Origin of the sequence: Streptomyces sp. NBC_01012 (genome assembly GCF_045162755.1) — a bacterium.
GTDB lineage: Bacteria > Actinomycetota > Actinomycetes > Streptomycetales > Streptomycetaceae > Streptomyces.
Window position 1 is genome coordinate 2,234,762 of sequence record NZ_CP108688.1, and the last position, 57,265, is coordinate 2,292,026.

The following is a 57,265-nucleotide window of genomic DNA, read 5'->3' on the forward strand; positions in this document are numbered from 1 at the left end:
CCCGCGTGACCTCCCCTCCCGCCACCACTCCCCCTCCCTTCCAGCCTTTCTAGGAGGCAGTCTCCGTGACCGCCCGCAAGCCGTCCCGCAAGCCGTCCGATCCCATCGAGGTCCCGTCCACGGCCAAGCCGGTGACCACCGAGGTCACCACCGCCGCCGCGGCGCCCGTCCCCGCCGAAACGCCCTCGGAGGCGCCCGCCGACACGCCCCCGGCGCCGGCCAAGCGCGCCCGGGCCAGGAAGACGGCCGCCGCTGCCCCGGCCTCCGGGACCCCGCCCCGCCCCAGGCGCGGCGGAGGCAGCAAGAACGTCCTGCCCGCCACCGTCCTGGACGACGCGGACCGGGGCCGGCTGCTGGCCGGTGAGCACCACGACCCGCACGGCGTCCTGGGCGCGCACCCGGCGGCGGGCGGCGTCCTCTTCCGGACCCTGCGCCCCTTCGCGCGCTCGGTGACCGTGGTGCCGGACGGGGGCGAGCGGGCCGAGTTGCAGAGCGACGGCGACGGTTTCTTCTCCGGGGTCCTGGCACTGCCCGCCGTGCCGGCCGCGTACCGCCTCCAGGTCACCTACGACGACGCCACGATCGAGGTGGAGGACCCGTACCGCTTCCTGCCCGCCACCGGCGAACTCGATCTGCATCTGATCGGCGAGGGACGGCACGAGGAGCTCTGGAAGGCACTCGGCGCGCAGCCGATGGAGCACCAGGGGGTGCCGGGCACCCGCTTCACCGTCTGGGCGCCGAACGCGCGCGGTGTCCGTGTCATGGGCGACTTCAACTACTGGGACGGCACGGCCTCCCCCATGCGCTCGCTCGGATCCACCGGCGTGTGGGAGGTCTTCCTCCCCGGCGTCGGCGAGGGTGCCGTCTACAAGTACGACATCTGCCGGCCCGACGGGTCGCACACCCAGCGGGCCGACCCGATGGCCCGGCGCACCGAGGTGCCACCGGCCACCGCCTCGGTGGTCACGGCCTCGCACCATGTGTGGCAGGACGCGGACTGGATGGCCCACCGCGGTGACCGCCCGGTCCACGAGTCCCCGTTCTCCGTCTACGAGATCCACCTCGCCTCCTGGCGCCCCGGCCTCGGCTACCGCCAGCTCGCGGCCCAACTCCCCGCGTACGTCAAGGAGCTCGGCTTCACCCACGTCGAGCTGATGCCGGTGTCCGAGCATCCCTTCGGCGGCTCCTGGGGCTACCAGGTCACCGGCTTCTACGCGCCGACGTCCCGCATGGGCACCCCGGACGACTTCCGTTTCCTGGTCGACGCGCTGCACGCGGCCGGCATCGGCGTCCTGATGGACTGGGTGCCCGCGCACTTCCCGCGCGACGACTGGGCACTCGCCGAGTTCGACGGCCGCCCGCTGTACGAGCACTCCGACCCGAACCGGGCCGCCCACCCGGACTGGGGCACCCTGGAGTTCGACTACGGCCGCAAGGAGGTCCGTAACTTCCTTGTCTCCAACGCCACTTACTGGTGCGAGGAGTTCCACATCGACGGGCTGCGCGTCGACGCGGTCGCCTCCATGCTCTACCTCGACTACTCCCGCGAGGACGGCCAGTGGTCGCCGAACGAGTTCGGGGGCCGGGAGAACCTGGACGCGGTCAGCTTCCTCCAGGAGATGAACGCGACGGTCTACCGCCGTAACCCCGGTGTCGTCACGATGGCCGAGGAGTCCACCGCCTGGGACGGCGTCACCCGCGCCACGGACCACGGCGGCCTGGGCTTCGGCCTGAAGTGGAACATGGGCTGGATGCACGACTCGCTGGTGTACGTCTCCAAGGAGCCGATCCACCGCAGGTACCACCACAACGAGATGACCTTCTCGATGGTGTACGCGTACAGCGAGAACTACGTGCTGCCCATCTCGCACGACGAGGTGGTGCACGGCAAGCAGGCACTGGTCAGCAAGATGCCCGGCGACTGGTGGCAGCGGCGCGCGAACCACCGTGCCTACCTGGGCTGGATGTGGGCCCACCCGGGCAAACAACTCCTGTTCATGGGCCAGGAGTTCGCTCAGGGCGCGGAGTGGTCGGAGGGACACGGCCCGGACTGGTGGCTGCTGGACGAGACGTACGAGGCCTCCGGCGACCACCGCGGCGTACGCAACCTGGTCACGGACCTCAACGCCGTGTACAACGCGCTGCCCGCGCTCTGGCAGCGGGACACCGACCCGGGCGGCTTCTCCTGGATCGACGGCGGGGCGGCCGAGGACAACGCGTTCTCGTTCGTGCGCTACGACGCGGACGGCTCACCGCTGATCGCGGTCTCGCACTTCTCCCCGGTGGTCCGCCAGGACTACCGCATCGGCGTGCCGGAAGGACCCGAGGCCTGGGTCGAGGTCCTCAACACGGACGCGGCGCGCTACGGCGGCAGCGACGTACGCAACGAGGAACCGCTGAAGCCGGAGTCGGTCGCGGCGCACGGCCGCGACACCAGCATCACCCTGACGCTCCCACCCCTGGCGACGGTGTGGCTGCGCCCGGCCTGACCGCACAGCGGCTGCGCCGGGGCCCGCACCACGAACCCGTGGCGCGGGCCCCGGGGCGCCGGGAGGCCCGGTCGAAGGGAGGTTACGGACACGTGCACCTCCCGCGACCTCGGCTTTCGGGGCGGTGCACGGTCCGTAACCTCACTCCGAGCCCCGCCTCGCAGCCGATCCGCGGCGCCACAGACCGGTCTCACCGTCGACGATGATCGAACATCACCCCCCATGTGTACGCGGTGCGGGCCCCGGCGGATCAGCCGCCGCAGGTCGTGAACTCCGGCCCGGTCTTCGCCAGGTAGACGCTGGCGTGACCCTGGTCGTCGCTGGTCAGTGGCACGGTGACGGTGTCGTGCGCCTGCCACGGGTAGCCGTTCGCGTCGAAGGTCCAGTCACCGGTCACCTTCGTCGCCAGCTCCGAGAGCGCCACCCAACCGTAGTGGCCGGACGGCACGGCGATCTCCAGGCTGTTGCCGAGGGTCTCGCTGAGGCTGTAGGTGACCTTGCCCGTGGTGGTGAGAGCGATCTTCGTCTGAACGGGGCTCGGATCGCCCACGGTGAGGCTCGACTCGAAGGAGACGCTGATCTCGCTGGACCAGCCGTGCTCGGTGGACAGTGAGAACGTCCACGGCACCGAGGCCGCGGTGCCGTTGTACCAGACGGGCGAGACGCACTGCACGGGCAGCGGCTCTGCCGGGGCCTGGGTGCCCTTCGTCCAGGAGCAGGTCGCCTCGTCCTTCTGGCAGCGCTTGGAGGCGTAGTCCACGGCGGCGTCGAACGCGTCCGCGGTGGCCGAGGCGGGGATGCTCCACTGCTGGGCCTTGCTGCCGTTGCAGTCGTAGGTCTGGGTCCACGCGTCGTCGTTCTGGGCCGCGAGGACGACGTCGACGCACTTGTTGTCACCGGCGTTGCGGATCATGAAGGTGTTCTCGGCACCGGCGACGGGCTGGAAGTACCAGCGCTGAGCTGCCGTTCCGGCGCAGGCCCGCTGCGCGAGCGGAAGGCCCGTGGCCAGACACTTGCCGGTGTCGTCGTTGACGAGCCGGAACGCACCGTCGGCCTGGACGTCGGCCGTCCACTGCTGGTGGTAGCCCGGCGCCGCGTTGGTGACGACGAAGACCCCGTCGCCCGTGTTGCCGTTCTGCACGTCGAGGTTGCGGCCGCTGTTGACCGAGGTGAACGTCAGGCCGGTCAGTCCTGACGCCGACACCCCGCCGGCCGGGGCCGCGCCCGCCTGCGCGGTCAGCCCGAGTATGACGGCCAGTGCGGCCACGAGGACGCCGAGCGCCCTGGGTAAGGCTCTGCCTGCACGCGATTCCATGATGTGTCCCCCTGCGATCGGTGTGCCGCTGATGAAGCGATGGCGGGCCTCACGCTAGTGAAGCCCGCCATCCGTCGCGGGGGACTGCGGTGCCTTTGACCGACTTACGACGGTGTCTGGCCGACGACGGCCCGGCCGTTGCCCTGCCGGCCGTCAGTACACCGTGTCCTGTTGGTCCGGTACGACGCTGCCGTCGCGGCGCAGTACGGGGCCGAAGCCGCCTTCGGGTTCGTTGTACCCCGTCGCAGCCCTCGTTGCGGGTCATGATGCGGCCCTCGCGGTCGAGCACGGAGCGGATGGCGACGGTGTGCGCGCGGTCGATGCCGATGCCACGCGACCAGACCTCGGTGACCGGCTCCGAGCCCGCCGAGACGATCCAGACGTCGAAGCCGGCCTTCCGGAGCGTACCGACGAGGTCGCGCTGCTGCTCGTAGTAACGGACGTAGGCCGGAAGCACGTGGGTGCCGACGGTGCGGGTCGCACCGACAGGCGCGGCGAGTGCCTCCTCACGGGCGGCCTCCGTGTACGCGCGCAGCTCGGGGACGGTGTGCCCTGCCCGATCCCGGGGTCGCACAACGGAACGGGAATGCTCCGCAGAACGCGGCATGACGACGCCGCGGCCGACCAAGTACGTTAAGGGCTGCGGACACGTCCGATGCCCGCAGCACGGCGACGGCAGACCCGGGGGGCCGAACTTCACATGGCAACGGAAACGATGACGGTCGACGAGCTGACCAGCCTCCGTCTCGGCACGCTCGGCACAGCCGTGTCGGAGTGGGAAACGATGCAGGGGCGTCTGAACACCCTTGCTACCGGCGGCAACGGCTCAGTCAGCGCGAGCACCCTGGAACAGCAGGCGAACGCGGCGGACTGGAAGGGCGAAAACGCCACCATCACCCGAGAGTTCGTGACGAAGACGGCGAAACAGTTCAGCGATGCCGCCGAAGAGGCGAAGAGTGTCCTGGGAATCCTGCGGGACGCGCACACCGACTTCACGAAGCATAAACAAGACCTGCGCACGGCCATCGACAGCCTCGCGAAGAGCAACATCGGCGTGAACGGCAACGGCACGGTCAGGGCGTCCGTGCCCTCCGGTGCGGCGGCGGGCGACGGCGACATCCACACCCCGACCGAGGACGAACTCGGTGTTGCTCAGCGCCGGATCACCCGCATCCTGTGGGAGGCGACGGAGACCGACCGGATCGCCGCGCGCGCCCTGCGCAAACTCGCGAAGGACGCTCACGACTTCACCGAGAAGGGCCCCGACAGCCTCAAGCAGGCCGACGCTCAGCAGGGCAAGGCGGACGCCGAGTACTGGCGCAAGGAGATCGCCAAGGGGCACGTCGAGGACTGGGACGACGACAAGCTCCGCAGGTTCGACGAGATGCTCAAGAACCAGCGCGACAACCCCGGCTTCACCGAGACCTTCGCCACCGGCCTGCGCGCCGACGGCACCCTCCAGCTCTGGCGCGACCTCGCCGACCCCGGCCATGGCGACGTGCCCGACGGCGAGCGGGCCAAGCTCCTGGGCGATGTGCAGCAGAACCTCAGCATGTCCCTGGCCAACGCGACGCACAGCCACACCCCCGAGATGGAGGCGTGGAAGAAGGACATGATCGCGGCGGGCAGCAAGCAGTACGGCCACGAGGGCCTCATGGTCAAGCCGTACGGCTTCCAGATCATGAGCAATCTGATGGTCAAGGGGTCCTTCGACAAGGGCTTCCTCAACGACTACGGCAACGCACTGCGCTCCTTCGAGAAGGAGAAGGAACCCTTCGACCCGAAGGACTACTGGGGCAACCCCGGCGTCGCCGCACAGCTCGACTACACCAGCAAGGGAGCGGACGGCGACTTCGGCGAACCGGGCAGCGACCCGATGTCCGGCTTCCTCACGGCCACGTCCCACAACCCTGAATTCGCCACGGAACTCTTCAACAACGATGACATGGCGGACTACCTCCTGAAGGACCGCGCCTTCTACGACGAGGACGACCCCTTCGGCAAGGGCGACGGGACGGTGCAGTCACGGGACGCGCTGGGCAAGGCCCTCCTGGCGGCGGGCACCGGCCTGAACCCGGACCAGCCGAACGTCGTCACCTCGTACGAGCACACCGACGCCCAACACGAGGTTCTGGAAGGCGCGTTGAGTCGACTCTCCGGCAAGGGAGACGATTTCCCGCCGGAGCTCCGCGACGACATGGCCGCCCTCCTGGGGAACTACGGCGACGAAGTGCACCAGACGGCGAGCTCGCTGAACAAGCACGGCACCCCGCTGGACTACGAGCAGCTGCTCGAAGTATCGACACAGGTCTCCCGCGACCAGGACGCCTACGGCATGTTGACGGAGGGCCTGAACCAGGCGATCATCGCCGACTTCCACGCCGAGCACCAAGGCGACCCCGAGGAGGAACTGCAGAGAGCGGGACAGTCCGTCGGCTTCATGGAATCGGCTCGCTATCACGCGATCGTGACCGACAAGGACGACCCGTCCTGGCCTGCCAAGTGGGGCTATCACGCAGTGGGCGGAGTCGCGAACTTCATCCCTGTCGTGGGCGACGCCGTCCAGCGCGGGGTGGACTCGGCAGCGTACGCGTGGCAGCTCGAGGAGCAGAACCGAATCGACGACGAGGCGAAAATCGACGTCAGTGAGACCTTCGACTCCAGGCAGACCTATCTGGCGGCCTTGGGAGAAGAGTGGTCGTCGGTCAATCCCGACCACAAGCTGTCCCAGGAAGGAAATGAGTACATGCGCGAGGGCGTCAGCGGGAATTCGGCGTTCAACGGAAACAGCACCGCCAACCGCATAGCGGGTGACCCGGAGTGATCACCGCACCTCGGCACGCCACACGCCGTGCCTCAACCGGTCTCGTCGTCGTAGCGGCCCTCCTGACGGGTTTCACAGGGCTCACGGCATGCACGGACTCCACCGGCTCCGCGACCCCCGAAGCCCTGTGCGACCGCACCGTCGACCCCGACCTGCTGAAGCCGCTGCTGCCGAGCGGGGAGAAGGTCAAGGCCGAGCAGGAGTCGGTCGGGGATCCGAAGAAGTCGAACTGTGTCGTATCCGTGGACGGATCCAGAGCCCTGACCATGGTGGAGTACAGGGACCAGAATTACTTCGATGTACTGAAGGATCTGGAGAAGAACTCCACCGACCGCGATCCGCAACCGTCCGGGACGGGGAACGCGGCAATAACCGACGATGCGTACGTTTCGCTGAGTCCGTGTCCCAAACGTGGCAGCAAGAGCAACTACATCCTCAGGGTCACTCTGTCCATTCCTCTCGACCAGGCCCGCAAGAAGCGCTCCCAGTTGGAGAAGTTCGCCACCGCCTACGAACCGGAAGGGCTACGCGCCATGGGGTGCACCAAGTAGGCACGCCGGGTCTCGGGATGATTCCCGGGACCCGGCCGGTGGAGCCGGTCAGTACACCGTGTCCTGTTGGTCCGGTACGACGCTGCCGTCGCGGCGCAGTACGGGGCCGAAGCCGCCTTCGGGTTCGTTGTAGGCGGCCGTCGCGCAGGGGTAGGGGGTGTCCTTGCGGGGCAGCGGCTCGATGAACATGGGGTTCACGACCCAGCGGCCGTCGGCGTTGTCGTAGGCGCGGCACATCACCTCGTTCTTGTTGCGGTTGAGCACGAGGTGCGCGCCGGTGGCGTCGCCGACGAACGTCACGTCGGTGTCGGCGTCACCGCCGCCGAGCGCGATCCGCCGGTGCGGGGCCTGCTTGCTCCAGGCGGCCGGGCCATGGATCCCGAAGATCTCCTGGTTGATCCAGCACCGCTTGCCGTCGATGTACGGGATGGCCTCGCCCTGGGTGACGCCCACCCCGCCGCAGCCCTCGTTGCGGGTCGTGATGCGGCCCTTGCGGTCGAGCACGGAGCGGATGGCGACGGTGTGCGCGCGGTCGATGCCGATGCCACGCGACCAGACCTCGGTGACCGGCTCGGAGCCCGCCGAGACGATCCAGACGTCGAAGCCGGCCTTCCGGAGCGTACCGACGAGGTCGCGCTGCTGCTCGTAGTAACGGACGTAGGCGGGGAGCACGTGGGTGCCGACGGTGCGGGTCGCACCGACAGGCGCGGCGAGTGCCTCCTTACGGGCGGCGGCCGTGTACGCGCGCAGCTCGGGGACAGTGTGCCCGGCGAACAGCTGGGGCACCCACGCGTACTGCGGGACGGTGCGCCGGTGGTTCCACTCCCCCGCGAAGGCGGCCTCACCGCTCATCGTGGTGCCGTCCTCCCGGATCTGGAGGATCTCGTCGGCGCAGCGGTCGTTGGTCGAGGTGGGCAGGGGCGCCCCCACCTCGCCGTCGGTACCGCAGGCCTTGGTCAGGGCCTTCTCACCGGTGTCGGTCAGCCACTTGCTGGTGTCCTTCCAGCGCGCGGGCCGCAGGATCTTGTCGTGCCGCAGGGACCAGCTGATGGTGGCGTCGGTGACGTCGTTCTTGGTGATGGTGTTGTCCCAGTCGAACGCCGCGACCGGGCGCGGTCCGCCCTTGCCGTGGCAGGTGCCGCGCTCGTCGATCACGCGCTGCAACCGGGCGCGGTTGTCGCCGTACCAGGTGAGTTCGTCGGAGAGTTGAGGACAGTGGGCCTTCGGCGTCACGGACTCCGGGGCGGCCGGGGCGGCGGCGGCCACGGGGCCGGCAGCGGCCGCGACCGCGAACGCCGCGGTCACGGCTGAGGTCCACGCGAGTACAGGTCGGGTTCGCATGCGAGTGGACCGTACATCAGTGTTTCCGCGATGTTGAGGAGGCACACAGCACTTCGTGGACACGGGCCGCGTGTGCTCCTCCGCCGCTCGCGCGTCGGCGTCAGGAACGCAGGGTGCGCAGGCCTGTGCGGATTTCGCCGACCAGGATCCCGGGCTGTTCCAAGGCCGCGAAGTGCCCGCCCTTGTCGGCCTCGCCGTAGTGGATCAGATTGCTGTAGGTGTCCTCGATCCAGCTGCGTGGCAGGCGCGGGATGTCCTTCGGGAAGACGGTCACCGCGACCGGAAGCGTCAGCTTCGGGCCTGCGAGGGTGCCCGATCTGTTCTCCCAGTAGATGCGGCCGGACGACGCCGCGCTGTTGGTGAACCAGTGGAGGGATATCGCGTCGAGCATGTCGTCCATGCTGAGGACGTCCTCGGCGAGCCCGTGGTTGTCGGTCTTGGACTGGAACTTCTCGTAGATCCAGGCCGCCTGGCCGGCGGGAGAGTCCGCCAGGGCGAAACCGACCGTCTCCGGCTTCGTGCGCTGAAGGTGGTTCGACCCACCGAGATCACCGTCGTAGAGGGCCAGGGTCTCCACGGCGTAGCGCTGTTCGGGCGACAGGGTGTCGGGTATCCGCGCGGGAAAGGCGTACTGGGTGTTCAGATGAATTCCGAGCAGCCCCTCAGGTTTCATGGCCCCGAGTGCGGTGGTGACGACGGCGCCCCAGTCGCCGCCTTGCGCGGCCCATCTCGTGTAGCCGAGACGCTTCATCAGCTCCGCCCACGCGCTTGCGATGCGCGATACGGTCCACCCGGTCTCCGTGGGCTTCTGGGAGAACCCGAACCCCGGGAGCGACGGGACGACGACGTCGAACGAATCGGCGGCGTCCCCTCCGAAGGAGACCGGATCGGTCAGCGGGCCGATCAGCTTCAGGAACTCAACGATCGAGCCCGGCCATCCATGCGTGAGTATCAGCGGCATCGCGTCGGGGTTCTTGGACCTGACATGGATGAAATGGATGTCAAGACCATCGATCTCGGTCAGGAACTGAGGGAAGCGATTGAGTTCGGACTCGAACCGCCGCCACTCGTAGCCGCGCTCCCAGTGGTCGACCAGCGACCTGGCGTTCTCCACGCGAACCCCTTGCGACCAGTCGCCCACCGTTTCCGGGTCCGGCCACCGGGTCCTGGCCAGTCGCTGCTTCAGGTCGTCGATCTCCGAATCCGGGATCGAGACGGTGAACGGGCGGACATGGGTCGAGGCCGGCGGCGTCGGTGCGGTCATCGCCATCTTCTCCTGGTCTTCGAAGCACAGCACAACTCTCCGTTGCGCAACTCCCCGTTGCACATGGGTGTGCAATCTACTTCACTGCACAGGGGTGTGCAACAATGGTGTCGTGCCCACCGAGTCCCCCCGCACGCGCTCGATGAACGAGACGCGCAATCGCATCCTCGACGTCGCCCTCGATGTGCTGGGGGAGAACCCCGACGCCGGGATGGGCGACATCGCCTCCACCGCCGGCGTCGTCCGCCGCACCGTCTACGGCCATTTCCCCTCGCGCCTCGACCTGGTTCGCACGCTCACGGAACGAGCGGTTACCGAGATGACGGCCGTGCTCACGGAAGTCAACGCCTCCGGTGCCGAAGCGGACGCGACGTGGGCCGAATTCATCACCCGCCTCTGGCCGGTGACGCACCGTTACCGAGTGCTGCTGGCGCTGCGCCGGGGCGAGTACGGCGAGGCGATCCACAGCCTGCTCGGCCCACTCGACGAGCTCCTCGGCGACCTGGTGAAACGCGGCCAGGACAGCGCCGTTTTCGCACAACACCTGCCGGCAGCCGCCCTGAGCCAGATCGCCTACGGCGTCGTGTTCGCCATCGCCGACAGCGACCTGTCGGACGGGCCGCCCCTTGGTGCCCGAGCGGCGACGATCTCCAGCCTGCTGATGCTGGGCGTCCCCGAGACGCGTGCGATCGCCCTCGTGGGCGACCAGCCCTGACGGCGTGACACTTCCGCGAACACCGCCCCCCGGACCGCCCGGACACGTTCTGAGGGCTATCTCTTGAGCGGATCAGGGAGTTGACTCACCGCATGAGTGACACCAAGGGAATGCTGGCCGGCAAGAGCGTCATGATCACGGGTGCGTCGAGCGGTATCGGGGAGGCGGCAGCCCGGCTCTTCGCCGCCGAGGGTGCGGCCGTCCTTCTGATGGCGCGCCGCGAGGACGTGCTGAAGCAACTGGCCGAGGAGATCAACGATTCGGGTGGCCGGGCGGCGATCAGCACGGGCGATGTATCGGTCGCCCAGGACGTACAGCACGCCGTGGACGCGGCCGTGGAGCACTTCGGGGCACTGGACGCGGCCTTCAACAACGCCGGGTTCTCCGGCGCGGATCTGTCTCCCCTGCATGAGCTCGACCAGGCGATCTTCGACCGCTCGATGGCCGTCAACGTCAACGGCACCTGGAACTGCCTTCGTTCACAGATCCCGGTGATGCTCGCAGCGGGGAAGGGCGCGATCGTCAACACGTCCAGCACCGCCGCCGTGGGTGCCACCGGGGCCCCCGTCCCCTACGTCGCGGCGAAGCACGCGGTGCTCGGGATGACCAGGGCGGCGGCGGCCGAGTACGCGGAGCACAACATCCGCATCAACTCCCTCGTCGTCGGCACCACTCGCTCGGACATGATCAGCCAAGCCGTCGAGGCGTACCCTGAGTTGGAGGCAGCGTTCATCTCGAGGCAGATGCAGAAGCGCATGGCGGATCCCGTCGAGATCGCCCAGGCGGCTCTGTGGCTGTGCAGCGACCGCGCCTCCTTCGCCACGGGTTCGGCACTGGCCGTGGACGGAGGGTGGACGGCCGGCTGACGTCGCAGACGTACAGCATCACCGACCGGACAGAAGGTACAGCTCCTCCATGACCACCGCACCCCGGCGCACGACGCGCCGCGCCGCGCCCGCTCTCGGTATCGCCGCAGCCCTCCTGGCGGGGCTGACGGCGTGCGGCGCGGACCCCACCGCCGACGACATCACGCCCAAGGCCCTGTGCGGCCGCACGGTCGACCCGGAGCTGCTGAGATCGCTGCTGCCCAGCGGCGAGATCAAGGCCAAGCAGGAGTCGATAGGGGATCCGATGAACTCGCGCTGTGTCGTGTCCGTGAACGGATCCAGGACGCTGTACGTGGATGAAGTCCGGGACCAGAACTACTTCAACGTCCAGAAAGAGATCCCTGTGGGCCCCTATCCACAGCAGTCCGGGACATCGGGTAACGCCGTGATAGCCGACGGCAGGTACGTGTCGATGAGCCCGTGCCCCAAGCGCGGCAGCAAGAGCAACTTCGTGCTCGACATCACCCTGTCCGTTTCCCCGGACCGAGCCCGCGAACAGCGCACCCAGCTCGAGAAGTTCGCCACGGCCTACCGTCCCGAAGGACTACGTGCCATGGGGTGCGGCACATAGCACCGCAGTCGAGCACCGGCAGGCGTGAGCGTGTTCGCCCGGGCACATCGGGGCCCCGCCGGGAGGCTAGGCTCGCAGCGTGTTCGAAGCTATGACGTCAAGGCCGGTGAAGGGCGTTCGCGGTGCGGTGGCGCGCTGGAACGCGCTGGACGTGCTCGTACGGGACGGTGTGTTCACCGCCGTAGTGGCACCCCTGGCGTTCGCACCGGCGATGACGCCGCTGGGCGCGGAGTTCGGGGACCTGGCGAAGCGCCCGTACGACGTGCCCGGTGTCCTGGTGACCCTGCTCCTGTGGCTGCCGCTGGTCGCGCGCCGACGGTGGCCCGGGTGGTGCCTCGCGCTCGTGGCGGGGGCCTTCGCTGTGCACCAACTGGCCGCCTACCCGGCGTCGTTCGCCAGCGTGGGGCTGTACATCGCCCTGTACAGCGCCGGGGCGCACGGCAGGGTGGCCGACGGCGCCCGCCTCGCGCTGGTGGCGGCCGGTGCCGCCGGTCTCTACGTGCTCTTCGCCCTCGGGCTGCACCACAGGGGCTCACCCCTGCACGCGTCCGACTTCCTCCTCATCCCCCTCGCGCTGATCTGCTGCTGGGCGGCCGGGCGAGCCGTACGGGCCCGGCAGGCGGGCGAGGAGGAGCGGCGGCGCCTCAGCGTGGAGGCGGCGATGACCCGTGAACGAGCCCGCATCGCGCGGGAGTTGCACGATGTCGTGACCCACCACGTCACCGCGATGACGGTGCAGGCGGACGCGGCCCAGTTCCTGCTCGCCGACGCCCCGGACCGGGTCGCCACCGGACTCGGCGCGATCAGCGACTCCGGGCGGCAGGCACTGACCGACCTCCAGCATCTGCTGGGCCTGCTGAACGCGTCCGACGATCCGACACTCTCCCAGCATGCGAAGTCCGTCGAGGCCACGTCCCATGCCACCGCGTCCGACGACACGGCGCGGCTGAACGACCTGGTCGAGAAGGTCCGGGCGGCCGGCCAGCCCGTGGAACTGACGCAGACGGGCGAACAGCCACCGACCGCGTCGGGCGTCGGTCTCGCCGCGTACCGCGTGGTGCAGGAGTCCCTGACCAATGCACTCAAGCACGCACCGGGCCGCAGGACGCTGGTCACCATCCACCACACGCGCGACGACATCGAGGTCGAGGTGACCACCGAGGGAGCCTCCTCCACTGCCGCGGCCCCCGCCACGCCCGCCGCGGTCAGACCCCTGGGCCGGGGCGGCGGGCACGGACTGATCGGGCTGCGTGAGCGGGTAGGGGTGTTCGGCGGCGAACTGCTGACCGACGCCCGCCCGGACGGCAGCTTCGCCGTCAGCGCCCGCATCCCGGTCGTTCCGTCCGGTGAGCAGGCCGTTTCCCGCAGGAGGAGCACATGACCGGGACTGGTGAGGGGATACGGACGACGGGGGCCGGGCCCGAGACGCCGATCAGGGTCCTGGTCTGCGAGGACCAGGCACTCGTGCGGGCCGGCTACGTCACCATCTTCTCCGCCCAGCCGGACCTGGAGGTCGTGGGAGAGGCCGCCGACGGACGTGCGGCCGTGGAGGCCGCGCAACGGCTGCGCCCGGACGTGGTGGTCATGGATGTCCGGATGCCACTACTGGACGGGATCGGGGCGACCCGCCTGCTGGCGGGCCCCGACGTCCCCGACCCGGTGAAGGTCCTGGTGGTCACGACCTTCAACCTCGACGCGTACGTGTACGAGGCACTGCGGGCCGGCGCGAGCGGGTTCCTGCTGAAGGACTCGCCGCCGCGCGACCTGGTGCACGGGGTCCGTACGGTCGCCACGGGCGAATCCCTGCTGGCGCCCGCCGTCACCCGTCGCCTGGTCGGCAGGTTCGCCGACCGGATCCTCCCCGGCGATGCGGCCCCCGAGCCCGCCGCGCCACCACCGCTGCCCGACCTGGCCCCACGGGAGACCGAGGTGCTCAAGCTCATCGCCGAAGGGCTGTCGAACGCCGAGATCGCCGACCGGATGTTCATCAGCCGCGAGACGGTCAAGACGTACGTGTCGCGCATCCTGACCAAGCTGGACCTGCGTGACCGCGTGCAGGCGGTCGTGTACGCCCACCGGGTGGGCCTGGTCACCGTGCGGGGCTGAAGCGGGCCACGACACGTGCCGGACCTGGTTCAGGAGGTCGTGGACTCCGTACCGGCGACTCGGGCGGCGCGGAAGTGACCGCGGCCGTAGAGGCGTCCACGGCGCCGGGCGGTACGCAGGAACAGGAACGTGGCGACGGAGCACACCAGGACGGAGAAGATGCCGGCCTCCGGTCCGAAGCCGCCTCCCGTGATCGCGCTGGGGCCCGAGAAGACTCCACGGACCAGGCCCACGGGGGTCGTGTCGTCGCCGGAGACCGTGGCGCCGAAGACGCCCCCGCTGATGAAGTTCCAGCCCCAGTGGATACCGATCGGCATCCACAGCGAGCGCGTGGCCGCGTAGGCGGCGGCCGTCAGCAGACCGCCCTCGATCCCGATCGCGAGGGCGCCCCAGACCGTGGCCCCCTCGTTGACCAGGTGGAGGGCGCCGAAGAGCACGGCCGACAGGGCCAGTGCGAAGCGCGTGCCGGTGAGTTCCTCGACCAGCCGGAAGACGACCCCCCGGAACAGCACTTCCTCCGTGACGGCGACTCCCGCCATCATCCCCAGGACGGCCAGCATCCCGCCGATCGAGCCGCCGGACTCCGGAGCGTACGTACCGAAGACGGCGATCAGGGTGAGCGTGGCGGTGAAGAGGCCGACCCCGACGAGTCCGCCGGTCCGCAGCTCCGGAACCGCCCTCGCGAGGTCCAGCTCGGACACGGCGCGCTGTTCCAGGGCCCGTACGGCCGCCGCGTAGGCCGCCAGGCCGCCCACCGCGACCACGGCTCCGGCCAGAACGGCGAGGACCGGCTGGTGCCCGGCGATGGACCGCACCCCGGACGCGAGCGCTATGACGAGGAGGAACAGCACCGCCATGAGCGCCAGCCGCACCCCCGGCGGCAGCACCCGGCGCGCCGGGACGAGGGAGGTCGGGGTACCCGGGATCGGCGTCTGCGAGAACAGGCCCTTCAGTCGTTGAGTGCCCGGCAGCGATGTACGCGACATGTCTTCCCTCTTCCACGGCCTGCGGCCCGGTGGCCGCTGTACTGCCGGGAACACTAGGAAGCGGGGGGCACGCCGGACATCACCCTCCGGTGGACATCCGAGTGGCTCTCATGGGGGACAAGCGCGCAGCCGGCGGCCGGGGTCGTACTGCGGAGGGGAGGTTACGGACCATCAAAAGCGACATACACCCCACCAGGGTGTCCTCAACTCCCCACAGGAGGGGCGGGCGGGCCGACTCGGACCACCGCCGGAAGTACCTCCTCCAGGTCCTGGAGGAGGCGGCGCTTCGGGCGGGCGCCCACCATCGACTTCACCGGTTCGCCGTCCCGGAAGACCATCAGCGTCGGCATCGACAGCACCGCGTAGCGGCTGGTGATGCCCGGGTTGTGGTCCACGTCGATCTGGACGATCTTGATGCGGTCGGCCTCCTCCTTGGCGATCGCGCTGAGCACCGGCGCGAGCTGGCGGCAGGGGCCGCACCAGTCGGCGGTGAACTCGACCAGGACCGGCAGCCCTGCCTCCAGCACCTCCGCGTCGAACGTCGTGTCGGTGACCTCGGCTACGCCTTCTGCGTGGATCATCGGGTCTCGTCCTTCCAGTTCGGTTCGTTCAGTTCGCATCGGGGCTCGGGGCCGCCCGGCAGCTCGGCGGTCGCCTCCAGTTCGGCGCGGGCCAGCTGGGCGCCCACCTCCGCACGGACCGACTGCAACTGGCCGATGAGCGAGTCCAGTTCGCCGAGCTTGCGTCGGTAGACGGCCAGCGAGGCCGGGCAGGCGTCGCCTGCCGGGTGGCCGGCGCGCAGGCAGTCGACGAAGGGACGGGTCTCCTCCAGGTCGAAACCGAAGTCCTGGAGGGTGCGGATCTGCTGGATCAGCCGCAGATCGCTCTCCTCGTACGTGCGGTAGCCGTTCTCCGCGCGGCGCGCCTGAAGCAGGCCCCGTGACTCGTAGTACCGGAGCGTCCGTGTCGTCGTGCCGGCGCGTTCGGCCAGTTCCCCGATTCGCATGCCCCGACAGTAATCCTTTACGTGGGCGTCAAGGCAAGAGGAGGAGAGAGGGGAGGAGAAGGGAAGGGAGGGGAGGGGAGAGGCGGCGGGCCGCGCCAGGAAACCCTCCGTGCACCATCGATCTTCTTATCGAATTCCGTCACCCGTACAGGTGCATATCCCGGCCCTTGGTGATCAAGCCCTGAGAAAGGCCACAGAATGATCTGTGTCCGCGAGTTCTCCGCGTGCGCTTTTACATCGCATGCACCACAGAATTGAGTTGAACATTGCACCGCTTCGGGACCGCAGTCGTTCTCGCCGCTGCGGGACTTCTCACCGCATTCGCGCCGACGGCTTCGGCCGCACCCGCGGATACCGGTGAGGTCACTGTCTTCCGTACCGAGGTGGCGCCGCTGACCACGTACGCCGGCCCCCGTGGCTGCCACAAGCTCCCCGCCGACGCGCATGTGCTCGTCAACCGCAGCGAGCGGCCCGTGACGGTGTACGGGGATCCCTTCTGCCTCACCCCGGGACTCACCGTCCAGCCGGGACACGGGGCCCACGTCGCCCCCGGCAGCGGCAGCTTCTCCGGCTGATGGCGGAGGTGAAGGTAAGTCGGCGCGGGCCCCTGCCGGCGTCCGGGCCCCTGCCGGCGTCCGGGCAGGTGCCTCAGCAGGTCATGGCGCCTCCTGCCGAGGGGCCCGCCGACCTGGTGGTCGTCGGACTCGGCCATGTCGGCCTGCCGCTGGCGCGCAGTGCGTCGGCCGCCGGTCTTCGTGTCCTGGGCCTCGATGTCAGCGCTCGGGTCGCATCCGGACTCGGCGCGGGGCGCTCGCACGTGGGCGGAGTGAGCGACGCCGATGTCACGGCGATGCTCGGCCAGGACTTCCGGGCGAGCACCGACCCGGAGATCGTGTGCGGCGCCCGCACCGTGGTCCTCTGTGTCCCCACCGGGCTCGTAGCCGACGGCGGTCCCGATCTCGCACAGGTCGAGGCCGCCACGAGTGAGGTGGCCACGAGGATCGGTCCCGGCACCCTCGTGGTGCTGGAATCGACCAGTTATCCCGGGACGACCGAGGAGGTCGTGAGACCGCTCCTGGAAAAGGGCAGCGGGCTCGTCGCGGGCCAGGATTTCGCTCTCGCTTATTCCCCGCAGCGCATCGACCCGGGAAACAGAAAATGGGGAGTGGAGAACACTCCGAAAATTGTCAGCGGGTACACGACCGACTGTGCGAGACGGGCCGTCGCCTTCTACTCGCCATTCGTGAAGGACATCGTCCTCGCGAAAGGCACCCGGGAGGCGGAGATGGCGAAACTCCTGGAGAACACCTACCGATACGTCAACATCGCTCTCGTCGACGAGGTGGCGCTCTACTGCCGGCAGAGCGGCATCGACGTGTGGGACGTCCTGCACTGCGCGGGGACGAAGCCCTTCGGGTTCGGCCGGTTCGTGCCCGGCCCCGGTGTCGGCGGCCACTGCATCCCGGTCGATCCCCGCTATCTGGCCGCCGAGGCCGAACGTCAGGGCTTCTCCTTCCGACTGCTCGATGCCGCCCGCCAGGTGGTCGACGCCATGCCGGGGCATGTGGCCCGACGCGCACTCGGCCTCCTGGACGAGCACGGCGTCCGGCGCGACGGCGCCCGGGTGCTGCTCCTGGGGGTCACCTACAAACCCGATGTGGCGGACATTCGCGAGACCCCGGCGCGGGGCGTCGCGACGGTGCTGGCCGAGTCGGGCGCCCTGGTCACCTACCACGACCCGTATGTGGACCGTTTCCATGTGGGTGGCACGGCGCTGCCCCGGGCGACCGGTCTGGACGAGGCGCTGACGTCCGCCGACCTCGTCATCCTCCTCCAGCCTCACGCCTGTTACGACCTCGGGGCGCTCGGGCGCCTCGACCGGCCCCTGCTCGACACCCGGGGCGCCGTCACCGGCAGGTTCGTCACCACGCTCTGACGCCCTCCCCCTCCCCCTCCCGTCCCGCCTCGCCCCCGTCCTCGAAAGGCCGGTGGGCGGCCTCTCCCCCAGCTCGCGCGCCCTCCGCGGCGCGTGCGGCCCCGCGGTTCCGGTCCGCCGGATCCATGGGGCCTGGTGCGCCAGACGCATCACTTGTCCGCATCACCCGTAACGAATTGAGGAGAACATTCATGAGCACTGCCCTGGCCAACGAGCGTCTGCGTAAGCGTTTCGCCCGCTGGGACGTCGACGGCAACGGCCTCCTTGAGCTCAGCGACTTCCGCCAGGAAGCCGCCCGGATCGCCCAGGGCTTCGGAAAGGCGGAGAACGCCCCCGAGGTGCAGGGGCTGCGCGACGCCTTCGAGGCCCTCTACACCCACCTCGCTGAGCAGAGCGGTTCCGCCCAGGGCGGGATCTCCGAGGAGGGCTTCCTGCGCGCCACCGAGCAGCTGCTGTTCAGCGAGGGCGAGGCCGCGTTCAACCGGGCGCTCGGCCCGGTCGTGAAGTCCCTCGTCCAGCTTTCCGACGCCAACGGCGACGGCGTGCTCGACGGCAAGGAGTTCTCGACGTGGCTGGTCGCGATCGGCCTGCCGGCCGGCCAGGCCGACGAGGTCCTGCGCAAGGTCGACGCGAACGGCGACGGTGTGCTGAGCGAGGACGAACTGCTGCGCGTGGTGCGTGAGTACCACTACGGCCGCCTCGACATCGAGCTGCTGGGCTGATCCAGCACCGCTCGGAGGGGCCGGTGGTCGACGACCGCCGGCCCCCTTTCGCATGCTCCGCTCAGGCCGGTTCGTCCGCCGGGCCCTGGCGGAAGGTCACCGGAAGTTCCGGGCTCAGGCCGAGTGAGGCGCCGGTCAGCAGGTGGGGGGCGTGGATGAGGATGTTGTAGTGGTTGGGCAGGTGGCAGCCGTCGAAGCCGAGCACCGTCCCGTGTTCGGTTCCGTCGATGGACAGGGAGTCACCCCGGTCCACCACCCCGCCGCACTCCATCTCCGCGAAGCCGAGGAAGCCGACCCGGTCGATCCGGGCCCCCGGGCGCGGGTCCCACTGGTCGGTCACCACCAGCTCATGGACCTCGCCCCGCCGCACACAGCGGCTCGCCCACTCCAGCAGGGTCATCCCACGGTCCGTACGCCGGTGCAGCAGCACCTTCACCAGCGTGGCCCGCACCGCCCTCTTGGGGCCGTCCTCCGCCGTGTTCCTCATGTGCCGGCCGCCGCCGGGGCGGCGACCGACAGTGCGGCCGCCTTCTCCTGGGCGTACGCCGTCTCCACCAGGTCCAGGCATGCCAGGCCGCCGGACGCGCCCTCCCCTGAGCCACCACCGGCCCGCAGCGCGGCGAACTCCGCGAGTACGCCCTCGTACTCGTGCCACAGCGAGCCCTTGAAGCCGGGGTGGGCCGCGAGGAGGTCCGCGTGCAGGGTGCGGCCGTCCGCCAGGGTGACCGTGACGTCCTTCTGCTCCCCGGCGTACGACCAGTCGAGCAGCACCTCCGCCACTGCCCCGGTGGCCGACCGCAGGTCCACCCGGGCGCTGCGGTCCACCCCCGCCGAGTCCCGGCCGATCAGGGACTCGACGGGAGTGACATCGCCCACCAACTGCCGTACGAGGTCGAAGGCGTTGGGCCCGTTGTCGGCGACGCATCCGCCCCCGCAGCGCTCCGGTTCCAGATACCAGGACTCGCCGCCCGTGTGCTCCTCGATGCGCTCCAGATAGCGCACCCGCACCCGGTGCGCGGGGGAATCCGCCTCGGCCACGGCCGCCCGCAGCGCCCGGAAGGCGTCGTTGTGGCGGCGGTGGAAGGCGGTGAGCAGCGGTGTCTCCGACCGCCCGGCCAGGGCGACGAGTTCGCGGCCCTGGGCCGCCGTCAGGGCCAGCGGCTTCTCCACGCAGACCGGGAGGCCGGCCGCCAGGGCAGCCCGGCACACCTCGGCGTGCGCGTCGTTCGGGACGGCGACGACCACCCCGTCGAGGCCGGCATCCCGCACCATGGCCTCGGCGTCGCTCCAGCCGGGCGCCCCGCCGCCACGCTCCCGCAGCGCATCGGGGCGGGCGTCGCACACCGCGGCGAGCCGCCAGTGCGGGGAGTGCTCCAGGGCGGCCAGGTAGTAACGGGAGATCGCTCCCAGACCGATCACGCCGAGGGCGGCGCGGGTGTCCTTCATCGGGCCTCCTCCCCGGTGGCGGACCCGGCGGTCGCGTGACCCGTGGTCGGGTGACCCGTGGTCGCGTTGCTGTCGAAGAGCCCCAGCGTCGTCAGCTCCTCGTACAGGCCGGTGGGAAGCGGGACGCCCTCGCGTCGTCGGTGCGCCGCGCGCTCCGCCTCCCACCAGCCGGGGTATCGCGCCTCACCGTCCGCACCCGGGGCCGGGGGGCAGTCGGCGACCGTCCCGAACAGGTCCCGCATCGCCTCGGTGAAGTCCCCGCCGGGGCGCAGCCGCCCGGCGTCCACGGCGAGCATCAGGAAGCCCACGCCGTCGTCCACCCCTTGCGCGGCGCCGTCCCCCGCCAGCGCCTCGGGGGCGGGTCCTGTGGCACTTCCGGACAGGCCGGCGGCCAGTACCTCGACCGCGAGGCCCAGGCCGAAGCCCTTGTACGCGCCCGTCCCGGATTCCCCGCCGAGCCAGCGCAGCCGGGCCTCGCCCCTGTCGTACGCGCCGGGGTCGGTGACGGACGCGCCGCGCCCGTCCTCCAGCCAGCCCTCCGGGACCTGAGCGCCCTCGCGTTCGGCGAGCCGTAGCCGCCCGGTGGGCACCACCGTGGTGCTCATGTCGAGGACGTAGGGACGGCCGGGCAGGGCGGGCGCGGCCACGCTCAGCGGGTTGGTGCCCAGCAGCGGGAGGCCGCCGCCCGGGGCGGGGACCAGCCGCTGGCCGCCGCAGTTGGCCGCCACGACGCCCACCATCCCGGCGGCGGCTGCCCTGGCCGCGTGGAAGCCGGCGCAGCCGAAGTGCGTCCCTCCCCGCACGGAGACGAGGCCGATGCCATGGCTCCGCGCGCGGTTCACCGCATCGTCCATCGCCTCGGCCGCCGCCCACAGGCCGAGCGCACGGCGGTGGTCCACGACGGCGCAGGCCCCCAGGTCGTTCACCGTCACCGGCTCGGCGCGCGGGTCACAGCGCCCGGAATCCAGCAGCGGCAGATAGAGCCGCTCCAGGTTGAAAAGACCGTGGGAGGGAAATCCGGCGAGGTCGCCGTGGCAGAGTGCCTCGGCCGCCGTACGGGCCCTGGCCATGGGCAGCCCCCGGCGGGCGAAGAGGCCGGTGACGGCGTCCAGCAGCCGTGCGTGGCCGACGAGGGCCTGGGGCGCCTCGGGTCGGGGGATGGTGGTCGTCACGCGGTGGTTCCGCCTTTCTGGCAGAGGTCTTCCCCGGAGGGGAGCGGGGGTGCGGGCCGGTCGGCGAACGCACCGAGGAGCCGGGCGACGACGCGCGCGAACTCCTCCAGGTCGTCGAGGTCGATGAACTCGCCCTGCGCGTGGGCGTGGTTGGCGTCCAGCGAGCCGGGGCCGAGCACCGTGGTGAAGGCCCCGGGCAGTCCGCCGGCCCAGAGGGCGTCGCAGGTGAAGCCGGGGTCTTCCGCGGGGGCCTGTTCCGCGCCGGCGTCGGCGAGCAGGGTCTCGGCCCAGGGGTCGGCGTCGTACAGCGCGGGCAGGTCGCGCTTGTCCCAGCGGAGCCTTACGAGTGCTTCCGCGTCCTTGGCCGTACGCGCGAACGCGGCTGTCCGCGCGAAGCGTTCGGTGAACGAGGCCAGGCCTTCCCCGAGCGCTTCGGTGAGCGCGTCGGCGAGCCGGCGACCGTGCTCCTCGTGGCCGTACGAGAGGTTGAGCAGCAGCGTTCCGCTGCCGTAGACACGGTTGTGGAGCTCGCCGGTGTGCAGCCCGGCTACGCAGACCCGGGTGCCGGGTACTGCGCCGTCGAGCCGGTGGCCCAGGTGCTGGGCGAGGTGTCCCAGCAGGACGCTCGCGTTGTGTCCTGCCTCGGGGCGGTCGTCGATCGCGTCCTCGCCGTCCACGGTGATCCGGGCGGTCATCGAGGCCGTGGAGCGGGGCAGCGAACGCAGCCCTGTGGGTTCGCAGAAGACGTTGAGCCGCCCGTAGTGGCCGTCCGCGAGCAGCGGCCGGGTGCCGTACGTGCCCATCGCGCCGCCCTCCTCCCCGGCGACCGCCTGCACCAGGACGCCCACGTCCCGGCCCAGCTCGGGCCGGGCGGCTGCCGCCGCCCGGATCCCGGCGAGCAGCGCGACGGCCGGTCCCTTGGCGTCGACGGCGCCCCGGCCGTGGAAGCGGGCGCCGGTGAACCGCACGGGTTCGGCTCCGGCCACCGTGTCGAGGTGGACGTTGAACATGACCGTGCGGGAGCGGGGCAGCACGGGTCCCAGGCGCAGCAGCAGGCTGGGCTGGGCGGCGAGGAATCCGGGGTCGGCCTCGGCCGCCCGGCGCACCACCGCGGGCACCGCGGACCGGTCCAGCCAGCCCGGGTCGGGCGGGGCATGGCGTACGACCCGCATTCCGGCCCGGTCGGCCGCCCGCGCGTAGAGCCGCTGGGCGGAGCGGATCGCCCCCGGTGCGGTGCCGCCCTCCAGGGGGCCGGCCGTGTACAGGGTGAGCAGGTCGAGGAGCAGGTGGTGATCGGCTCCGTCGAGCAGAGGACCGCCGGGCGGGGCAGGAGGACAGCCGGGCGGGGTCATGGGGCGGCGCCCTGCGGCTCCGGCGCGGTGAGGCCGGTCAGGAGCCCTTCCAGCCGGCGGCCCGCCCGGACGAAGAGGTCCGTCGCGCCCTCGCCCGGCTGCCGGGGGCCCTCGTGCGGACGCAGCGCCAGGTGGGGTTCGAGCGAGAGCGGGCCGGTGTAGCCGGCGGCGGTGAGGCTCCGCAGGCAGTGCGCCACTTCGGCCTCCCCGTCGCCCGGCAGTACGTACGCCGTGGTGCCGTCGGGCCGGCGTACGGCGTCCTTGATGTGCACGTGCTCGACGTACGGGAGCAGGGGGACCAGCAGGTCCGCGGCGCGGTATCCGTGCGGGACGCCGTTGCCGGTGTCGAAGAGCACCTTCAGGGCGGGGCTGTTCACCTCGGTCAGCAGGTCCAGGGTGCGGCCTGCGTCGGAGCCGGCCCAGCCCGCGCAGTTCTCGTGGAGCAGGGTGAGACCCGCCGCCTCGGCCCGGCCGGCCAGCAGGCCCAGGCGCTCGACCGCCCGCTCGCCCCATTCGCGCTCCGGCAGACCGTCGTTGGGGTACGACATGACTCTGACGCGTGGGCAGTCGAGCAGGAGCGCGCACTCCTCCATGACCCGCAGTTCGTCGAGATCGAGGCCGAAGTCACCGGTCACGGGGCGGGCCCAGTTGCCGATACGGGAGGCGAGGGCGATCACCCGGACCTCGGCGTCGGCCAGCCGGCGGGCCGTGGCGCGGATCCGGGCGGTGGGTACGTCGGCGAGCGGGACGCCGTCCAGCGAGCGGAGCTCGACGGCCCCCCAGCCGAGGGCCAGGACGGCTGACAACTGGCCCTCCAGGGACGGCGCTGCCTCGTCGCCGATCCCCGCCAGCACGTGCGGGTGCGTGGGCCGGACCGTCATGCCGTCACCCGCTCCGTGGAGCCGGGTGCCCGTGCCTCGCAGAGCAGCCGGGCGGCCTCGGCCGCGACGGTGAAGTCCAAGGCCGGCGAACCGTCGGTCAGGGGCCCGTACGCGGTGCGGAAGAGGGCCAGGAACGCGTCGTCGCGGAAGATCTGCCGTTCACCGCCGGGCAGTACGAGCTGGGCGTGGTCGTCGTCCTCGCCGACCGGGAAGTGCGCGGTGACCTCGGCGTCCCGGAATTCGAGGACGGCGCTGCGTCGCCGCACGGGCGCGGTGAGATCCGAACGGATCGCCGTACGCACGCCGTTGTCGTGGTGCAGGGTCAGCTCCGCGCCGCCGAGGTCCGGGCGCCGCTGCCTGCCGACGCGCAGGTCCGCGCAGTGGGCGCGCAGCACACGGGCCGGGCCCGCAAGATGGACGACGAGGGCGAGCGCGTGCGGGATCTCCACCTCCAGGGCGCTGTGGTGGGCGGACGTGGTGAGCGACTTCGTGAAGCGGGGCTTGTGCTGTTCCACGGTGATGGCCAGCAGGGGGCCGTACAGCCGGCCGGTCACCAGGCGGGTGAGCCTGGCGGTCAGCTCCGATGCCAGCCAGTGGGTGACGACGGCGATGCGCAGACCGGCGTGCCTTCGCAGCTCCCGCAACGCGTCGAGTTCGGCGGCCGACAGAGCGAGGGGTTTCTCGACCAGCATCCTGCGCACCCCGTGACCGGCCAGCTCGCGCAGCAGCGGCAAGCGGCTCTGCGGCGGTGTGCACACATGCGCCACGACGGAGGCCGGGTCGCCCAGCGCGCGCAGGGCCTCGGCCGGTGACGTGGTGAGGGTGACTCCAGACAGGTCGCGCGCGGTGTCGGGGTACGGGTCGCAGCCGATCACCGGGCCGATACGGAAGCCCGGTGAACGCGCCAGCTCCCGCAACGCCTTCAGGTGCAGTCCGGCTCCCGAGCGGCCGAGTCCTATCACCAGGGGCTGCAACACGTGGGCTCCTCAAGGGTGGTGGCGATTTCGGCATGGGGAATTCCTGGACCCTTGAACCCTTTCCGCCCGGCCGAAGCAGAGTCAAGCCAGGCCAGGGATATGCACTACAACGTGTGAAGAGGATTGTTTTTCTTGTCGTCATGGACGTGCGTGAGCGAGTATGTGTTCGTACAGGGAGAAGATCGGGGAGGGTTCACCATGGGTTACGAGCCCGAGGTCAGCGGCCTTGTGGATGTGGGCGTGACACCCGCTCAGGAAGTACGGGAATTAACTGTCCAGGAATTAACCAATCAGGAAGCCCCCGAACCTCCGTCACCAGGGGTGCCGTTCTTCTCCCAGGCCCGCGCATTTCGCCGGCTGTGGCCTGTGGTCGAACAGAACCTTGAGCGCGTGTTCGACAACGGAAAATTCTCCCACGGCGCCCAGGTGAGCGAATGGGAAGAGGCGCTTTCCGCCTACACCGGAGCCCGGTTCGCCATCGGGGTGAACAGCGGGACCGATGCGCTGATTCTGCTGCTGCGGGCGTGCGGTCTTCGGCCGGGTGACGAAGTGCTGGTGCCCGCCTACTCCTTCTTCGCCACGGCGTCGTCCGTCGTCCTCGCGGGGGGCACTCCGAGATTCGTCGACATCGACCCCGTCACCTACGCCATGGATCCACGCGCACTGGCCGCCGCGATCACCCCGGCCTGTCGCTTCGTGATGCCCGCGCACCTCTTCCACCGGACCGCCGACATGGCAGCCATCGGGGCCGTGGCCGAGGCGCACGGGCTGACGGTCGTGGAGGACAGCGCCGAGGCGATCGGCATGCGCCGGGAGGGACGGCACGCGGGTCTGTACGGAGCGGGCGGGGTACTCTCCTTCTTCCCGAGCAAGACGCTCGGCGCCCTGGGTGACGCGGGGGCCGTGCTCACCGACGACCCGGAGCTGGCCCGTGCAGTCGGCGCGCTGCGCCACCACGGCCGGTCCGGACCGACGCTCGACGACTTCCCCGCGATCTCGACCGGGAGCAGCTGGGTCGGCACCAACAGCAAGATGGACGACGTGCAGGCGGCCGTGCTCCTGGCACGGTTGACGACCCTGGAGAGCGACATCGCCCGCCGCGCCGTCCTCGCCGCCCACTACACCGAACGACTGCGCCACGTCCCCGGCGTCCTGCGGCTGCCGCGCTCCACCGCCAGGGCCGAGGACGGGGACCGGGACGTCTTCTACGTCTATCTGATCGAGGCCGAGCGCCGCGACGCCCTCGTCGCCCATCTCGAACGGCAGGACATCGGCACGGAGGTCTACTACCCGGTGCCTCTGCCGCACCAGCCGGCCTTCGCCTCCCTGGGCCACCGGCCGGGCGATTTCCCGCACGCCGAGCGGGCGGCCGGGCAGGCCGTGGCACTGCCGCTCCACCCTGACCTCACGATCGAGGAGGCCGACCGGGTCTGCGCCGCCGTGGCGGACTTCTACGCGCCCCGCGCGGGTGCCCAGGACCGCGCGCAGGCGCGTGCGCAGGCTCCGGCCCAGGACCGCGCGCACGCCGCGGCCGAGGAAGAGAAAGGCGGGCGCCTGAGGTGACCGCACCCACCCGCAGCGCCGTGGTCGCGACCGCCGCCCCCATCCCCTTCTTCCCGCCCCATCTCTTCGAGACCGACCGCAGGGCCCTGCTGGACCTCGTGCGCGAGGTCGCGCTCGACCCCTCGCAGCGCTTCATCCTCGGCCACCGCACCCAGGAGTTCGAGCGGGTGCTGCGTGAATCCCTTGGCGCCACCGATGTCGTGCTGTGCGGCAGCGGCACCTCGGCGCTCGAACTCGTCCTCACCGCCATGGACATCGGCCCGGGCGACGAGGTGGTGGTCCCCGCCTTCGGGTGCGCCCCGCTCGCCGCCTCCGTCATCAACATCGGGGCCGTCCCGGTCTTCGCCGACATCGAGCCACACACGATGGTCGCCGACCCGGACGCCATGGAGCGGTGCATCACGCCCAGGACCAAGGCCCTGATGCCCGCGCACATGTTCTCCGTCATGGCCGACATGCCCCGCTTCCGCGCGCTCGCCCGCCGCCACGGACTGCGGCTCGTCGAGGACTCCGCCGTCGCCCAGGGAGCCGTCCTCGGCTCCACGCCGGCAGGGCTCTGGGGCGACGCCGGGGTCTACTCCTTCGTCCAGGTGAAGTCCTGCGGGATGCCGGGCGAGGGCGGTGCGATCGTCACCCACGACGCCGAACTCGCCCGCAGGCTCAGGATGCTGCGCAACCACGGGCAGGACGGCCGGCAACGCTTCGTCCACCATGTCGTCGGCAGGAACAGCCGCTTCGACGAGGTACAGGCAGCCTTCCAGCTCCACCGCTTCGACGGCTTCCCGGCCAGGCTGGAGCGCAGGGCCGCCATCGCCGCGCACTACACCGAGCGCTTCGCCCCGCTCGCGGACCACGGGATCCTCGCGCCTCCCCCGGGCCGTGACGGCCGCTGCCACTACGTCTACTGCCTGCTCGCCGAGGAACGCGACGCCCTGCGCGCCCATCTCACGGGCGCCGGTGTGGAGACCCACGTCTACTACCCCCAGCCGCTGCCCGCGCAGTCGGCCTTCGCCCGGTACGCCCGCCCGGGCGAGACATGGCCACGGGCCGAGGCCGCCTCCGCGCGCATCCTCGCGATCCCCGTGCACCACCTCCTGACCGACGCCCAGGTGGAGCACATCGCCGACAGCGTCAGCTCCTTCGCGGACGGGCGCTGAGCCACGGCTCGTCCCGCTCGCGCCACGGCATACCAGGCACGAACGACATGAACCACACGAAGGACCGAGGAACGATGACACAGAACGTCGCAGCCGAAGCGGGAGCCGTACCCGCCGCGCCCTGCCCCGAGGGCAAGCTGCAGAGTTACCGGAGACTGGGCAAGCTCGACGTCTTCGACTACTACCTGAGCGCCCCGGTCGTCCTGGCAGCCGTCCTGCTGCCGCTCTCCGGACTGACCGGCCGCGCCTTGGGGACGCTGTCGCTCCTCCTCCTCGGCCAGGTCCTCGTGATCATGGCCATGGTCGCGCTGGACGATGTGACGGGTTACCGGGACGGCAGCGACCTCGCCAACTACGGCCCCGACCATCCGCTGCGCAACAAGCTGCGCAAGCCGCTCGTCGCGGGGACTCTCACGGAGCGCGAGGCGCTCCGCTTCGCCTGGACCTGCGCCGTGGCCGGCGCGGCCGTCTGGGCGCTCACCGTCGCCGTCGCCCCGCACCGGCCGCTGTGGGCGATCGTGCTGCTGGCCGCCCTCTACGTCGTCTCCCTCCAGTACTCCTACGGCCTGAAGATCAGCTACCACGGCTTCCAGGAGGCGTTCCTCGTCGCCCTGGGGCTGGTCCTGGTCCTCGCCCCCTACGGGCTGCTGACCGGGCAGTACACCGGCTTCCTCCTGGTGCAGGGGCTGCTCTTCGGCTTCGGGCCGCTCATGTTCGGGGTGTACTCCAACACCAACGACGTCGATGGTGACCGCGCCGTCGGGCGCCCCACCGTCGCCGCCCTCGTCTCCCCCCGTGGCAACGCCGCCTTCGTCGGGGTCCTGTCAGCCGGCGAGTACCTGATCAGCGTCGTGGCCTCCGTCACCGGCATCGCACCCTGGTGGTTCGCCCTGGTCATGCTCCCGGCCGGGTGCCTCAGACTCCGGCAGTACGTGACCGGCTTCCGGGGCGGAAACGTCATGGTCGCCCGCCGCACCGGCTTCCTCGTGCACCGGCTGAGCGTCGTCCTTCTCATCGTGACGAACCTGCTCGTCGGAGCAGGGGCCTCATGAGCCACGACCTGGATGTCGCCGTGATCGGCGCGGGTCCGGCCGGCCTCACCGCCGCACATGAACTGAGCCGCGCCGGACTCTCCGTACGCGTCTTCGAGAGCCATGCCGAAGTGGGCGGCCGGATGCGGTCCTTCCGGCACGAAGGCTGGACCGTCGACCAGGGGGCCGAGCAGGTCCCCTCCCACGGCTACCGCGCCACCTGGGAGTTGCTCGACCGCCTCGGTGTCCCCCGCACCGACATCCCCCGCATCTGCGGCGGCATCGCCGTCTGGCGCAACGGCCGGGCCCGCCCGGGGGTCGCAGGGCCAGGAGCCCTGCTCGGGGCGGGCGCCGGGCTCGGGCCGCGGGCCAGGCTCGACCTGGCCAGGCTGCTGGGGCGGACCGCGAGCCGGCCCGGCGCCTACGACGGTGACCGACCCGAGAGCACCCCGGCCGGCGCGGCCACCATCCGTGAACTGGCCGGGCGTTACCACCCGGACCTCCACGACTACCTGCTCCAACCGCTGGCGGAATGCTGCTTCGGCTGGGACACCACCCGCTCCACCGCGGCCCCGATGCTGAGCATGCTCGCCGAGGTCGGTCCGCCGTCCGGCTGGCGCACCTACCGCGACGGCATGGACCTGCTGGCCCGGCGGCTCGCCGGCACCGTGGACGTCGAGACCGGCAGGACCGCGCACGAGGTCGTCGAGGGGAACGGCCGTGCCGTGGTGCGCTTCGCGGACGGGGAGATCACCGCGCGGGCCGCCGTGCTCGCCGTACCCGCCCCTGTCGCCGCCGCCCTCCGCCCCCAGGCGCCGCCCGATGAACGCGCGTTCATCGACGCCTGCACCTTCAGCTCCGCGCTCAAGGTCAGCTGTCTGCTGGACCGGCCCCTGGCACCCACCGCTGCCGGCCGGCCCCTGTATCTGCTGCTCACCCCCGCCGTCGAGGAGAACGTCCTGACCGCCGTCATCGCCGACCACGTCAAACACCCGGGCCGCGCCCCGCACGGCAAGGGGCTGTTGACCCTGATGGCCGCTCCCGGGACGGTGCCCGAGCTGCTGGACAGCCCGCACGAGGAGACGGCGGCCCGGCTGCTCGCAGCCGCCGAGCGCTATGTGCCGGGGCTCGGCGCCGCCACCCTCCGCACCTTCGTGCACGCGTTCCCGCACGCCCTGCCCGAGGCCACGCCACGCGCCCTGCACCTGCGCGAGCGCTTCGCCGCGCGCCCCGTGCGCGCCATCGAGTACGCGGGCGACTGGGTCATGCTGCGTCCCGCGTCCGAGGGCGCGGTGCGCTCCGGCGGCATCGCCGCATCGCGTGTCCTCAGCCGGCTCGGTACCCCTGCCCCGCGCCCCGCGCAGCTGCCGGCGGTGGCCGGGTGAAGCCGTCCGACATGGGGCTGCTCTTCGACGAGGCCGCGGCCCGGGGGCACGCCACCGTCGTCCACCTCGACCGGCCCTTCGACCTCGCACCCGACGGTGGCACCCGGTGGACCGTCCCCGAGCTGGCCACCCTGGTCGCCACCACCGCCGCCCGGCTCGCCGCAGCCGGGGCCGGGCGTGGGGACCGGGTGGCGGTCGTCAAGGAGAACCACTGGGACTACGACCTCCTCGCCTGCGCCGCCGTCCGCGCCGGTGCCGTGCCCGCCCAGCTCTCCGCCGCGCTCGACCCGGCGGTCCTCGCCGCCCTGCTCACCAGGCTCAGGCCCACGGTGCTCATCACCTCGGCCGCCGTACTGGAGCGCTGCCGGGCCGCGGGCACCGATCCGGCCGCCCTGGCCGGCATCTGCCTCACCGTGGGCGCCGAAGCCCGGGATGTCGAAGCTCCGGGCGCCGAAGCCCGGGGCGCCGATGCCCCCGGTGTCGGTGCCCCGGGTGTCCGCCCGCTCGCGGACATCGAGCCCGGACCCCCGGTGCACCGCGCCCGCCATGACGACGAGCCGCTCGTCATCAACCACACCTCGGGCACCACCGGGGTACCCAAGCTCGTCACCCACTCCACGCGCACGATCATCCGTAAGCTCGCCCGCTTCGAGGCGGTTCCCTACCCCGGCATCGGCGTCCGTCGCGGCGACACCCTGCTGCACGCGGGCTCGTACGCCCATGGGCGCACCTTCTGCTGGACGGCGGTGGCCTTCTCACGCGCCCCCGAGGCCGTGGTCCTGCTCTCCGGCGCCGCCCCTGACGCGGTCGATCCGCTGCTGCGCGCGCATCCCCCGACCATCGTCGAGGCCCTGCCGAGCGTCTACGTCCGCTTCCAGGGCCTCACCCGCCGGCTCGACAACCCCTTCCGCCGGGTCCGCCTCTACATCAGCACCTACGACGCGGTCCACCCGCCCACGCTCCGCGCCTATCTGCATGCCAGCAGGCGTACGCGCCCCGTGTGGATGCAGGGCTGGGGCCAGACCGAGACCGGGCCGCTGACCTTCCGCTTCCACACGCGTACGGCCACCGACGCCGCCCGTTCCACCGCCCGGGACCTGGGCCGCCCCATCCCGTTCAAGACCCGGCTGCGTGTGGTCGATCCCCGTACCCGCATGCCGCTGCCCCGCGGCAGTACGGGGCTGCTGCAGGCCAGAACCGCCGCCCTCGCGCTCGGTTACGTCGGCGAGGAGGACCGCTGGGCCGACAAGCACCACGACGGGTGGTGGAACACCGGCGACCTCGGGGTGCTGCGCCGCGACGGCAGCGTGCGCCTCCTGGACCGCGAGGTCGACAGCCCCGGCGGGCTCAGCTGCCTGGAGACGGAGGACCTGCTCGAGGTGCGGCTGCCCGAGGCGCTGGAGTGTGTCGTCCTCGGCCGCCCGGACGGCAAGGACCCGATCCCCGTCGTCGTCACCCCCGACGGACAGCTCGATCCTGCCCGTTGGGACACCGCGGCGGCCGGCCTCCCGCTCGCCGAGCCGACCGTCCTCACCTGGGACGAGGTGCCGCGCACCGGCACCGGGAAGGTGCGGCGCTCCGCCCTGCTGGAGCAGCTCACCGGGGACGCGGGCACCTGCGGCACCGGCCGCTGGACCTGACGGGCCCCGTCCGTCCTCCTTCCCCTCACCCCTCCCACCTCTCTCACCCCTCCCACCTCTCTCACCCCTCTCGCACCGAAGGACTCCCACCGTGCCGCACCCGACGGCCACCGAGCCCACCGAGCCCACCGGGGGGTACGTCTTCGACAACGCCACCCCGCACAGCACGGAACAGCACCGCTGCCTCGCGGCTGCCTACGACCCGGTCACCCTGCCCCGGCTGGCCGCCACCGGGGTCGGCCCCGGCTGGCACTGCCTGGAGGTCGGCGCGGGCGGCGGCAGCGTGGCTCACTGGCTGGCGGGGCGCGTCGGCCCCGGTGGCTCGGTCCTGGCGACCGATGTGGACCCCCGCCACATCTCCCCCGCCCCGCAGCTGGAGGTGCGGGCGCACGACCTCGTGCACGACCGGCTCCCCGAGGACCGCTACGACCTCGTCGTGGCCCGTCTCGTCCTCCAGCACCTGCCCGAACGGCGCAGCGTGCTCCGCACGTTGGTCCGTGCCCTGCGGCCCGGCGGGGTGCTCCAGATCGATGAGTTCGACACCTCGTACGAACCCCCGCTCCTCTCGCCCGACCCGGATGCCGAGAAGCTCTACACCGCCTTCCTGGAGGCCAAGTCCGCCGCCATGCGGGCCGGCGGAGGTGACCCGCACTGGGGAAGGCGGGTGCCGGAGGCGCTGCGGGAGGCCGGCCTGGTCGAGGTCGATGTGCACCCGCACATCGAGGTGCGCCACGCGGGCTCCCCCAGCCTTCAGCTCCAGCTCCACCACACCCACCATCTGCGGGAGAAGCTGCTGGCCCAGGGGCTGACGGACCGCCAGCTCGACCGGGTGCGGGAGATCATGAGGGACCCGGGCTTCCGTGCGGCCAGCAGCGTCCTGTACTCGACACAGGGCCGGCGCCCCGGGAGTGCGGACCTGTGAGCACCTCCACCCCTGTGATGCCCGCGACGACGGCCGGGGTGACGGCCCGTCTGCTGCGCGGGGCGACCGACGGGGTCGTCCCGCCCGGCGCCGTCCGGGACGTACGCCTGACGGCGGACTGGGCCGGGCCGGTCACCGCGCCGCTCGCCGACGAGGACGCGGTCCAGGCTGCCTGCGGGATCATGCACGTCCACGGGAGGGCAGGCGGCCGGCCGCTCCCGCTCGGGGTGGACTACGCCGCCACCGCCGCGGGGGTGCTCGGCGCCCTGGGTGTCTGTGCGGTCCTGCTCGCCCGGCACCGGGGACACGGCCTGAGCGAGGTGCGGACCTCGGCCGCGCAAGGGGCCCTGCTCGCGCTCGGCCAGTACCTCGCCGCCGCCACGGCCCCCGCCGACGGCGCGGAGGGCCCGTACGGCGCGAAAGGCCGGCACGGGGCGGAGGGCCCGTACGGCGCCGAACCGGCCGGGCGCGGTGGAGCGACGCTGGTCTCCGCCGAGGGCACCGCCTTCGAGATCGAGACCCTCGACCCCGACGCGTGGCGGGAGTTCTGGCAGCGGCTCGGTGTCCCCGCCCGGCTCGCGGGACGCGGCTGGGGGGCCTTCCAGCAGCGGTTCGCCACGGCCGTGTGCGCCCTGCCCGATGAGGTGCGGACAGCGGCTCGCGCCACGCCGCTCGGGTCCCTCCGGGAGGCCGCGGCGTCCTGCGGTGTCAGCCTCGTCCCGCTGACGGACAGCCCCGCCCCGGTGCTGTCCGTCGCACCGGTGCGCCTCACCCCGGGGCCGCCGTACGTGCCGGTGCCGGCCCCGGTCCGTACGCCCGCCGTCCTGCCCCTGGCGGGCGTACGGGTAGTGGAGTCGACGCGCCGGGTGCAGGGTCCGCTCGCCGGTCATGTCCTGCGGCTGCTGGGTGCCGAGGTGATCGGCGTCGAGCCTCCTGGCGGCGATCCGATGCGCGGGCTGCCGCCGCTCGCTGGTGGCTGTTCGGTGCGCCACTCGGCGCTGAACTCCGGGAAGCGGGTCGTCGAGGCCGACCCGCGTACGGCGGCTGGGCACGCCGCCGTGCGTGAACTCGTCGCGGGAGCCGATGTGTTCCTGCACAACTGGGCGCCGGGCCGGGCCGAGCGCCTGGGTCTCGACGCGGAGGACCTGTGGCGGGTCAGGCCCGGCCTCGTGCATGCCGGGGCCTCGGGCTTCGGCGACGCCTGGCCGCCAGGAGAGACCCCGATCGGCACCGACTACCTCGCCCAGGCCCGCAGCGGTCTGGCCGCGGCTCTGCGTCCGGCCGGGGAGATTCCCGCGCCCTCCCTGATGACGCTGACCGATGTGCTCGGCGGCCTCCTCTGCGCCCATGCGGTGGTGGCGGGGCTGCTGCTGGGCGCCCTCCGGGGGCACGGGGTGCGTGCCGAGTCCTCGCTGCTGTCGGCCGCGGGCCTGGTGCCTCGCCCGGCCGTGCGGCGCGGGGCCCGGTCGCCGTTGGAGACTCCGGTACGCACGGCCGACGGCTATCTGTGCCTGGGCGAGCGGATCCGGGCCGATCTCCCTCTGCTCGCCCGGATCACCGGCCTCGGCGCGCCGGACCCAAGCGCCGTGGCCGCGCGCTTCGGCCACCGCACCACCGGCTGGTGGCTGGAGCGGCTCGGCCTCGCCGGTGCCGCCGCCACCGAGGTCCGTACCGATCTGGGCACCCTCCCGGACGACCCCGGCTTCCGGTACGCCGTGGATCCGGCCCCGCCGGGCGGGTACGCGACGGTCCGCAGCCCGTGGACGTTCTCGTGACGGGCGCGCCGACGATGGCGGGGACGGCTGCGCGGGCGCCCTGGACCTCCCGCAACGGGGTGGCGTTCCCCGACCGTGTGCCCCGCGCGGACCGCCGTGCCTGGGCCGGGCGGGGGCTCTCTCCGGGCCGCGACCTCTACTCCCTCTTCCGCCTCCGTGTGCGGCTCCATCCCACCCGGCAGGCGGTCGTGGAGACCGGCGAGCCGGCGGGTGGCGGCCTCACCTACGCGGCTCTGGACGCCGAGGTCCGCCGTATCTGCGCGGTGTTCACCGATGCGGGCCTCCGCTCGGGGGACGTGGTGGCGCTGCGGCTCCCCGGAGGCCGGGACGCGGTCGCCGCCGAACTCGCCGTGTACGCGATCGGCGCGGTCGCCCTGCCGTACCCGCCGGGCGGCGGCAGCCGGGACACCCTGGCGCTCCTGGGCGCCTCCCGCGCGCGGGCCGCCGTGTTCACGGAACCTGACGATGTCGCGGTGGCCGAGCGACTCCCGGACATCGAGGTGCTGTTCAGCCCGCTGCCCGGCCTGCCCGGCACCCGCCCGCTCGGCAGGGGCCCCGGCCGACCCTGGCACCCCGGCCCGGTGGATCCGGCGGCGCCGGCCCGTGTCCTGGTCTCGTCCGGCACCGAGGCGGCGCCCAAGATGGTGGCCTACTCCCACGAGGCGATGGGAGGGGGCCGGGCCGCGTACGTCCGGGCGCTCGCGCCGGGTGCGGAGCCCCGTCGTCATCTCGTCCTCGCTCCGCTGGGCTCCTCCTTCGGCTCGTGCGGCATTGTCACCGTCGCCGCGCTCGGCGGCACGCTCGTCGTCCCGCCGTCGTTCTCGGTGCGCGGGACGTCGGCGGCGCTCGGCGTCCACCGGCCCACGCATGTCTTCGGGGTGCCGACGATGCTGCGGCGGCTCGCCGAGACCGCCCCCGCGCCCGGTGAGGACTTCACCGGCCTGCGGGCGCTGGTGTCCAGCGGTGCGGCGCTGCCGCACAGCACGGCCCTGGCCTGCGTACGGCGCTTCGGGCGGCCCGTGTTGAAGGTCTACGGCTCCTCGGACGGCGTCAACTGCCACACGGTCTGGTCGCCCGGGGCCGAGGAGGAGTACGCGGGGATCCCGGATCCCGCGGTCGCCCTGATCCGGATCACCGCTCCCGGTGATCACCCGTTGCCCGCGGGTGCCGTCGGGGAGATCCAGGCCAGGGGCCCGATGACGCCGCTGTGTTACGTCGCGGACGCCGGGCTGGACACGCGCTACCGGAGCGCCGACGGCTGGGTGCGCACCGGTGACCTCGGGCGGATCGACGCGGACGGAAGGCTGTTCGTCCTGGGCCGGCTGAAGGATGTCGTGATCCGCGGCGGGCACAACATCAGCCCCGCCGAGGTGGAGCGGGAGCTCGCCCACCATCCGGCCGTGGCCGAGGCGGTGTGTGTGCCGGTGCCCGATCCGGATCTCGGCGAGCGGCTCTGCGCCTGTGTCCGGCCGGTTCCCGGCGCGCCCGCACCCTCCCTGGCCGATCTGGCCGGCTTCCTGGTGCGCCGCGGCCTTGAGTCACGCAAGCTGCCCGAGCGTCTTCTGCACGTCCCGGCCATGCCGCTGGGCCCCACGGGCAAGGTGTGCCGCCGCTCCCTGTCGGAGCGGGCGGCGGCACACTGCCGTGGGGCCCGGTATCGGTCGGGCTGAGGGGCGGGTACTCCCCTCCAGGTGTTACGCCTTGGCCAGCGAGGGCTTCTCCTCGTCCCCGTCCCGCTGTTCCGGGACCTGCTCCGCGTCGCTCTCCTCAGTGATCATCTTCTCGTCGAACGGGAGCGCGCCGGAGAGGACCTGGTCCACCCGGGCCCGGTCGATCTCCTTGGTCCAGGTGCCGACGAGGATGGTGGCCACCGCGTTGCCCGCGAAGTTCGTCAGGGCGCGGGCCTCGCTCATGAAGCGGTCGATGCCGACGATCAGGCCGACGCCGTCGACCAGTTCGGGGCGGTGCGACTGGAGTCCGCCCGCGAGGGTGGCGAGACCTGCACCGGTGACGCCCGCCGCGCCCTTGGAGGCGATCACCATGAACACCAGCAGCGAGACCTGCTCCCCGATGCTCAGCGGGTCGCCCGTGGCGTTGGCGATGAACAGCGAGGCCATCGTGAGGTAGATCGCGGTGCCGTCGAGGTTGAAGGAGTAGCCGGTCGGCACGGTGATGCCGACGACGGGCTTGCTGACACCCACGTGCTCCATCTTCGCGATCAGCCGCGGCAGCGCCGACTCGGACGAGGAGGTGGAGAGGATCAGCAGGAACTCACGGCCCAGGTACTTCAGCAGCAGGAAGATGTTGACCCCGGACACCACGCGCAGGATCGCCCCCAGGATCAGGAAGACGAAGAGCGCACAGGTGACGTAGAAGCCGATCATGATGACCGCGAGCGACTTCAGCGCGTCCACGCCGGTCTCGCCGACCACTGCCGCCATCGCACCGAAGGCGCCGACCGGGGCCGCCCACATGATCATGGCGAGGATGCGGAAGACGAGGCGCTGGATGTGGCTGATGCCCCGCAGGACCGGCTCGCCCGCCGAACCCAGGGCCTGGAGTGCGAAGCCGGCGAGCAGGGCGATGAGCAGGGTCTGGAGGACCTCGCCGGCGGTGAAGGCCGACACGATGGTCGTGGGGATGATGCCGAGCAGGAAGTCCGTGGTGGACTCGCTGTCCCCCGAGACCTGCGCCTCACCCACGGCGCGCGTCGCCTCCGTGATGTGGAGGGTGGAGCCGGGCTCCAGGATGTTGCCGACGACGAGGCCGATGGCCAGCGCGACGGTCGACATCACCAGGAAGTAGCCGAGGGCCAGACCGCCGACGGCGCCGACCTTGGCGGCCTTGCGTACGGATCCGACCCCCAGCACGATCGTGCAGAAGATGATCGGCGAGATCATCATCTTGATCAGGTTGACGAATCCGGTGCCGATCGGCTTGAGCTCCACGGCGAAGTCCGGCACCGCGAGGCCCACCGTGATGCCCAGCACCACGGCGGCGATCACGGCCAGATACAGATAGTGCGTGCGGTCCCGTCGTGCGGCGTTCTCTGCCACGGGGGTCTCCTCGGGGTATGTGCGGCTCCCCGTCCCTGGGGGCTCCGGTGACTATCCACTTCCCTGTGACGGCCGTCACCCTTGCGTTCATATCGTTCACGCGCCTTTTCGAGCCACCTTGGGCCCGTGCTCCCCGCCAGGCAGACTGTGAGACATGCGTCTGTCCCGTGCCCTCCCCCGCAGCCTGGCCGGCCAGCTGTTCGTGATGCAGGCCCTGCTCGTGGCCGCGGTCGTGGCCGGATGCGCCTTCTTCGCGTACGCCTCGGGCCGCTCCCAGGCGGAGACGACCGCGGTTCGTCAGGTGCGGGCCGTCGCGCTCGCGATGGCCGAATCGCCGTCGGTGCGGGAGGCGATCCGTACCCCGGACCCGTCTTCCGTACTCCAGCCGTACGCGGAGCGGGTCCGTGAGGAGACCGGGATCGCGTTCGTCACGATCATGAATCCGCAGGGGGTCCGCTGGACCCATCCCGACCCGACCCAGATCGGCCGGGCCTTCATCGGGCACACCGAGGGCGCGCTGCTCGGCGAGACGTTCGAGGAGACCTACGCCGGCACGCTCGGACCCTCGATACGGGTGGTCACGCCGGTCCGCGACGGCGACAGGATCGTCGGCCTGGTCAGCGCGGGCATCACCGTCCAGCGGGTGTCCACGCAGGTACGCGAGCAGCTCGGCGCCCTGGGGACCGCGGCGGGCGCGGCCCTGGCGATCGGCGCGCTCGGCACGTACGTGATCAATGCCAGGCTGCGGCGGCACACGCACGGGATGAACGCCAGGGAGCTGAGCCGGATGCACACGTATCACGAGGCCACGCTGCACGCGGTGCGCGAGGGCCTGCTGATGCTGGACGGGCAGCGCCGGGTCGCCCTGGTCAACGACGCGGGCCGGGAGCTGCTGGGGCTGACGCCGGGGTCCGTCGGGCGCCGGGTGGACGAGCTGGCGCTGCCCGCGCCGCTGACCGGGGCACTCCTGGCGTCGGAGCCACGGGTGGACGAGGTCCATCTGACCGCGGACCGGGTGATCGTGGTCAACACCAGCCCGGTGGTCGGCGGCGAGCGGCGCGGCACGGTGGTGACGCTGCGGGACCACACGGAGCTGCAGGCGCTGTCGGGTGAGCTCGACTCGGAGCGCGGTTTCACGCAGGCGCTGCGTTCGCAGGCGCACGAGGCGGCGAACCGGCTGCACACGGTGGTGTCGCTGATCGAGCTCGGCCGGGCCCAGGAGGCGGTGGATTTCGCGACGGCGGAGCTGGAGCTGGCGCAGGCCCTCACCGACCGGGTGGTGGGCGCGGTCGGTGAGCCGGTGCTCGCGGCCCTGCTGCTCGGCAAGGCGGCGCAGGCCAACGAGCGGGGGGTGGAGCTGGTGCTCGCCGACGACAGTGTGATCGACGACGGGGCGCTGCCGTCCTCGCCCGCACCCCGCGACCTGGTGACGATCCTCGGCAATCTGATCGACAACGCGGTGGACGCGGCATCGGAGGCCGCGACGGGTGGCGCGGGCGTCCCCGCACAGCGCGCCGCGACGCGGGCCCTGGTCACGGTGACCGCGCGTACGGAGTCGGGCGAGCTGCTGCTGCGGGTGGCGGACACCGGCGCCGGGATCGGCGAGGGCGACGCGGACGAGGTGTTCCGGCGCGGCTGGACGACCCACGGCACGGGCCGCGGCCTCGGCCTGACGCTCGTACGGCAGGCGGTCCACCGCAACGGCGGGACGGTGACCCTGGGCCGGGCCGCGGAGGGCGGCGCCGAGTTCACCGTGCGGCTCCCGCTCACCGGCCGTACGGCGGGGAGTGAGGTGGTGGCACCGTGATCAGGGTGCTGGTCGTGGAGGACGATCCGGTGGCGGCTGACGCCCATCAGCTGTACGTGAACCGGGTGCCGGGTTTCGAGGTCGCCGCCGTCGCCCACTCACGGACCGAGGCCGCGCGGGCGCTGGAGCGGACGGAGGTGGATCTGCTGCTGCTCGATCTGTACCTCCCGGACGGGCACGGTTTGCAGCTGCTGCGTTCGCTGCGGGCCGCCGGGCACGGGGCGGACGTCATCGCGGTGACGTCGGCGCGCGATCTGGCGGTGGTGCGGGAGGGCGTCTCGCTCGGCGTCGTGCAGTACGTGCTGAAGCCGTTCACCTATCCCACGCTCAGGGACCGGCTCGTGCGCTACGCCGAGTTCCGGGCGGCTGCGGGCGAAGCGAGCGGCCAGGAGGAGGTGGACCGTGCGCTGGGCGCGCTGCGGGTCGCGGATCCGGCCACCCTGCCGAAGGGGCTGAGCGGGCCGACGCTGGAGGCGGTCACCCGGGCCCTGCGGGAGGCACAGGACGGGTTGACGGCGGCGGTCGCCGGGGAGGAACTGGGGATCTCCAGGATCACCGCCCGCCGCTATCTGGAGCACCTGGTGACGGTGGGCCGGGGCGTGCGCAGGCCGAGCTACGGTCAGGTCGGCCGGCCCGAGCTGCACTACCACTGGGTGGCCGAAACCCGCTGATATGCGGGGGCTCCGCGGCCGAGGCCACCGTAGGAGGATCATACGAAGGGTGAAGTAATAGGAACAGCCTGTAGCCAGGCCGTTCGCGGGCTTCTACGGTGGGGCCGTGCACCCCACCCCTCCCTTCAACGCCCCCGCCGCACGCCGCCTCCGTGAGGCTCTGGGAATGGCTCCCGGACATGTTGCGTACGGCCTCGGCGCGCAGTACGGACTTCGGATCACGGCAGAGACCGTGATGGCCTGGGAGCGTGGCACGGCCCTGCCGGGCGAACGCGAACTGAGGGCGCTGGCCGGTGTGTTGTGGTGCGCGCCGGGTGAACTCCTGTCCGCCGCGAGCACGTTGCGCGAGCACCGGCTGGCCCGGGACATCGCGGTGGACGACCTGGCGCGGACCCTCGGGATGACGGCCGCCGCGTACCAGCGGACCGAGGAGACGGGCCGCTGGCGCGGCAACGAGCGCCAGGCGGTGGCACTCTGCGAGGCGCTGGACATGTCGGCGGCGCAGTTCCTGACGGCGACCGGCCGGAACGAGGAACTGGCGGACCTGCTGACCCGGGCGGTCACGACCCGCTGGCAGGCCTACGTACGGCCGGTGGACAAGCTCGTGCCGCTGGACCGGATCCTCCTCCAGAACGTGCTGGAGCAGCTGCACGCCGACTACCAGTCCCTGATGGTGTCGACGCTGAGCTGGAACACGACGAGCCGCGACCGGCCGGGGACGGCCGGCGACGCGGGGCGGGAGTTCCTGGACCGGGTGGTCGAGGAGTTCTGGCGGACGGCGGGGATCTGAGACTCGGAAGACCCGGGGCCCGCGCCCGGGCTCAGAAGACCGACTCGGCCTCGTACATCCGGTCGCTGGGGACGGTCTTCAGACGGGTCACGGCGTCCGCGAGCGGGGCCATCACTATCTCGGTCCCGCGCAGCGCCGTCATCCGGCCGAAGTCGCCGCGGTGGACGGCCTCCACGGCGTTCCACCCGAAGCGGGTCGCCAGCACGCGGTCGTACGCCGTCGGTGTGCCGCCGCGCTGCACATGGCCGAGGATGACCGGCCTGGCCTCCTTGCCGAGGCGCAGTTCCAGCTCGACGGCGAGGCGGTTGCCGATGCCCTTGAAGCGCTCGTGTCCGAACTGGTCGATCTCGCCCTTGGCGTACGGCATGGAGCCCTCGGCCGGGTGGGCACCCTCGGCGACACAGATGACGGCGAACTTCTTGCCGCGCGCGAAGCGTTCCTCGACCATCTTGACCAGGTCGTCGACCTGGAAGCGGCGCTCGGGCAGGCAGATGCCGTGGGCGCCGCCCGCCATGCCGGACTCCAGGGCGATCCAGCCCGCGTGACGGCCCATGACCTCGACGACCATGACCCGCTGGTGGGATTCGGCGGTGGTCTTCAGCCGGTCTATGGCCTCGGTCGCGACGCCGACCGCGGTGTCGAAGCCGAAGGTCCTGTCGGTGGCGGAGATGTCGTTGTCGATGGTCTTCGGGACGCCGACGACGGGCATTCCGGCGTCGGACAGCATGCGGGCCGCGGTCAGCGTGCCCTCGCCGCCGATCGGGATCAGCGCGTCGATGCCGTAACGGCGGGACAGTTCCTCGCAGTTCTCGGCGGCCTCGCGCAGCCGGTCACGCTCCAGCCGGGCAGAGCCGAGGATCGTGCCACCGCGGGCCAGGATGCCGCTGACGGCGTTGAGGTCGAGAGGCCGGAAATGGCCGTCGAGCAGCCCCTTGAAGCCGTCCTCGAAGCCGATGACCTCATCGCCGTGCCCCACCACGGCACGGTGCACGACCGAACGGATCACAGCGTTCAGGCCTGGGCAGTCGCCGCCTGCGGTGAGAATTCCGATGCGCATCCTGCTCTGTCTCCTGCTCGCTAGTGCCATGCGTTCCGGGGGACCTGTCGCGAAACCCCCGTACCGTGAGCCACGACGATTGTCCCACGTCGATCTCGGGACCCGCGCGGGGCCGGGAGCGGGTCCGCACCGGGTGCCGTGCCCGGCGGGCGGCTCACCTGCCCCCGTAGGTATCGTCAAGAGGACAATGCCAGCCAAACAGGACGGGAGACCACGCGTGGCGCGCAGTGTGTACGTGACCGGGATCGACCGGGGAGACGGCCGCCAGGTCGTCGATCTGGGAGTCATGGAGCTACTGACGCGTCAGGTCGACCGGGTGGGTGTCTTCCGGCCACTCGTCCACGACGGTCCCGACCGGCTGTTCGAGCTGCTGCGCGCCCGCTACCGGCTCTCGCAGAGCGCGGAGACGGTCTTCGGCCTGGACTACCAGGAGGCCTCCGCGGTACAGGCCGAGAAGGGTACCGACGAACTGGTCTCGCTGCTCGTCGAGCGCTTCCACCGGGTGGCCCGCGACTACGAGGTGGTGCTGGTGCTCGGCAGCGACTTCGCCGCGACCCAGCTCCCCGACGAGCTGGCGCTGAACGCGCGGCTCGCCAACGAGTTCGGCGCATCGGTGATCGCCGTGGTCGGCGGCCAGGACCAGGACGCCGAGTCCGTACGGGCCGAGACGCGCAACGCCTACCGGGCGTACGCCGGCCTCGGCTGCGACGTCCTGGCGATGATCGTGAACCGGGTGGCGTCCGAGGACCGCCAGGAGATCGCCGAGCGCCTGAGGGCGCAGCTGCCGGTCCCCTGTTCCGTGCTGCCGGACGACCCCGCGCTCTCCGCGCCCACGGTCGCCCAGGTCACCACGGCCCTGGGCGGAACGGTCCTGCTCGGCGACGACTCAGGCCTGGCCAGGGACGCGCTGGACTTCGTGTTCGGCGGCGCCATGCTGCCGAACCTCCTGAAGGCACTGACCCCGGGCTGCATGGTCGTCACCCCGGGCGACCGCGCGGACCTGGTCATCGGTTCGCTCGCCGCGCACAGCGCGGGCACCCCGCCCATCGCCGGCGTCCTGCTCACCCTGAACGAGCGGCCCGGCGAGGAGATACTCCGGCTGGCCGCCCGGCTCGCACCGGGTACCCCGGTCGTCGCGGTGACCGGCGGATCCTTTCCCACGGCGGGTGAGCTCTTCGCCCTCGAAGGCAAGTTGAACGCGGCGACGCCCCGCAAGGCGGAGACCGCTCTCGGTCTCTTCGAGCGCCATGTGGACACCGCAGCCCTGCTGGAGCGCGTCTCGGTGGCCCGCAGCGGCCGGGTCACGCCGATGATGTTCGAGCACGAACTGCTCGAACAGGCGCGCTCGGACCGGCGCCGGGTCGTCCTGCCCGAGGGCACCGAGGAGCGCGTCCTGCGCGCCGCCGATGTGCTGCTGCGCCGTGATGTCTGCGACCTGACCCTGCTCGGGGACACCGACGTCATCCGCAAGAAGTCCGCGGACCTGGGCATCGACCTCGCCGAGACCCAGATCGTCGATCCCCGGACCTCGGAGCTGCGCCAGAGCTTCGCCGAGCGGTACGCCGAGCTGCGCGCGCACCGGGGGGTGACGGTGGAGCTGGCGTACGACGTGGTCGCGGACGTCAACTACTTCGGCACCCTGATGGTCCAGGAGGGCCTGGCCGACGGCATGGTCTCCGGCTCGGTGCACTCCACGGCGGCGACGATCCGGCCCGCGTTCGAGATCATCAAGACGAAGCCGGCCGCTTCGATCGTCTCCTCGGTGTTCTTCATGTGCCTCGCGGACAAGGTCCTGGTCTACGGCGACTGCGCGGTCAATCCGGACCCGGACGCCGAGCAGCTCGCGGACATCGCGGTGCAGTCATCGGTCACGGCGGCACGCTTCGGTGTGGAACCGCGGATCGCGATGCTGTCGTACTCGACGGGCACCTCGGGCAGCGGGGCGGACGTCGACAAGGTGCGGGAGGCCACGGAGCGGGTACGCGCATCGCGACCGGACCTGAGCATCGAGGGCCCGATCCAGTACGACGCCGCGGTCGAGCCGACCGTCGCGGCCACGAAGCTGCCGACGTCGCAGGTGGCGGGCCGGGCGACCGTGCTGGTCTTCCCCGACCTCAACACCGGCAACAACACCTACAAGGCGGTCCAGCGGTCGGCGGGCGCCGTCGCGGTCGGGCCGGTCCTCCAGGGGCTGCGCAAGCCGGTCAACGACCTGTCGCGGGGCGCCCTGGTGCAGGACATCGTCAATACCGTGGCCATCACCGCGATCCAGGCGCAGGGCGAGGAGTGAACGAGTTGTCCACCACCCACCGGACCACCACCGAGGCGACGGCGAGCCGGGTGCTCGTCCTCAATTCCGGCTCCTCGTCGGTGAAGTACCAGCTGCTGGACATGCGCGACCGGTCCCGGCTGGCGACCGGTCTCGTCGAGCGGATCGGCGAGTCGACCTCCCGGCTGGCCCACACCCCCGAGGGCGGCGGGACGCGCGAGCGCACCGGCCGGATCGCCGACCACGACCAGGCGCTGAAGGCCGCGGCCGACGAGCTGGCGGCCGACGGCCTCGGCCTCGACTCCCCCGAACTCGCCGCGATCGGCCACCGGGTGGTGCACGGCGGGCTGAAGTTCAGCGAGCCCACCGTGATCACCGACGAGGTGCTGAAGGAAATCGAGCGACTCGTCCCGGTGGCCCCGCTGCACAACCCGGCGAACATCACCGGGATCCGTACGGCGCGGGCGCTGCGCCCCGACCTTCCGCAGGTCGCGGTCTTCGACACGGCGTTCCACACGACGATGCCGGAGTACGCGGCGCGCTACGCGATCGATGTCGAGACCGCCGACGCGCACCGCATCCGCCGCTACGGCTTCCACGGCACCTCGCACGCCTACGTCTCGCGCCGGACGGCCGAGCTGCTGGGCCGCCCGGTGGCCGATGTGAACGTGATCGTGCTGCACCTGGGCAACGGGGCCTCGGCATCGGCGGTGGCGGGCGGCCGGTGCGTGGAGACGTCGATGGGGCTGACCCCCCTGGAGGGTCTGGTCATGGGGACGCGCTCCGGGGACATCGATCCGGCCGTCACCTTCCACCTGAAGCGGGTGGCGGGCATGTCGACGGACGAGATCGACGCCCTGCTGAACAAGAGGAGCGGTCTCGTCGGCCTCTGCGGCGACAACGACATGCGCGAGATCCGGCGCCGGGTGGACGAGGGCGACGAGCGTGCCGCTCTCGCGTTCGACATCTACATCCACCGACTGAGGAAGTACATCGGCGCCTATTCGGCGGTCCTCGGCCGGGTGGACGCCGTGGTGTTCACGGCGGGGGTCGGGGAGAACTCGGCCCCGGTGCGGGAGGCTGCGCTCGCGGGTCTCGAGGCTTTCGGCCTGGCCGTGGACGCCGGACGCAACGCCGTACGGTCCGGTGAACCCCGGCTGATCTCACCCGATGACGCGCGGGTGGCGGTCGCCGTCGTACCCACGGACGAGGAGCTGGAGATCGCCGGCCAGACCTTCGACCTGGTCCACAACTGAGCGGACCCGCGCCCTTTTGTATCTTCCACCAGACGGAATATTCCGCAGTGAAACAAACCGATAGGATCCGCCTCATGCGCCGTTCCAAAATCGTCTGCACCCTCGGTCCCGCCGTCGACTCCCATGAGCAGCTCGTCGCTCTGATCGAGGCCGGCATGAGCGTGGCCCGATTCAACTTCAGTCACGGTTCCCACGAGGAGCACCAAGGCCGTTACGACCGTGTCCGCAAGGCCGCGACCGAGACCGGACGTGCCGTCGGTGTACTCGCCGACCTCCAGGGTCCCAAGATCCGTCTCGGAAAGTTCGCCGAGGGTCCGGTCGAGCTGGTCCGCGGGGACGAGTTCGTCATCACGGCCGAGGACGTCCCCGGGGACAAGTCGGTCTGCGGCACCACCTACAAGGGGCTGCCCGGCGACGTCGCCAAGGGTGACCCGATCCTGATCAACGACGGCAACGTCGAGCTGAAGGTCGTCTCCGTCGACGGCCCCCGGGTGACCAGCATCGTCATCGAGGGCGGTGTCATCTCCGACCACAAGGGGATCAACCTCCCCGGTGCGGCGGTCAACGTCCCCGCGCTGTCCGAGAAGGACGTCGAGGACCTGCGGTTCGCCCTGCGGATGGGCTGCGACCTGGTCGCGCTGTCCTTCGTGCGGGACGCCGAGGACATCAAGGACGTCCACAAGGTGATGGACGAGGAGGGCCGCCGGGTCCCCGTCGTCGCCAAGGTCGAGAAGCCGCAGGCCGTCGAGCACATGGAGGGCATCGTCGCCGCCTTCGACGGTGTGATGGTCGCCCGTGGTGACCTCGCCGTCGAGTATCCGCTCGAAAAGGTCCCGATGGTGCAGAAGCGCCTCATCGAGCTGTGCCGCCGCAACGCCAAGCCGGTGATCGTGGCGACCCAGATGATGGAGTCGATGATCACCAACTCCCGGCCGACCCGCGCCGAGGCGTCCGACGTCGCCAACGCGATCCTGGACGGCGCGGACGCGGTCATGCTGTCGGCCGAGTCCTCCGTCGGCGCGTACCCGATCGAGACGGTCAAGACGATGGCGAAGATCGTCGTCGCCGCCGAGGAGGAGCTCCTGTCCAAGGGCCTCCAGCCGCTCGTCCCGGGCAAGAAGCCCCGTACGCAGGGCGGTTCGGTGGCCCGCGCGGCCTGCGAGATCGCGGACTTCCTGGACGGCAAGGCGCTGGTGGCCTTCACCAAGTCCGGTGACACCGCCCGCCGTCTGTCCCGCTACCGCACAGCGCAGCCGATCCTGGCCTTCACCACGGAGGAGTCCACCCGCAACCAGCTCGCGCTGAGCTGGGGCGTCGAGTCCTCCGTCGTGCCGCACGTGGACAACACGGACGCCATGGTCGACCTGGTGGACGCCGAGCTGCTGAAGCTGAACCGCTACAGCGACGGCGACACGATGGTCATCACGGCCGGCTCCCCTCCCGGCGTCCCCGGCACCACCAACATGGTCCGGGTGCACCACCTGAGCGGCGAGCGCGCCTGACGCGGCGGCGCCCCGCACAAGGACTGTGGCCCGCACCCCCGGACAACGGGGGTGCGGGCCACAGTCCTTGTGCGGCTCCCTGACGGGTCCTAGCTGTTGCCGCCGGTGAAGTAGTTCTGCAGTCCGGGGACCTTGAGCGATCCGCCGAACTGGCCCGCCTGCTTCACCGTGGCGTTGGTGAAGAAGGCGAACGGCACATTCAGCGGCGGCGGGGTCTCCGGGCTGAAGGTGACGGGGATGAGGCCGAAGAGGTTGCCCTTCAGCTCCTCCGTGTACATCGTCACCGTGCCGTTGCGGATCGTGGAGGTGGAGCCCTCCTCCGCCTTGACATGGCCGGTGGAGCCGGCCGGGCCCTTCGTCAGCTGGTGAAGGTCCTTGATGTCGACGGTGTCGGCGGTGAACTTCAGCACCTTCTTGACCGAGCCGTTGTACGTCTTCACCTCGACGATGCCCGCGTAGTCGAGCCCGGTGAGCGTGAGCTTCGACGTCTCCAGCGTCCACGGGTCGTCCGGGAGCAGCGGGACGCCCTGCTCCAGGTCGGCCGCGGCGAGCGCCTCGGGGTCGGCGGTCGGGCAGGGGAAGCGCTCCTTGGCGCCGTCCGGGATGTCCTCGTCCTTCACCGGGTCGAGGCCCTTGACGTCGTCGTCGAGCTCCTCGACCTCCTCGCCCGCCTTCCCCGCGGCGTCACGGATGGCGTCGGTGGTCTTGTCGACCGTGCCCTTCACCGCGTCCGTGGCCTTCTTCGCGGGCTTGGTGGTGGCGCTCTCCGACGGCTTCGGGGTCTCGGTGGTGGCACTGGCGCTGGGGGACGGCTCGGCCGTCTCCTTGTCCTTGTCCTTGCCGCCGCCCAGGAGGTCCTTGAGCGCGTCACCGACACCCAGCGGGTCGAGGGGGTTCTTCGACTCGGTGGGCGCGGGGGTGGCCGACGATGCGGCCTTGTCGTCGGAGGACTCCTTGGAGTCCTTGGAGTCCTTGGACTTGTCCGCGTCGGCGCTCGCACTCGTGGAGGGCTTCGGGGTGGTGGCCCCGTCGTCCTTCTTCTTGTCGGCCTCGGTGTCCTTGTCGTCCTTGGCCTTGTCGTCCTTGCCGTCCTCGGACGGCGTGGCACTCGGGCTCGGATCCTGCGACTCGGACGGCTCGTCGGAGCGGGTCACACAGGGCCCGGGCGCGAAGGGGATGTCCTGGCTGTCGTCGGCCATGGCCAGCTTGGGGGTGAGCCCCATGCCCACGAAGACGGCCGTCGGCATCGCGGCGAGCGCGAACGCCTTCTTGCCCGCGGGCATGTGCAGCTTCGTCAGGAGCGACTTCCTGGGTGCCGCGTGGCGGCGCCCGCCCCGCCCCGGAATGTCCTCCGGGCCGAGGTCGTTCATCTGCCCGTCGTCACCCCGCACGATGCCTCCCACCGTCGGCCTCCACCGCCGCCTTGAACAGCAGGGGCCTCCGCGGGGCCTCAGCCGTGTCCTGGGACTCCCGGCGGGGCTCAGGCACCTCGGCGGCGTCGTCGGCCGTCCTGTGGGCCTCAGCGTCCTCCGGGACCGGTGCCGCCGTCGCCTCGGCCGGAGCCCAGGAGACCGAGAGCGCCCCGCCGAGGAGGGAGAACAGGAAGCCGATGATGAAGCCGCCTATGTTGGCGACGGGGATGGAGATGAGCGCGAGCAGGATCGCGGCGATACCGGCGAACACCCGCACGATGTGGTGGAACCACATCGTCAGGCCCAGCGTGATGAGCAGGACCCCGATGATCAGCGACCCCGCACCCGCGGTGGTGGACATCGCGATCGTCATGTTGCCGAGGTGCATGTTGGCGTACGGGAAGTACGCGATGGGTAGACCACCCAAAATGGTGAACAGTCCCGCCCAGAACGGCCGGTTACCCCGCCAGGTGCGGAATCCCCGCCGGTAGACGGTGAGGTAGTGCTCGTTCTGCCCTGTGGACTCGGGGCTCATGGAAAACAGCTCCCTGGAACCGGTACTGCTGTGAGAAGAGAAGGGGTGGGCAGCCGGAGGCCCTCACGAGGCTCCGGCCACCCGGGCGAGTGCTAGAAGCACTCCTTGACGCCCTTGTGCAGCTTCAGGCTCAGGTTGCTGAGCTTGAAGGTGCCGGCCGTGGTGGCCCACGCCGTCTGCTCCACGTTGGACAGCGTGGCCGTGTCGGCACGCTGCGAGAAGCCGTTCGGGTTGACGGACTTCTCGGTACCGGACTGGATGCCGGGCTTCCCGACCGAACCGGCGGCGACGCCGATGTCGATGTTCTCGAAGTACGCGTCCGCGTCGAGCTGAGCGACGTCGAGGTACAGGTTCGTCGCCTCGACGGGCTTCTTCGGGTCGGTACCGGCCTTCAGCTGCAGGCTGACGCTGCCGAGACCGAAGGGAAGGTCAGGCGTGACCACCGACTGGCACATGTTGGTGATCGTCGCGCTGCTGAAGCCGGAGACCGCGACCGGGTGCGCCGCGTCCTTGCCGTCGAGGTCCTTGCCGACAGCGACGCTGCCGTACTGGACGAAGTCCTTACCGACGAGCTTGTCGGTGCTGACCTTGAAGCTCTGGCCGGAGACGCTGAACGACGCGGCGAGCGCACCCTGCGCGAGGCCGACGCCGACTGCGGCGGTCGCGACGACGCTCGGCACCATGACCAGAGCGAAACGCTTCCATCTTGTGCCACCGCGAACCTGCGAACTCATAAATTTCCTCCTTCTCGGACGTACATCTCCGGTACGGGCATGGTGCCCGTCCTGGGATGGGAGAAGTGCTACGTCCTCGGGAAGGAGAGCGCCCTGACCGGAGGCGCGTACCGCATCCGAATCACCGGCGATCACCCCCGAGCGACAACCACTGGCCGCGCGTCTGCGCAACCGGTTCGGACAGGCCCTGCCAGGGCAGGAACCCCCCTGTCCGCGATCGGCGCCACTGCCGCCGACCACCCGGTGGGGACCCAAGAAGCCCACCTGCGCCGACTGGCCGTCGGGCTGGCGGGTATTGGACCGAGCGTGGCCGATCGTGGTGCATTCGCGGCCGTGACACAAGGGGGGTCGTTACCGGCTAGTAACGGCACGATAACCAGGATGCGACAGGCGGGCACCGCACGGCCACACAGGGTGGCCCCGGCGGGACGTGCGAACGGCGGGATTACAGCCCGAAACCGGACAGACCTCCGTAGACGATTTACTACGAGTAACAGCGCGTACTTTTATCAAGTTTTGGTAAAGCAGAGGTGTTTCCCGGCGTTCGCCCGCGAAAACGGCCGTGGTGCCCGGTGGGCTCCACGGCCGTGTTGTCACATCAGAACAAGACGCGCGCCAGGGCGGTCCGTGCGGCGGCGACCCGCGGATCGTCGGGGCCGATCACCTCGAAGAGCTCCAGGAGCCGCACCCGGACGGTGTCACGGTCGTCGCCGACATTGCGGCGGACGGTCTCGACGAGCCGGCCGAAGGCGTCCTCCACATGGCCGCCCACGAGGTCCAGGTCCGCGGCCGCCAGCTGCGCCGCGGGGTCGGCCGGCTTCTCCGCCGCGTCCGTGCGGACCCGCTGGGGGTCGAGGCCGGAGACACGGCCCAGCAGCTCGGCCTGGGCGAGGCCCAGCTTCGCCTCGGTGTTCAGCGGGTCGTCGGCCAGGACGCGCTTGTACGCCTTGACGGCGCCGTCGAAGTCATTGGCGTCGAGCGCCTGGGCGGCGGCTTCCAGCTGTGCGTCGTAGGGCCCCGCGGGCACCTCGGCCGGGGCGCTCTCCGCGCCCTCGGCACCCGCATCGGGGTCGACGACGATCCCGGTGAGGCCGAACCGCTCCTCGCCGACCTGGATCAGCTGGTCCAGCGTCTGGCGGATCTGGTTCTCGGGGGCCGCGCCCTGGAAGAGCGGAAGCGCCTGTCCGGCCACCACGGCGAAGACCGCGGGGATGCCCTGGACCCCGAACTGCTGCATCAGCATCTGGTTGGCGTCGACATCGACCTTGGCCAGGACGAAACGGCCGTTGTACTCGGCGGCGAGGCGCTCGAGGAGCGGGCTGAGCTGCTTGCACGGCTCGCACCACTCGGCCCAGAAGTCGATCACGACGGGGACTTCGGAGGAGCGCTGGAGGACCTCGGCCTCGAAGCCGGCCTCATCGACGTCGATCACCAGCGAGGCGGGTGCCACGGCACCGCTTCCCCCCTGTCGGGCGGACTCCGCGCGGGCCTGCTCCGCCTTCGCCTTGGCGTCGCCGGCCGCCTTCACAGCGGCGAGGTCGACGACGCCGCTCATGGACATGTTCCTAGGCTGCATACGTACATCCTCCCCCCTGTGCGCACTGTTCCGGAAAGCGATCCGCGAACCGCTTCCGTCCACAGCCACGCCGGTGTGCGCGGCGGGCGGACGGAAGCGGCCCTGGGGCCCTGAAAAACCCCGAGATCGGCACCGGGTCCCCACCCGGCGCCTATGGCTGTCGATCAGTGTGGCGTGGGCGACGGAAGATCCGTCGATCCTTACGCTACGACCCGTAGCGTAACTGCCAGGACCCCCTGCGAGGCAAGAGTGCGCGGTGATCTGTCTCACGAGCCCCAGGACCGGTCAGCACTACTTACTGGCCGGTATGGTCGCCGCATGCTGAGCCGCAGCCCCACCGGACCCTCCAGGTCCGGACGTCCCCGCAGTGCCGAAGCGGATGCCGCGATCCTGGAGGCGACCCGCGCCTCACTGGTCGACCTCGGCTGGTCGAAGCTGACGATGGGCGATGTGGCGACGCGCGCGGGGGTCGCCAAGACGACGCTCTACCGCCGCTGGGCAGGCAAGAACGAGCTGGTGGTGGACGCGGTCGCCGTCCTCTTCGACGAGCTCGAACTGCCCGATCTCGGCAGCCTCGCGGCCGATGTGGAGGCCGTCGTCCTCCAGTTCGCGGCCCTGCTGGAGCGCCCCGAGACCAAGACGGCGCTGATGGCCGTGGTCGCCGAGTCGACGCGGGACGAGGCCCTGCGGGACCGCATACGCGACTCCATCGTGGCCCGGCAGAAGCACCTCGTCCTCCAGGGGAGCGAGCGTGCGCAGGAGCGCGGCGAACTGCCCACCGAACCGGACGCGGTGGTGGCGGCCCGCACCGCGGACCTGGTCTTCGACGTGATCGCCGGCGCGGTGGTGCACCGCGCGCTGGTGAGCGCCGAGCCCGTCGACGCCGACTGGGCCAGGCGCTTCACCCTGCTGCTGCTCCTGGGCCTGGGAGCGGCCTCCGCCCAGGACGAGCAGCCTCAGAAGCCCGGCGGCTCCGTGTAGACGCCCCACTCGTCGCGCAGCACCCCGCAGATCTCGCCGAGCGTCGCCTCCGCCCGTACGGCCTCCAGCATCGGGCCGATCATGTTCGATCCGTCGCGCGCCGCGGCCAGCATCGCGTCCAGCGCGCCCCGCACCTTCGCGTCCTCGCGGCCCGCCTTGCGGCCGGTGAGCTCACGCACCTGCTCACGCTCGACCTCGTGACTGACCCGCAGGATCTCCAGGTCACCGGTGACCGAACCGTGGTGGACGTTGACGCCGACGACCCGCTTCTCGCCCTTCTCCAGCGACTGCTGGTAGCGGAAGGCGGATTCGGCCGTCTCACCGGTGAACCAGCCGTCCTCGATCCCGCGCAGGATGCCGGAGGTCATGGGCCCGATGGGGTGCTTGCCGTCGGTGTGCGCCCGGGTGCCGCGCTCCCTGATCTGCTCGAAGATCTTCTCGGCGTCGGCCTCGATGCGGTCGGTGAGCTGCTCGACGTACCACGAACCGCCCAGCGGGTCCGCGACATTGGCGACGCCGGTCTCCTCCATGAGCACCTGCTGGGTGCGCAGCGCGATCTCGGCGGCCTGCTCGGAGGGCAGGGCGAGGGTCTCGTCCAGGGCGTTGGTGTGCAGGGAGTTGGTGCCGCCGAGGACGGCGGACAGCGCCTCCACGGCGGTGCGTACGACGTTGTTGTACGGCTGCTGGGCGGTCAGCGAGACACCGGCGGTCTGGGTGTGGAAGCGGAGCCACTGGGCCTTGTCGGTCTTCGCGCCGTACGTCTCCTTCATCCAGCGCGCCCAGATCCGGCGGGCGGCACGGAATTTGGCGATCTCCTCGAAGAAGTCGAGGTGCGCGTCGAAGAAGAAGGAGAGCCCGGGGGCGAAGGTGTCGACGTCCATGCCGCGGGAGAGCCCGAGCTCCACGTATCCGAAGCCGTCGGCGAGGGTGTAGGCGAGCTCCTGCGCGGCCGTGGCCCCGGCCTCGCGGATGTGGTAGCCGGAGACCGACAGCGGTTTGTACGCGGGGATGTCGCGCGCGCAGTGCTCCATCAGGTCGCCGATGAGGCGCAGATGGGGCTCGGGCTGGAAGAGCCACTCCTTCTGCGCGATGTACTCCTTGAAGATGTCGGTCTGGAGCGTGCCGTTGAGCACACCCGGATCGATGCCCTGGCGCTCGGCGGCGACCAGGTACATGCAGAAGACGGGGACGGCGGGCCCGCTGATCGTCATCGAGGTGGTGACGTCGCCCAGCGGGATGTCCTGGAACAGCACCTCCATGTCGGCGGCGGAGTCGATGGCGACGCCGCAGTGGCCGACCTCGCCGAGTGAGCGGGGATCGTCGGAGTCCCGGCCCATCAGGGTCGGCATGTCGAAGGCGACGCTGAGCCCGCCCCCGCCGTTGGCCAGGATGGTCTTGTACCGCTCGTTGGTCTGCCGGGCGTTGCCGAAGCCGGCGAACTGGCGGATGGTCCAGCTGCGGCCCCGGTAGCCGGTGGGGTGGAGTCCCCGGGTGAAGGGGTACTCGCCCGGCCAGCCGATCCGTTCGAAGCCCTCGTACGTGTCGCCGGGGCGGGGCCCGTACACGGGCTCCACCGGGTCACCGGAGAGCGTGGTGAAGTCCGCGTCACGCTTGCGGGCCTTGTCGTAACGGGCCTGCCAGCGGCGGCGGCCTTCCTCGATCGCAGATGCGTCCATGCTTCAAATTTACTAGGACGTCCTAGTAAATGTCGACGGCAAACCGCCCTGCGCTTCGCGCGGGGCGGTCGGGTGCTGCCCGGATCAGGCCTTGACGGCCTGCGGGGAGCCCTCGGTGACGAGCGGCTCGACCTCCCGGACCACCTTGCGCTCGACGAAGAACGCGGCCGTCGGGATCGTGCCGGAGATCAGCACCCAGAGCAGCTTGCCGACCGGCCACTTCGCCTTGGAACCGAGGTCGAAGGCGAAGATCAGGTAGATGATGTAGAGGACACCGTGGATCTGCGAGACGACGAGCGTCACACCCTCACCGGTGTCGAAGCCGTACTTGAAGACCATGGAGACACACAGGATCAACAGCATCACGGCGGTGACATAGGCCATCACCCGGTAGCGGGTCAGCACACTGCGTTTCATGGCATCGAGCGTAGCCGGGCAGCCGGGGCGATCTTGCGGCGCCCTGCCCCTCACGGGAAGCCCTACGCGTCGTCGAAGTCCTGGGCGGCCACCCGCAGCGGGCGCAGCATCGCGAAGATCTCTGCGCACTCCTCGTCGTCGTACGCCCCGAGCCCGAAGTCCATCGCCATCAGGTCCTGGCTGGCGGCCTCGACGACCTCACGGCCCTTGTCCGTGATGGAGGCGAGGGTTCCGCGCCCGTCGTTGGGGTTGGGGCGCTTGTCGACGAGCCCCGAGCGCACCAGCCGGTCGACGGTGTTCGTCACGGAGGTGGGGTGCACCATCAGACGCTCGCCGATCTTGGACATCGGCAGCTCGCCGGCCTGCGAGAAGGTCAGCAGGACCAACGCCTCGTAGCGGGCGAACGTCAGCCCGTACGGTTTCACCACCGCGTCCACCTCGGCGAGCAGGATCTGCTGCGCACGCATGATCGAGGTGATCGCGCCCATGGAGGGCACCGGGCCCCAGCGCCGGTGCCAGAGTTCCTCTGCGCGGGCGATGGGGTCGAAGGGGAGGCTGAGCGGCTTCGGCACGGCCACGACCTTACCCACTGGTCACATGACGGTCAGCCCCGTCTCGTACTTCGGTACCGGACACGTGTTCCATGCACCTCCAGGGCGAGCAGAACCGTGCAGACCGTGCCGAGCACTCCCGCGTACGCGACGACCTGGTGCACCGGAAGGAACTCCGCGGCCAGCCCCGCGAGGGCCATACCGATCCCCTGGAACGTCATCAGTCCCGCGGTGAGCAGGGTCATGGCCCGCCCCCGCAGATGCTCGGGGACCGCCTCGACGAACCACTGGTCGAGCCCGATGACGTACGCCGCCCCCGCCCCGGCCAGCAGGAGGGCGCCGACGGCCAGGGCCGTCCCCGGGCGGAACGCGTACAACAGGAGGGGCAGCAGGCCGAGGGCGGCGACCGGCAGCACGATCCGGGAGCGGGCACGCGGGCCGAGCGCGGTGCCGACGTACAGCTCGGCGCCGATGTGGCCGACGGCCATCGCGCACATCAGCAGCCCCACCGCGGCGGGGCCGGCGCCGATCGCGTCCGCGTAGGGCGCCGCGAGCGCCTCGGGGGCGACCACGAAGAAGGCCGGCACCCAGAAGAGCAGCAGCAGCCCCAGGATCCGGCGGTCGCCGAGTACGGCCCTGGTCCCGGCGAGCGACTCCCCGATCAGCGCGCCGCGGGCGCCACCCGTCGCGCGGGCCGGGCGGTCCAGGGTGCCCAGGCGCAGCAGCGCCGCCGAGCAGAGAAACGTCACCACGGTGATGGTGATCGCCCCGCGCGGGGACAGCACGGTGAGCAGCACCCCGCCCGCGCCGAAGCCGATGAGCATGGCGCTCTGCGACACCAGGCGCAGCAGCGAGCGTCCGAGCACGTAGAGGTCGCCGTCCCCGAGGATGTCGGTGAGTGCGGCCGTCCGTGTCCCGGTGAAGACGGGGGCGACCGCGGCCACCGCACAGCGCAGGGCCAGCAGCCAGCCGACCGGGGTGCCCGGGAACACCATCACGGCGACGCAGCCGGCGCAGATCAGGTCGCAGGTGACGAGGACACGGCGGGCGGGGTAGCGGTCGGCGGCCCCGGCGAGGAGCGTGCCGCCGACGATGTACGGGAGGAAGCCGAGCGCGAAGGTGAGGGCGGACAGCAGGGGTGAGCCGGTGAGGTCGTAGACGAGCAGGGTGAGGGCCAGCTCGCTGACGGTCACCCCGAGCAGGGAGAGCAGATGTGCGGCGAAGACCGCGCGGAACTCCCGTACGGCGAACACCGCACGGTATCCGCCGGACGGGGGGCCCGCCCCCGGGGCCGGGCCCGGGTCGGACGAGGAGGCGTGCTCCGGGGGCAGGAGCCGGGCAGCCGCATCGGCGGCGGGCTCTTCGCGGGGTGTACCCGCCGGGATGGTGGTGTCGCTCGGCATGGACGCAGCTTGGCCGAACGGCCCCGCCCGTCCGTAGACTTTCGGCTCACACCGAAAGTTGGCGTCGCCCCATGCCCTTCCATCTGCACTTCGACGAGAGCGACCTGCTCCGCTGCCGCTTCGCGCTCTCCCCGCTCTTCGAGACGCAGGAGGCCGTACGCACACTCCACCGCCCCGCACGGCACGGCTACCACCTGCCCTGGCTACGGCGGATCAGGGAGGGCGCCGCAGGACTCGACCTCACTCCGCTGTGGCTGCTGATGCCGGACCGCGGCCACAACCCGGACTTCATCTGCCCGCCGCCGCTCGGGCCGCTCGCCACCTTCGCCGAGGAGATCGAGGTCGTACGCGCGACGGATCCGGCGACCGCCCGTGACGACATCGCGCTCGCGCTCGCCGACACCCCGGGCGGCCTCCGCTCCCCCGCGGGACGGCGGATGCTGGCCGACCCCGACCGGGCGGTCCAGGAACTGGCCGACCTGCTGGAGCGCGCCTGGGAGGTGATGGTCGCACCGCACTGGCCCCGGCTGCGCGCCCTGCTGGAGGCGGACATCGCCTACCACTCGCGCCGCCTCGCCGAGGTGGGCTTCGAACGGCTGCTGGGCGAGATCAGCCCACGGCTGCTCTGGGCGGACTCCACCCTGACGGTGGCCGGCACCAGCGGGAACCACAGCCGGGTCCTGGGCGGGCAGGGCCTCGTCCTGATACCCAGCGTCTTCGTCTGGCCGGATGTGGTCGGGGGCTACGAACCTCCCTGGCAGCCCGCCGTGATCTACCCCGCGCGCGGCATCGGCGGGCTGTGGACGGAGTCCGGCGACCGGACGCCGGACGCGCTCGCCCGGCTGCTGGGAAGGGCCCGCGCCGATGTGCTGTGCGCACTCGGGGAACCGGCCGGCACGAGCGCGCTGGCGCACCGGCTCTCGCTCGCCCCGTCCTCCGTGTCCGCCCATCTGTCGGCGCTGCGCGCGGCGGGCCTGCTCATCTCGCGGCGGTACGGGCATCAGGTGCTGTACGAGCGCACCCCGCTCGGGATGGCGCTGGCCGCGCAGGAGCACTGAGCGCGGGGGCACCGAGCGCGGGAGCCTCCCGCGCCCCGCGCCCACGCAGCAGCGCGAAGGACCGCACCACGGCGGGCGCGAGGGCGGTCGCCAGGGCCGCGTACGCCCAGACGCGCATGTCGGCCTGGGTGAAGACCAGCAGACAGCTGAGCACGCCGAACAGGCAGGTCGCGGCCACCAGCGGGCGGCGGACCAGCGCCAGCGTGTAGCCGGCGGCCCGTCCCGGCTCCACCCGGAACAGCGCCGTCGCGTACTGCCGCGTCAGCGTCTCGTACGTGCCCCGGGCCCGGCGCAGCGGCCGGGCGGGCCCGTCCGTCCTGGCCGCGGGGGCGTCCGGGGTGTGGACGGAGCGCCAGTGCTCTCCGGTCAGCGGGTTGCGCAGGCGGTGGATCTCGAAGCCGGTGGCGATGTCGCCGGTGACGGAATCGTGGAATCCGCCGGCCTGGCGCAGGGCGGCGACCCGTACGACGTGGGCGGTGCCGGCCAGCACGGGCGCACCG

Annotated in this window: 51 protein-coding genes and 1 pseudogene (2 of these 52 cut by a window edge); 28 read left to right on the top strand and 24 right to left on the bottom strand. The window is 71.2% G+C overall.

The features are described 5' to 3' along the window. On the top strand, window positions 1–9 hold the end of the coding sequence (locus tag OG623_RS09655; protein ID WP_406145840.1) for a maltokinase N-terminal cap-like domain-containing protein. It extends 1,437 nt beyond the left edge of the window; only the last 9 of its 1,446 coding nucleotides appear in the window; its start codon lies beyond the left edge, outside the window; the stop codon is at window positions 7–9. 56 nt (window positions 10–65) lie between these two features. Beyond that, window positions 66–2,489 (top strand): 1,4-alpha-glucan branching enzyme, encoded by a 2,424-nt coding sequence (gene glgB / locus OG623_RS09660; RefSeq protein ID WP_406145841.1) that lies wholly within the window; start codon window positions 66–68, stop codon window positions 2,487–2,489. Between the two features lie 250 nt (window positions 2,490–2,739). On the opposite strand, the gene OG623_RS09665 is transcribed toward glgB, so the two are convergent. Both OG623_RS09665 and OG623_RS09670 read right to left on the bottom strand, forming a co-directional pair. Next, on the bottom strand, window positions 2,740–3,804 hold the full coding sequence (locus OG623_RS09665; RefSeq protein WP_406145842.1) for an RICIN domain-containing protein: 1,065 nt from the start codon (window positions 3,802–3,804) through the stop codon (window positions 2,740–2,742). 235 nt (window positions 3,805–4,039) lie between these two features. Next, window positions 4,040–4,366: pseudogene (locus tag OG623_RS09670) on the bottom strand (haloacid dehalogenase-like hydrolase); the annotation flags it as partial. 138 nt (window positions 4,367–4,504) lie between these two features. On the opposite strand from OG623_RS09670, the gene OG623_RS09675 reads away from it, so the two are divergent. Continuing rightward, on the top strand, window positions 4,505–6,628 hold the full coding sequence (locus OG623_RS09675) for a hypothetical protein (protein ID WP_406145843.1): 2,124 nt from the start codon (window positions 4,505–4,507) through the stop codon (window positions 6,626–6,628). Further along, complete coding sequence (locus tag OG623_RS09680) at window positions 6,625–7,179, top strand: hypothetical protein (protein WP_406145844.1); 555 nt, start codon at window positions 6,625–6,627, stop codon at window positions 7,177–7,179. Before OG623_RS09675 ends, OG623_RS09680 begins: the two co-directional genes overlap by 4 nt. Before the next feature lie 48 nt (window positions 7,180–7,227). Here the strand turns inward: OG623_RS09680 and OG623_RS09685 are convergent, their stop codons facing one another. Continuing rightward, window positions 7,228–8,520, bottom strand: coding sequence for a haloacid dehalogenase-like hydrolase (locus OG623_RS09685; protein WP_406145845.1), 1,293 nt, complete (start codon window positions 8,518–8,520; stop codon window positions 7,228–7,230). Between the two features lie 100 nt (window positions 8,521–8,620). After that, window positions 8,621–9,784 carry an epoxide hydrolase family protein gene (locus OG623_RS09690; RefSeq protein WP_406145846.1) on the bottom strand — a complete coding sequence of 388 codons (1,164 nt, stop codon included), beginning with the start codon at window positions 9,782–9,784 and terminating at the stop codon, window positions 8,621–8,623. Window positions 9,785–9,896: 112 nt separating this feature from the next. Between OG623_RS09690 and OG623_RS09695 the strand changes: the two genes are divergently transcribed. The 5 genes from OG623_RS09695 (at window position 9,897) to OG623_RS09715 (ending at window position 14,063) form a co-directional block, all read left to right on the top strand. Then, window positions 9,897–10,499 (top strand): TetR/AcrR family transcriptional regulator, encoded by a 603-nt coding sequence (locus tag OG623_RS09695; RefSeq protein WP_406145847.1) that lies wholly within the window; start codon window positions 9,897–9,899, stop codon window positions 10,497–10,499. Window positions 10,500–10,591: 92 nt separating this feature from the next. After that, window positions 10,592–11,365 (top strand): SDR family NAD(P)-dependent oxidoreductase, encoded by a 774-nt coding sequence (locus OG623_RS09700; protein WP_406145848.1) that lies wholly within the window; start codon window positions 10,592–10,594, stop codon window positions 11,363–11,365. Window positions 11,366–11,414: 49 nt separating this feature from the next. After that, window positions 11,415–11,957: a hypothetical protein gene (locus tag OG623_RS09705; RefSeq protein WP_406145849.1), complete on the top strand. Its 543-nt coding sequence runs from the start codon at window positions 11,415–11,417 to the stop codon at window positions 11,955–11,957. A gap of 91 nt (window positions 11,958–12,048) precedes the next feature. Beyond that, window positions 12,049–13,338, top strand: a complete 1,290-nt coding sequence (locus OG623_RS09710; RefSeq protein WP_406145850.1) for a sensor histidine kinase — start codon at window positions 12,049–12,051, stop codon at window positions 13,336–13,338. Then, on the top strand, window positions 13,335–14,063 hold the full coding sequence (locus OG623_RS09715) for a response regulator (RefSeq protein ID WP_406145851.1): 729 nt from the start codon (window positions 13,335–13,337) through the stop codon (window positions 14,061–14,063). Before OG623_RS09710 ends, OG623_RS09715 begins: the two co-directional genes overlap by 4 nt. A gap of 29 nt (window positions 14,064–14,092) precedes the next feature. Here OG623_RS09715 and OG623_RS09720 read toward each other — a convergent pair whose 3' ends face one another. From OG623_RS09720 to OG623_RS09730, 3 genes are all read right to left on the bottom strand, one after another. After that, window positions 14,093–15,049, bottom strand: coding sequence for a CPBP family intramembrane glutamic endopeptidase (locus tag OG623_RS09720; RefSeq protein WP_406145852.1), 957 nt, complete (start codon window positions 15,047–15,049; stop codon window positions 14,093–14,095). Between the two features lie 203 nt (window positions 15,050–15,252). Continuing rightward, entirely contained in the window at window positions 15,253–15,630 is a 378-nt protein-coding gene (gene trxA, locus OG623_RS09725) for a thioredoxin (RefSeq protein ID WP_406145853.1), read from the bottom strand. Next, window positions 15,627–16,055 (bottom strand): MerR family transcriptional regulator, encoded by a 429-nt coding sequence (locus tag OG623_RS09730; protein ID WP_406145854.1) that lies wholly within the window; start codon window positions 16,053–16,055, stop codon window positions 15,627–15,629. Before OG623_RS09730 ends, trxA begins: the two co-directional genes overlap by 4 nt. A 266-nt stretch (window positions 16,056–16,321) precedes the next feature. Here OG623_RS09730 and OG623_RS09735 point away from each other — a divergent pair, with 266 nt between their 5' ends. The 3 genes from OG623_RS09735 (at window position 16,322) to OG623_RS09745 (ending at window position 18,713) form a co-directional block, all read left to right on the top strand. Continuing rightward, a complete protein-coding gene (locus OG623_RS09735) occupies window positions 16,322–16,630 on the top strand; it encodes a hypothetical protein (protein WP_406145855.1) in 309 nt (102 codons plus the stop codon). Window positions 16,631–16,713: 83 nt separating this feature from the next. Next, window positions 16,714–17,991 carry a nucleotide sugar dehydrogenase gene (locus tag OG623_RS09740; RefSeq protein ID WP_406145856.1) on the top strand — a complete coding sequence of 426 codons (1,278 nt, stop codon included), beginning with the start codon at window positions 16,714–16,716 and terminating at the stop codon, window positions 17,989–17,991. Window positions 17,992–18,182: 191 nt separating this feature from the next. Beyond that, entirely contained in the window at window positions 18,183–18,713 is a 531-nt protein-coding gene (locus OG623_RS09745; RefSeq protein ID WP_406145857.1) for an EF-hand domain-containing protein, read from the top strand. A 61-nt stretch (window positions 18,714–18,774) separates the two neighbouring features. Here OG623_RS09745 and OG623_RS09750 read toward each other — a convergent pair whose 3' ends face one another. Genes OG623_RS09750 through OG623_RS09775 form a run of 6 tightly spaced genes read right to left on the bottom strand, consistent with a single transcriptional unit; the run spans window position 18,775 to window position 24,541 of the window. Next, window positions 18,775–19,200, bottom strand: coding sequence for a DUF6917 domain-containing protein (locus OG623_RS09750; RefSeq protein ID WP_406145858.1), 426 nt, complete (start codon window positions 19,198–19,200; stop codon window positions 18,775–18,777). Then, window positions 19,197–20,159 carry a Gfo/Idh/MocA family protein gene (locus OG623_RS09755; RefSeq protein WP_406145859.1) on the bottom strand — a complete coding sequence of 321 codons (963 nt, stop codon included), beginning with the start codon at window positions 20,157–20,159 and terminating at the stop codon, window positions 19,197–19,199. Before OG623_RS09755 ends, OG623_RS09750 begins: the two co-directional genes overlap by 4 nt. After that, window positions 20,156–21,331 (bottom strand): Ldh family oxidoreductase, encoded by a 1,176-nt coding sequence (locus tag OG623_RS09760; RefSeq protein ID WP_406145860.1) that lies wholly within the window; start codon window positions 21,329–21,331, stop codon window positions 20,156–20,158. The genes OG623_RS09755 and OG623_RS09760 overlap by 4 nt, the downstream gene beginning before the upstream one ends. Next, the gene (locus tag OG623_RS09765) at window positions 21,328–22,683 is read right to left on the bottom strand and encodes a M20/M25/M40 family metallo-hydrolase (RefSeq protein WP_406145861.1); all 1,356 of its coding nucleotides are present in this window, start codon (window positions 22,681–22,683) and stop codon (window positions 21,328–21,330) included. Before OG623_RS09765 ends, OG623_RS09760 begins: the two co-directional genes overlap by 4 nt. After that, window positions 22,680–23,564 (bottom strand): sugar phosphate isomerase/epimerase family protein, encoded by an 885-nt coding sequence (locus tag OG623_RS09770; protein WP_406145862.1) that lies wholly within the window; start codon window positions 23,562–23,564, stop codon window positions 22,680–22,682. Before OG623_RS09770 ends, OG623_RS09765 begins: the two co-directional genes overlap by 4 nt. Further along, window positions 23,561–24,541, bottom strand: coding sequence for a Gfo/Idh/MocA family protein (locus tag OG623_RS09775; protein WP_406145863.1), 981 nt, complete (start codon window positions 24,539–24,541; stop codon window positions 23,561–23,563). The genes OG623_RS09770 and OG623_RS09775 overlap by 4 nt, the downstream gene beginning before the upstream one ends. Window positions 24,542–24,739: 198 nt before the next feature. Here OG623_RS09775 and OG623_RS09780 point away from each other — a divergent pair, with 198 nt between their 5' ends. From OG623_RS09780 to OG623_RS09815, 8 genes are all read left to right on the top strand, one after another. Beyond that, window positions 24,740–26,104: a DegT/DnrJ/EryC1/StrS family aminotransferase gene (locus tag OG623_RS09780; protein ID WP_406151752.1), complete on the top strand. Its 1,365-nt coding sequence runs from the start codon at window positions 24,740–24,742 to the stop codon at window positions 26,102–26,104. Beyond that, on the top strand, window positions 26,101–27,261 hold the full coding sequence (locus tag OG623_RS09785) for a DegT/DnrJ/EryC1/StrS family aminotransferase (protein WP_406145864.1): 1,161 nt from the start codon (window positions 26,101–26,103) through the stop codon (window positions 27,259–27,261). The genes OG623_RS09780 and OG623_RS09785 overlap by 4 nt, the downstream gene beginning before the upstream one ends. Window positions 27,262–27,335: 74 nt before the next feature. Beyond that, window positions 27,336–28,313 carry a UbiA family prenyltransferase gene (locus OG623_RS09790; protein ID WP_406145865.1) on the top strand — a complete coding sequence of 326 codons (978 nt, stop codon included), beginning with the start codon at window positions 27,336–27,338 and terminating at the stop codon, window positions 28,311–28,313. Continuing rightward, on the top strand, window positions 28,310–29,677 hold the full coding sequence (locus OG623_RS09795; protein WP_406145866.1) for an FAD-dependent oxidoreductase: 1,368 nt from the start codon (window positions 28,310–28,312) through the stop codon (window positions 29,675–29,677). The genes OG623_RS09790 and OG623_RS09795 overlap by 4 nt, the downstream gene beginning before the upstream one ends. Further along, a complete protein-coding gene (locus tag OG623_RS09800; protein ID WP_406145867.1) occupies window positions 29,674–31,317 on the top strand; it encodes an AMP-binding protein in 1,644 nt (547 codons plus the stop codon). The genes OG623_RS09795 and OG623_RS09800 overlap by 4 nt, the downstream gene beginning before the upstream one ends. A 91-nt stretch (window positions 31,318–31,408) precedes the next feature. Further along, entirely contained in the window at window positions 31,409–32,239 is an 831-nt protein-coding gene (locus OG623_RS09805; RefSeq protein ID WP_406145868.1) for a methyltransferase, read from the top strand. After that, complete coding sequence (locus OG623_RS09810) at window positions 32,236–34,014, top strand: CoA transferase (RefSeq protein ID WP_406145869.1); 1,779 nt, start codon at window positions 32,236–32,238, stop codon at window positions 34,012–34,014. The genes OG623_RS09805 and OG623_RS09810 overlap by 4 nt, the downstream gene beginning before the upstream one ends. Further along, window positions 33,999–35,684, top strand: coding sequence for a class I adenylate-forming enzyme family protein (locus tag OG623_RS09815; protein ID WP_406145870.1), 1,686 nt, complete (start codon window positions 33,999–34,001; stop codon window positions 35,682–35,684). Before OG623_RS09810 ends, OG623_RS09815 begins: the two co-directional genes overlap by 16 nt. A 24-nt stretch (window positions 35,685–35,708) precedes the next feature. Here OG623_RS09815 and OG623_RS09820 read toward each other — a convergent pair whose 3' ends face one another. Then, window positions 35,709–37,070, bottom strand: coding sequence for a cation:dicarboxylate symporter family transporter (locus tag OG623_RS09820; protein ID WP_406145871.1), 1,362 nt, complete (start codon window positions 37,068–37,070; stop codon window positions 35,709–35,711). A 154-nt stretch (window positions 37,071–37,224) separates the two neighbouring features. Between OG623_RS09820 and OG623_RS09825 the strand changes: the two genes are divergently transcribed. The 3 genes from OG623_RS09825 to OG623_RS09835 all read left to right on the top strand — a co-directional run bounded on the left by OG623_RS09825 (window position 37,225) and on the right by OG623_RS09835 (window position 40,338). After that, window positions 37,225–38,877, top strand: a complete 1,653-nt coding sequence (locus tag OG623_RS09825) for an ATP-binding protein (protein ID WP_406145872.1) — start codon at window positions 37,225–37,227, stop codon at window positions 38,875–38,877. Continuing rightward, complete coding sequence (locus OG623_RS09830; RefSeq protein WP_406145873.1) at window positions 38,874–39,548, top strand: response regulator; 675 nt, start codon at window positions 38,874–38,876, stop codon at window positions 39,546–39,548. The genes OG623_RS09825 and OG623_RS09830 overlap by 4 nt, the downstream gene beginning before the upstream one ends. A gap of 166 nt (window positions 39,549–39,714) precedes the next feature. Continuing rightward, a complete protein-coding gene (locus tag OG623_RS09835) occupies window positions 39,715–40,338 on the top strand; it encodes an XRE family transcriptional regulator (protein WP_406151753.1) in 624 nt (207 codons plus the stop codon). Window positions 40,339–40,369: 31 nt separating this feature from the next. Here OG623_RS09835 and OG623_RS09840 read toward each other — a convergent pair whose 3' ends face one another. Further along, window positions 40,370–41,395, bottom strand: a complete 1,026-nt coding sequence (locus tag OG623_RS09840; RefSeq protein ID WP_362893720.1) for an ATP-dependent 6-phosphofructokinase — start codon at window positions 41,393–41,395, stop codon at window positions 40,370–40,372. 217 nt (window positions 41,396–41,612) lie between these two features. On the opposite strand from OG623_RS09840, the gene pta reads away from it, so the two are divergent. The 3 genes from pta (at window position 41,613) to pyk (ending at window position 46,422) form a co-directional block, all read left to right on the top strand. After that, entirely contained in the window at window positions 41,613–43,685 is a 2,073-nt protein-coding gene (gene pta / locus OG623_RS09845) for a phosphate acetyltransferase (RefSeq protein WP_406145874.1), read from the top strand. A gap of 5 nt (window positions 43,686–43,690) precedes the next feature. Beyond that, on the top strand, window positions 43,691–44,920 hold the full coding sequence (locus OG623_RS09850; protein WP_406145875.1) for an acetate kinase: 1,230 nt from the start codon (window positions 43,691–43,693) through the stop codon (window positions 44,918–44,920). Window positions 44,921–44,994: 74 nt separating this feature from the next. Beyond that, entirely contained in the window at window positions 44,995–46,422 is a 1,428-nt protein-coding gene (gene pyk, locus OG623_RS09855) for a pyruvate kinase (protein WP_406145876.1), read from the top strand. Between the two features lie 89 nt (window positions 46,423–46,511). Here the strand turns inward: pyk and OG623_RS09860 are convergent, their stop codons facing one another. From OG623_RS09860 to OG623_RS09875, 4 genes are all read right to left on the bottom strand, one after another. Further along, window positions 46,512–47,813, bottom strand: a complete 1,302-nt coding sequence (locus OG623_RS09860; RefSeq protein WP_406151755.1) for a hypothetical protein — start codon at window positions 47,811–47,813, stop codon at window positions 46,512–46,514. After that, on the bottom strand, window positions 47,803–48,369 hold the full coding sequence (locus OG623_RS09865) for a DUF6114 domain-containing protein (RefSeq protein ID WP_406145877.1): 567 nt from the start codon (window positions 48,367–48,369) through the stop codon (window positions 47,803–47,805). The genes OG623_RS09860 and OG623_RS09865 overlap by 11 nt, the downstream gene beginning before the upstream one ends. Before the next feature lie 92 nt (window positions 48,370–48,461). Next, window positions 48,462–49,103: a DUF6230 family protein gene (locus OG623_RS09870; protein ID WP_406145878.1), complete on the bottom strand. Its 642-nt coding sequence runs from the start codon at window positions 49,101–49,103 to the stop codon at window positions 48,462–48,464. A gap of 598 nt (window positions 49,104–49,701) precedes the next feature. After that, window positions 49,702–50,679: a tetratricopeptide repeat protein gene (locus OG623_RS09875; RefSeq protein ID WP_406145879.1), complete on the bottom strand. Its 978-nt coding sequence runs from the start codon at window positions 50,677–50,679 to the stop codon at window positions 49,702–49,704. Between the two features lie 318 nt (window positions 50,680–50,997). On the opposite strand from OG623_RS09875, the gene OG623_RS09880 reads away from it, so the two are divergent. After that, window positions 50,998–51,660 (top strand): TetR/AcrR family transcriptional regulator, encoded by a 663-nt coding sequence (locus OG623_RS09880; protein WP_406145880.1) that lies wholly within the window; start codon window positions 50,998–51,000, stop codon window positions 51,658–51,660. Here the strand turns inward: OG623_RS09880 and OG623_RS09885 are convergent. The 4 genes from OG623_RS09885 to OG623_RS09900 form a co-directional block, all read right to left on the bottom strand. Next, on the bottom strand, window positions 51,636–53,336 hold the full coding sequence (locus OG623_RS09885; RefSeq protein ID WP_406145881.1) for a methylmalonyl-CoA mutase: 1,701 nt from the start codon (window positions 53,334–53,336) through the stop codon (window positions 51,636–51,638). The genes OG623_RS09880 and OG623_RS09885 overlap by 25 nt on opposite strands. An 84-nt stretch (window positions 53,337–53,420) precedes the next feature. Continuing rightward, complete coding sequence (locus OG623_RS09890) at window positions 53,421–53,753, bottom strand: DUF3817 domain-containing protein (protein WP_406145882.1); 333 nt, start codon at window positions 53,751–53,753, stop codon at window positions 53,421–53,423. A 62-nt stretch (window positions 53,754–53,815) separates the two neighbouring features. Continuing rightward, window positions 53,816–54,325: a MarR family winged helix-turn-helix transcriptional regulator gene (locus OG623_RS09895; protein ID WP_406145883.1), complete on the bottom strand. Its 510-nt coding sequence runs from the start codon at window positions 54,323–54,325 to the stop codon at window positions 53,816–53,818. Between the two features lie 32 nt (window positions 54,326–54,357). After that, complete coding sequence (locus OG623_RS09900; RefSeq protein WP_406145884.1) at window positions 54,358–55,707, bottom strand: MFS transporter; 1,350 nt, start codon at window positions 55,705–55,707, stop codon at window positions 54,358–54,360. A 71-nt stretch (window positions 55,708–55,778) separates the two neighbouring features. Between OG623_RS09900 and OG623_RS09905 the strand changes: the two genes are divergently transcribed. Next, complete coding sequence (locus OG623_RS09905) at window positions 55,779–56,765, top strand: DUF5937 family protein (protein WP_406145885.1); 987 nt, start codon at window positions 55,779–55,781, stop codon at window positions 56,763–56,765. Here the strand turns inward: OG623_RS09905 and OG623_RS09910 are convergent. Continuing rightward, window positions 56,686–57,265, bottom strand: partial view of a glycosyl transferase gene (locus OG623_RS09910; protein WP_406145886.1) — the 3' end only. 830 nt of this gene lie beyond the right edge of the window; only the last 580 of its 1,410 coding nucleotides appear in the window; the start codon falls outside the window, past its right edge; the stop codon is at window positions 56,686–56,688. The genes OG623_RS09905 and OG623_RS09910 overlap by 80 nt on opposite strands.

Excerpts from the sequence above, each read along its gene's own strand:
- OG623_RS09665 (WP_406145842.1), bottom strand. The coding sequence starts at position 3,804 with ATGGAATCGCGTGCAGGCAGAGCCTTACCCAGGGCGCTCGGCGTCCTC.
- OG623_RS09675 (WP_406145843.1), top strand. The coding sequence starts at position 4,505 with ATGGCAACGGAAACGATGACGGTCGACGAGCTGACCAGCCTCCGTCTC.
- OG623_RS09685 (WP_406145845.1), bottom strand. The coding sequence starts at position 8,520 with ATGCGAACCCGACCTGTACTCGCGTGGACCTCAGCCGTGACCGCGGCG.
- OG623_RS09690 (WP_406145846.1), bottom strand. The coding sequence starts at position 9,784 with ATGACCGCACCGACGCCGCCGGCCTCGACCCATGTCCGCCCGTTCACC.
- OG623_RS09700 (WP_406145848.1), top strand. The coding sequence starts at position 10,592 with ATGAGTGACACCAAGGGAATGCTGGCCGGCAAGAGCGTCATGATCACG.
- OG623_RS09705 (WP_406145849.1), top strand. The coding sequence starts at position 11,415 with ATGACCACCGCACCCCGGCGCACGACGCGCCGCGCCGCGCCCGCTCTC.
- OG623_RS09710 (WP_406145850.1), top strand. The coding sequence starts at position 12,049 with ATGACGTCAAGGCCGGTGAAGGGCGTTCGCGGTGCGGTGGCGCGCTGG.
- OG623_RS09715 (WP_406145851.1), top strand. The coding sequence starts at position 13,335 with ATGACCGGGACTGGTGAGGGGATACGGACGACGGGGGCCGGGCCCGAG.
- OG623_RS09720 (WP_406145852.1), bottom strand. The coding sequence starts at position 15,049 with ATGTCGCGTACATCGCTGCCGGGCACTCAACGACTGAAGGGCCTGTTC.
- trxA (WP_406145853.1), bottom strand. The coding sequence starts at position 15,630 with ATGATCCACGCAGAAGGCGTAGCCGAGGTCACCGACACGACGTTCGAC.
- OG623_RS09730 (WP_406145854.1), bottom strand. The coding sequence starts at position 16,055 with ATGCGAATCGGGGAACTGGCCGAACGCGCCGGCACGACGACACGGACG.
- OG623_RS09740 (WP_406145856.1), top strand. The coding sequence starts at position 16,714 with ATGGCGCCTCCTGCCGAGGGGCCCGCCGACCTGGTGGTCGTCGGACTC.
- OG623_RS09745 (WP_406145857.1), top strand. The coding sequence starts at position 18,183 with ATGAGCACTGCCCTGGCCAACGAGCGTCTGCGTAAGCGTTTCGCCCGC.
- OG623_RS09750 (WP_406145858.1), bottom strand. The coding sequence starts at position 19,200 with ATGAGGAACACGGCGGAGGACGGCCCCAAGAGGGCGGTGCGGGCCACG.
- OG623_RS09755 (WP_406145859.1), bottom strand. The coding sequence starts at position 20,159 with ATGAAGGACACCCGCGCCGCCCTCGGCGTGATCGGTCTGGGAGCGATC.
- OG623_RS09765 (WP_406145861.1), bottom strand. The coding sequence starts at position 22,683 with ATGACCCCGCCCGGCTGTCCTCCTGCCCCGCCCGGCGGTCCTCTGCTC.
- OG623_RS09770 (WP_406145862.1), bottom strand. The coding sequence starts at position 23,564 with ATGACGGTCCGGCCCACGCACCCGCACGTGCTGGCGGGGATCGGCGAC.
- OG623_RS09780 (WP_406151752.1), top strand. The coding sequence starts at position 24,740 with ATGGGTTACGAGCCCGAGGTCAGCGGCCTTGTGGATGTGGGCGTGACA.
- OG623_RS09790 (WP_406145865.1), top strand. The coding sequence starts at position 27,336 with ATGACACAGAACGTCGCAGCCGAAGCGGGAGCCGTACCCGCCGCGCCC.
- OG623_RS09795 (WP_406145866.1), top strand. The coding sequence starts at position 28,310 with ATGAGCCACGACCTGGATGTCGCCGTGATCGGCGCGGGTCCGGCCGGC.
- OG623_RS09825 (WP_406145872.1), top strand. The coding sequence starts at position 37,225 with ATGCGTCTGTCCCGTGCCCTCCCCCGCAGCCTGGCCGGCCAGCTGTTC.
- OG623_RS09835 (WP_406151753.1), top strand. The coding sequence starts at position 39,715 with ATGGCTCCCGGACATGTTGCGTACGGCCTCGGCGCGCAGTACGGACTT.
- OG623_RS09840 (WP_362893720.1), bottom strand. The coding sequence starts at position 41,395 with ATGCGCATCGGAATTCTCACCGCAGGCGGCGACTGCCCAGGCCTGAAC.
- pyk (WP_406145876.1), top strand. The coding sequence starts at position 44,995 with ATGCGCCGTTCCAAAATCGTCTGCACCCTCGGTCCCGCCGTCGACTCC.
- OG623_RS09865 (WP_406145877.1), bottom strand. The coding sequence starts at position 48,369 with ATGAGCCCCGAGTCCACAGGGCAGAACGAGCACTACCTCACCGTCTAC.
- OG623_RS09870 (WP_406145878.1), bottom strand. The coding sequence starts at position 49,103 with ATGAGTTCGCAGGTTCGCGGTGGCACAAGATGGAAGCGTTTCGCTCTG.
- OG623_RS09875 (WP_406145879.1), bottom strand. The coding sequence starts at position 50,679 with ATGCAGCCTAGGAACATGTCCATGAGCGGCGTCGTCGACCTCGCCGCT.
- OG623_RS09880 (WP_406145880.1), top strand. The coding sequence starts at position 50,998 with ATGCTGAGCCGCAGCCCCACCGGACCCTCCAGGTCCGGACGTCCCCGC.
- OG623_RS09885 (WP_406145881.1), bottom strand. The coding sequence starts at position 53,336 with ATGGACGCATCTGCGATCGAGGAAGGCCGCCGCCGCTGGCAGGCCCGT.
- OG623_RS09890 (WP_406145882.1), bottom strand. The coding sequence starts at position 53,753 with ATGAAACGCAGTGTGCTGACCCGCTACCGGGTGATGGCCTATGTCACC.
- OG623_RS09900 (WP_406145884.1), bottom strand. The coding sequence starts at position 55,707 with ATGCCGAGCGACACCACCATCCCGGCGGGTACACCCCGCGAAGAGCCC.
- OG623_RS09905 (WP_406145885.1), top strand. The coding sequence starts at position 55,779 with ATGCCCTTCCATCTGCACTTCGACGAGAGCGACCTGCTCCGCTGCCGC.